The organism is Photobacterium kasasachensis (genome assembly GCF_050336885.1).
GTDB classification, from domain to species: Bacteria; Pseudomonadota; Gammaproteobacteria; order Enterobacterales; family Vibrionaceae; genus Photobacterium; species Photobacterium kasasachensis.
The window spans coordinates 173,015-230,685 of record NZ_JAKJSH010000010.1 but is presented as its reverse complement, the minus strand read 5'-3'; the positions used below and the strand labels follow the sequence as shown (position 1 = coordinate 230,685).

Genomic DNA, 57,671 nt, shown 5'->3' with positions numbered 1-57,671 from the left:
AGTTCATACCGTGGGCAGATCCCATCAGCCACAGAATAATTGTCAGGGCGAAAGTGATATAGACAGTTATCGCTTTTGGCGTTTTCAGGAACTTCCCTTTGATAGTGAGCTCAATTTTCTCCTGTTTGGCCGGATAGAGCGTATTGATAAGCCCCCAGGCAAACACCAGTAATACCGCAACAAAAGGAACACCAAAGAACATCCATTCACCAAAGGTGATTAAGTTCTCGCCTGTCAGGTACTTAAGGGCAATCGCATTCGGCGGCGTACCGATTGGGGTACCAATACCACCGATATTGGCCGCCACCGGGATACAAAGTGCAAACGCAATCTTGCCCGGATCCTTGGCACCAAACAGCGCAATCACCGGCGCCAGAATCGACAGCATCATAGCCGTGGTGGCGGTATTTGACATGAACATAGAGAAAATAGCGGTGATCAGCATCAAGCCAAACATAACGTACTTAGGCTGGGTACCAAACGGTTTCAGCAGCACCCGCGCTAAGTTGACATCCAGTCGGTACTTGGTTGCTGCCATGGCAAGAAAGAAACCACCCAGAAACAGCATAATAATCGGACTGGCAAAGGTGGCCATGATATCACTGTAGTTCAGCAGCTCACCAAAATGAGACTGCCCTTCTCCACCACGAAACAAGTAAAGCCCCTTGTTCGACAGGAGCAGTAGCTCCAGTACGATGATCACCACCGAGGTGGCGTAAATAGGGATCGGCTCAAGTACCCAGCACAAAGCTGCCAGCAAAAATATGGCAATAACACGCTGTTGGATAACGGTCAGACCTTCAACCGGAAATGCCGAGGCCGGCAGGATTAAGATCAGAAGCGGGATCAGGATAGGCACAATGTACCTGATATATTGGCGCATGATGTGGATATTCCCTTAAAACAATAAAATCTGCATCTCATGCCCACATCCATCCTTTAGGATATTCCGAGGATTCTAGTTATTCGGAAGAAACGACAACAGGCATAAGGATCTGCCGGCTTAAGGCGATTTGGAGCCGACAAACACATAACTCTTTGGTGGTAAGTATTGTGCTAGTAACGCTGCGGGATTTCTTCGAATCAGATCAATAAACAAGTGAAATGTAAATAATTTTAACGTTTCTGAGGGTTCGGCCCACAACAGAAATCATGGGCCTAGAATGTGGCGGATTTACGATTTTGTGTCGCTCACCAACTGCTCGTCCAGTGCATCTTCCTGCCCCATATAAGTTCGGGAAGAACAAAATGGTGTTAGCGGTACCTGAGGTTCCAACACTTCCAGTTCAACCTGTTTTTGCTCATGCTCGCATGCCATGATACTAACCTGCTTCATAACCAGTATCACCCCCAATACGCCAAACATCACGGAGCCCAGAGCCTGGCCTATTAATACGCCACCCGCACCGCCAATATATCCACCAAGCATGACGAATGGAATGGTTCCAATCGTCGCCTTCCCCATATTCAGCGCTGTCGACCAGGTCGGGCGATTGAGGTTATTAAAAGCAGCATTAGCAACAAACAAGGCACCGTTGAAGATAAAGGTGACAGCAACATAAGAGCAGAAAATTGACAGCAACTCGGCAGCATCCCCCTGAAGGCTAAACAGGGCAATCAAGCTGTCCTGTGCCGACCATAAAACGACAGATACCAGCACACAGTAAAGCGAGACAAACAACATTGCATCGCGCAATGAGCGGATGATCCGATCCCAGCGCTCTGCCCCGAAGTTCTGACCAATAATCGGGCCAATTGCGCCAGATAACGAGAAAATCAATGCAAAACTGACAGGCATGATACGCCCGATCACTGCATACCCAGCAACAAAGCTCTCGCCAAACTGCGCAATGTTACTGGTCACAATCGCGTTTCCGATCGGTGTGGCCGTATTGGTTAAAATCGCAGGGAAGGCAATGGCGGAAACCGGTAGCAATGAAGCGACAAAAGACTTCAACTCAGGCCGGCCAACCAGATCATGACGCACAATCACGGCATGTAATGAGAAGATCAGCACAGCCAACCGGGCAAAGACAGAGGCAATCGCCGCACCCTGCACGCCCATTGACAAACCAAAAATAAATAGCGGATCGAGAATAGCATTGGCACCGCCGCCTATCAGTGTCGCAACCATTGAGCGCCGCGCATCCCCGACACCACGAAGTGCAGCCCCCGCTGACATTGATATGGCAATCATTGGCGCACTGGGAAGCAGGATTGTCAGGTACTCTGTCGCCGCTTCGGCAACCCGCCCCTTGGCACCTATCATTGCCAGCAGTTGAGGGAGCTGCCACATCATTAGAGACACCAGAATGCAGCTGATAATAAAGGCAAAAATCATGACATTGACTGTCATGCATCGCGCCTTGTTCTTGTCTCCCGCCCCCAGCGCACGAGATACCAGAGCCCCCATCGCGATAGACGTTCCTATCGAGGCCGAGGTAGAAAAAAACACCAGGGTACCTGCAAATCCAATGGCAGCAGCCAGTTCAATCTCACCCAGCAAGCTGATAAAAAACATATCCAGCAAATCGACAAGAAAGAGTGCCATCAGTCCGATTGCGCCGGTTCCCGACATGACAACGATGTGTTTCATCGGCGAGCCAGTGACAAACTTGGCATGAACATTCTCACTGGAATGCTTATCCTGGGGTGATTTGGCCACTACCGCTCCCTTCTTCTTTATTTTTTTGGTTTACAGACAAAAAGAAAAGGCGCATCAAGCGCCTTTTTACAATCATATCAATACGTTTTATACCGGATGCTTGAAACAGTCAACAATCTGGTTACTGATAGCCGTCAATACATCGCGGCGGGTAATAACCCCCATCAACCGTTTTGTCTCGGGGTCAATAACGGGATATATTTTAGGTTTCTGACCTGTCATAACTTCAGCAAGTTCGATAATGGAATCTTCAGGTGACACGGTCAGAACATCCTGGCGCATACACTCGCCGACGGTATGGGTATCTTGGCAATAATAACCAACTTTCAACAACTTATGAATCATATCCTGTTCAGATAGAAAGCCGACGACCTTTTTGGTTTCATTGATTACCGGGCCACCGATTTGTTTGGCTGTCAGTAACTTATCGAGAGCCTGAGACAATGACATATCGGGATCAAATGTTACCGGGCGCGCATTCATGTAATCTTTGACTTTTAACGACTCCATGCATCCCCCTAAATGAATTATTAATGCAAGAAAAACAGGAAGTTCATATTCTTCTACCTGTTGCGTTAAATTAAGTGTCGTTCATTTATCTGAAATTACTAAATAGAAATAAGTAATTTTATCAATAGATTTATTCTATCAAGCAAAGCGACTAAGTTCGGCGCAACAAAAAACCCGCCTTGAAGAACGGGTTCTTTAACTATGCAACATATACCCAAGCTGCCTCAAGATGCTCGTTTCAGCGAGAATTACTTGGCTTGTAGGCTAGGCACCGATTAGAAAATCTAGTGGCTCTAAATTAATAATCGGTAACAACGCATAGAAGCCAAGTAAACTCGCCCATTGGGAGTGAGCCAGCGTGCCCATTTCTGTGTCAAATAACGTTGAAAGGGACTACCATTCCTACCGTTACTTTCCTTGAACTGAACCCGCTGGTCTCACTCTGAATCCTGCATCTTGAGGTAGCTTGGGTATAACTCTATTTGCCACGCTGATTCATAGCGCAGTTGGGCAATCAGGCTTACATAAACAGCATCAGCAGCATTGCCAGCGGCAATTGATCGCCAGAAGCAAGAATGATCTTATCCCCTTCAATCTGCATTTGTAGCGAGTAGTAATCAGCCCCTTTCTCGACGATACCGCTTTGTTCCATCATCGATGCCTTTTCAAACAGGATCGGATCCTCGTCAACCAACTGGATCGGCAGAAGCAGGCTAATATCACCTGTCAGCTTCTCCGAAATCTTCGCCATGTTTTCAGATGCACGAGCAATTCCCGGCGCAATAACCAGATTCAGATGACTTTTCACATCCCCTTTGGGAGTAACCAGACTTAGGTCTTCAATGGTAAATTTCAACCCTTTGGCCACCAGCAGATCAAGTGCAAGCGCGGCTTCTTTGGCTTGCTGTTCAGACATCTGCTCGTCAATGTCATCGGCCATATTGCCCAGCCGACTGATCGCCGGATAATTTAAATCAGAAAATGCCAGCTTAAAGTTAAAGTTGCGGTACTCCTGGCCATCTAGCGACACGATTTTTTCAATCGTCATCCTGTTGGTATTGGTCAGCTGCTGTTCTCCCTGGCCTGAAGCCTGCTCAACCTGAGCCAGCACATTGTTCATCCCAAGGGCGACATTGTCGATTTCGACAGTTTTATTGTTAACCAAATCTTTAAAGCTGACATGCTTGAGCGCAAAATCCTGGCTACCTATCCAAAACTGGCCATCAAGTCGGCCCTTTCCACCACCTTCAAGCCCTGTCATGACCATAGATTCTTGCGCCGTCGTGGTGACTGTTGCATCAGGCAGCTGATAATGAAACTCACCGGCACCTTGGGCATCAACTGTTCCCTCCAGCACAAATGCTTTTATATCGGCTTTTGCCCCTTCTTCATTATCGAAGTTCACTGGCTTCATCGTAATGTTGAAGTCTGTTTTGCGCGTCAATGCCGTTTTGGTGGTAAAGCTGATCGGTGAAACCCCTTTGCCCCACAGTTTGTCGGCAATTGGCCGTAGCTCTTCATCAAGCACCAGTTCACTGGTTGAGGTTACGCCCATAAAGCCATGGCTGACCTTATGCTGTACATACCAGACAGCTGGCAGGCCTTCCTCGTCAAATACCGGCTTCCAGTCATCTTTGATTTCAATACGGGACACTGCATCTGAATTCAAATAGCCACGATCGTAGCTTTCACTGCTGATGGTCAGGTAGGGATTTTCATACTTACCTACGGTATCTAAATAGATACGCTCACCAATCTGCCCGGTTGCAAATGGCCAGCACAGTACAATTGCTACAGCGCCGCCAACAGCACCTATTTTTCTCAACATTTTGTGTCCCAGTCTCTGAAGATGAAACGTTAAGTCTACCACAGCAAATCTGAATAATCGTTGCATAGTCAACGACTAATACTAAAGGTTTGTAAGCAGCATCTCAGTCTATTGCGGTCGCATCTTGTACACTTTAAGTACTAAAACTACAAATAGGGAATTGAGGGTGAATAATTTTGTCATTGTATGTCTGGATGACGATCCTGGTGTAGTCGAACGGCTAAACCGCGATTTAGCGGACTTCGCCACACTGTTTGATATTTGCAATGCCTACAGTATCGAAGAGGCAATTGATACCTTGCAGTTTATCGAACAAAGTGACCAGCGTGTCGCCATGGTGATCTGTGACAACGAACTCGGCAGTGACAACGGCGTCGATTTTCTGGTTCAGCTGGATCAATACCCGGTCGCCAGCCAGGCACGCTCGATACTGCTCAATGACAAACCGCAACTCGATGCCATCATGCAAGCGGTCAATGAAGGACGCCTGCACTACTGCCTGACCAAGCCCTGGAGCAAAAAAGAGCTTCATCAGGTTCTGCTCAAAGAGCTGACGACTTTTGTTCTAAAGCATACCGAAGAAGACTGGCTACGCTATAGCCAGGTACTGGATCACCGCCGTATCCTCAATGCCCACATAGAAAGACAGATGTCGAGCTTTCGCTCCGGGTTTATTCAAAATACCAATGATATCGACGATGCCAGCCTTGCCCGCCAGGTAACAGATGCGCTTCATGAATTCTTCAACGGCAACGATGAAGACCGAGCATGCCGCACCTACAGCGAAGGGCACTTACTCACCAAGGAAGGCGAACCGAACAACTTTCTCTGGTTTATTACCCAGGGCGAGGTTGCGCTGTACAAAAAAGACGAGCATGGCTACAAACACGAAGTAGTACGCGTCAGTCCCGGTCATCTCGTCGGCGGCATGTCTTTCGTTACCGGGGAGCCTTCTTTCTCTACCGGGGTGACACTGGATACGACCAATGTCATCAAGCTCGACCGCCAACTGTTTAACAAGGTGATGAACTCGCGCAGCGAGCTGCTTCCGCTGTTCACCAACCTGTTGCTGCGTAACTTCAACCGTCGGCTTCAGGGCAGTATTCAAACCGAGATGCGTCTGCAACAGACACTCAAGTCGCTTGACGAGGCCTACCACCAGTTGGTGGAAAAAGAAAAAATGGCAATGCTCGGCCAGCTGGTTGCAGGGGTTGCTCATGAGCTCAATAACCCTGTTTCTGCTATTTTGCGTGGCAGCGATACTCTCAAACAGACCATTTGCAAACTCACTGACTCGCAGCTCAGCCACGAAAATCAGACCCGGGGCAATTACATCCTTCAGCAGGCCATGCAGTCTCGTCCGCTATCAACCTCCGAAACCCGTCAGCGTGCCAAGCAGCTTGAATCAGTACTGGACGATCGCCAGCTAGCCCGGAAAGCCGTACAGATGGGGGTTGATAAGCAGGAGTACCTCAGCGACTGGCTTCTGCCACAAAAGAACCAGCTCAAGCCAGTAATGGCCGAGTGGGATAACTATTATCAGATGGGTAACTTTCTCCGCTCGATCAACGTCTGCGCCCACCGCATCGCCGATTTGGTCAAAAGCCTGAAGAGCTATGCCCGACAGGATGATGAAACCATACACACCGTCGACCTTCATGAAGGGCTGGAAGATACCCTGGTCATTTTTGAAAACCGTCTCAAGCGCCACCATGTCACCAAGGAGTATTCAACGCTGCCTAAGCTTAATTGCCAGCCCATCGCCCTGCAGCAAGTGTGGACAAACTTGATCTCCAATGCCCTGGATGCTGTGGAGGAGCCCGGCGAGATACATATCTCGACCCGCTATACCCCAGGTTCAGAGCAGAGAAGCGTTGATGTAGTCGTTGAAGACAACGGCAAAGGGATCCCACCCGAACAACAGGAGAGAGTTTTCGAACTGAACTACACCACCAAACGTGAGGGCAATTTTGGTTTGGGCATCGGATTGTCAGTATGCCAGCAAATCATCCACCAACATGACGGCACTATCAGAGTTGAGTCGGAAATCGGTGAATTTACCCGCATGATTGTGACGCTACCGCTCAACCAACCCAATTAATACCGGACAGGCAGTTATCAAGCTGCCCGCACGCTCACAGAAGCGAGTTTGAAAAGGAGGCCACATGAACAAATACCTCATCCTATGTGTTGACGATGAACGAGAAGTCCTCGACAGTGTGCTGCATGATCTCGGCAGCCTTGAAGAGCACTTTATAATTGAAGCAGCCGAGTCGGTTGACGAAGCCAAGGAAGTACTGGCCGATGCGATTGCCGATCATATCCCCCTTGCCTTGATCCTCTGCGACCATATTATGCCGGGTGAAACGGGAATTGATTTTCTGATCGAGCTCAAACAGCAGTCAGAAACAACCCGCTCACGGCGAGTACTCCTGACCGGACAGGCAGGGCTGGAAGAAACGGTCCAGGCAGTCAATCATGCCAGCCTGGACTATTACATTTCAAAACCGTGGGATGGCGACCAGCTTAAAGATGTCGTTATCGACCAACTCACTACATACATCATTGATAACGAAAAAGAATTAATGCCCTGGGCAAGGGTTCTGGATACCGGCAGAATCATGATGGCGCTCAGTGATAAGCGTATTTCACTGTCGGACATATAATTGTCATACAAACCTTTTCGGGGCAGCAGGAAAATGTTATGTTGATCACATAATTAGTTCCCCGAAGAGGTAACACATGAAAGTAGCAGTCTTTAGCACCAAGAAATATGATCAGAAATCCTTCGAGATCATCAACGACAATTATCAGCACGAGCTGGCATATTTTGACTTTCGACTCACTGTGCAGACAGCCAAGATGGCACAAGGCTTCGAGGCCGTCTGTGCCTTTGTCAACGATGATCTGAGTCAGCCTGTCCTTAATGAGCTAGCCAATAATGGTATCCGCCTGATCGCCATGCGCTGTGCAGGTTTCGACAAAGTCGACCTGGAAGCTGCCAAGCAACTTGGCATTCAGGTGGTTCGGGTTCCGGCCTACTCACCGGAGGCTATCGCCGAACACACCCTGGGGCTGATGCTGAGCCTTAACCGCAGGATCCACCGTGCCTACCAACGTACCCGAGATGCCAACTTTTCGCTTGAAGGTCTGACCGGCTTCAACTTCCATGGTAAAAGCGTGGGCGTCATCGGTACCGGCAAGATAGGTATTGCAACTATCCGTATTCTCAAGGGGTTGGGAATGAATATCCTGGCCTACGATCCTTACGAAAACCCGATCGCCATCGAACTAGGCGTTACCTACACCTCGCTGGATGACATTTACCGCCAGTCTGATGTTATTACGCTTCACTGCCCGATGACCCAGGAAAACCACCACATGCTCAATGCCGACGCCTTTGCCAAAATGCGCGACGGCGTCATGATAGTCAACACCAGCCGTGGCGAACTGCTGAACTCAAAAGATGCTATCGAAGCACTCAAGAGCAGCAAAATTGGCTCGCTAGGTATCGATGTCTACGAAAATGAAAAAGACTTGTTCTTCGAGGATAAGTCCAACGACGTTATCAAAGACGATGTATTCCGCCGCCTGTCAGCCTGCCACAACGTATTGTTTACCGGCCATCAAGCTTTCTTGACCGAAGAGGCTCTCGGCAACATCGCTGACACAACCCTCAACAACATTACCCAGTACGCGACTGGCAACACGTCTGGAAACGAGTTAATTCAATAAAAGTTTACTACAGGGCTTGTCTTATTTTGCTGTCAAACAAAGTGAGATAAGCTCCTGATATTTTGTACAACATTCGCGTTCAAGATCACAATTTTTTTGTGATTATTGCTGCATTTTTACGCTGTTCTTTATCAAAAAAGTAACTTAATACCGTAAAAATCTATGATTGCCCTGCTTTGTCCATTAAAATGCTTCCATTACTTTAGGCTCCACGGACTAACTTTCATGCGTAAAACACTCCTTGCCACAGGTATTTTCCTGGCATCTATTTCTGCGGCTCATGCTGCCCAGACCACGATGAGTAACTTTAGTTACGATTACGCTGAAGCGCGTATTGGTATTAGCCCACTAACTTACGGTGCTGGTTTCAGCAAATCCATCCACCCAAACGCACACCTGACCGGCTCTGTTGATAGTGAATTTGACAGCGACTGGGACGTTGCGCTAGGTGTCGGTTTCCATGCGCCAGTCAATAACTGGGCCGATATCACCGGTGAAATCAAAGCTCGAAATGCCAAAAACGGCAGCGAATTTAACAGTTCTGGCGGCAAGCTAGGCATGGAAGTAAATATCGGCGTTCGTCAGTGGCTTGGTCCTCAGCTAGAAGTCGGCGGCCAGATTGGTCACCTGAACATTAGCGATCACGAGAAAACCATCGGCTCAGTGTATGGTCGATTCCATGCAACTGAACTGTTCTCTATTGGTGTTCAAGCTCGTTTCAACGAGGTTTATGACGACCAAATCATGCTGTCGACACGTTTCAAGTTCTAAGACTTGAACATATAGTTAAGATTTCAGCAGATAGCAGCCCCTTTCTCGGGGCTGTTTCTTTATTCACCCTACTCATATATCCAAGCTACCTCATACTGCAGGAAGCTGATAGTTGAGTGTTGTCTAGTCAACCAGACTCCTTAGCCAGTCAGCAAACGCGACGATTCTTGGCGACTGTGCCAGCTCTTTACGACACACAATGTAGTAGCTCAGCGGTGATGATACCGACATTGCAAAAGGCGCCACCAAACGCTCATCATCAAACTGCTCGGCAATAAACGACTTGCGCCCCATTGCCACACCGATACCCCGCTCGGCGGCTTGTAAGGCCAAATCCGCCCTGTCGAACGTGCACCCGGCCTCCGGCAATACGACACCGTGTCGCTGTGCCCAATACTGCCATTCATCATTGCGTCCGGCACGGGCCCATGGGGCCGCATCGTGAAGCAGCATACAGGTACTGAGTTTGTCAGGATTGCCATATAAATCATGGGCAACAGCGTAGTCGTGGCTGCACACCGGCAACATGCTTTCATCCATGAGCTTCGCGGAATGCAGCCCAGCATATTTGCCGTGACCGAAATAAATAGCGCAGTCAAATGTCTCAGTTTGAAAATCAATGAGTTCGTTGCGGGTTCGAAGGTGAAAACGCAGCGCCGGGTACTTGTCTAAAAACTCTTTAAGCCTTGGCAGCAACCAGGTCTGGGCAAAGGTCGGCGGTACGGCTACATTGAAGTCACCGCTCAGTTCGAGTGTTTTGAGATCCCGTATTTCATGGGCTATATCCCCAAAGTTGTGGGCGACCACCATTTTTAGACGCTTGCCTTCCGCAGTCAGTGTCAGCTTTCTCGGCTGGCGAATAAATAACTGAACCCCGAGGCTGTCTTCGAGATTTTTGATTTTATGGCTAACGGCACTTTGGGTAAGGCACAAAATTTCTGCAGCCCGGGTAAAACTCATTTGCTCGGCAGCAATCAGGAAACAATGCAGCCCGGATAGCACCGGGCCAGTGAGCTTGGGTAGTCGCATAGGGGCTTACACTAAACAGGAGGTTACCGCTATCTTACAACAAAAAAAGCCACCAAAATATGGTGGCCAATACTACCCAGTCTGTATCTATTGCGTCTTATTCGACTTCGCGCAATAAACGTTCTTTCTGGTCATCCTTTAGCAAGGTCCAGTGACAGCCATCAATGGCACCGGCAAACATCCAAAGCAGTTTCAGATCGAGATCCTTGCCGTGCGAGGTGCGTACCTTACGGTAGACTTCTGCCGCTCCCAATGAAATAAAGCTACTGACATCCGGAATACCTGCTTTTTTCACCATACGCTCGAGCGTCAGGCGCATATTGGGCAAATCGCGCAGGCGCTTGCTCTGCTCTGAAGACTTGAACTCTTTCTCTCTTGTCGAAACTTTAATCGACTGCTGAACCAGTTCGTCACACTCGGCCCTGTCATTCAAATATAGCTCCGTCACATCATAGTAATTAACCACGGCTGTTGTGCTGCGTTTTATGTGTTTGAACTTACTACAGTTAAAAGAAGTCAGCTTGGTATCTAGCGATTCGCCCCCACGTAAAAACATCGACTGTTCAGTCAATATTGCATACATGGCGCCCTTAATGAAAATACCCGTTCCGCCAAACATTGAACGTTTTTCATAATGGCCAAATTCGCGAAGATAATTAAATAAGTCATCCTTGATCGATCGCACAAGCTTCTCCCCCGATAAACGTTAATGGTCGTTTAATTTCAAGTAACTTATATCAAAATGCGTCAACAAATTGACAATGCCACATCAAATTACGAATTTCCACATATGAAACAACGAACACTTGGATTTGAGATTTGCAGCATATTATACATCGCGAATTAAGTAAAAAGTGACAAAAATTGACCATATTTTTTGCGCCTGAACTCCCCAAATCGCCGACGTAATTCGCTTTCGCACTATCGTTATTCTTGTCAGTAAAGACTATGGTTATTAATAATAAGTGGAGGGTATATCATGGTAGACATAGCACTCTTTCCTTCATCCAGCCACATTCTTCCGAACGGAAGACTTGAAATAACGGTTGCAGAAGAACGATATATTCGGATGGTCAAACAGTCTCTGGCAAACAAAAGAAGTTTTGCGCTATGTATGCTCAATGAGTCTGAAGAGCACGACGAGATAAAAAAGATACCGGCGATTGCCACCGAGGCTCATATCATTGACTTTAATGCGCTGGAAGGAGGGTTACTCAGTATTATGGTCGAGGGTATTCAAACCGTTCGCTTATTAGCAATAAGAGTCGAGGAAGACGGCTTGTTACTGGCAGATTTTGAACCCTACCCGCACTGGACACCAGCCCCTATCGAAGCCTCGACATTATGTCTTTCAGAGAAACTAAAACTCTTTTATGCCACCATGCCCGAAATTGGCTCCCTTTATCCGAAACCAGACTATAACGACCTCACCTGGGTCTGCCAGCGCTGGCTCGAAATCCTCCCGCTTGAAGTCCACTACAAACAGCTGTTGCTTACCCAGGAGAGCATTAAGCTCACCGTGCGTTTTCTACTTAAATTGCTCGACAACGACAACCTCCCAACAACAGAAATTGCATAAGTGTAACGTTTAGTAACGATTTAATTTTTTTTTAAGTTATACAGCTGTCTATCAGCAACGGCTCAAGATAGAATGAAGCCCTCGAGTTCAAGTTAGTAGTTGTAATGGCACACGTATCTTTTTTTTGGCTTAAACCAGAAAATGACAAAATCGTAAAAGGACTGGAATCTGAGTTCTGTTCTTTGGTAAAAGACGCCGTCAGGCAAAACCGTCTTACCCTTCCACCCATTCCAGATGTCCTTGTGAAACTTCATGCCCTGTGCAACGAAGAAGATACCACTATCCGCGACGTGGCTGACTTGTTACTGGATGATCCTGGTATGGCCGCCTCCATTGTCAAGATCTCCAATACCATGATGTTTAACCGACGCAATGTTATTTGTCACGACATTCAAACCGCAGTAAGCAGGCTCGGTATATTGAGAGTACGAGATATTATTACGGCACAAGCCATTGAAGAGCTTAAGAGCAAAAGCAACTTCAGCCGAGGCTGCAACGATCTGCTGATGCAAAGTGCAATCCGCTCAAGACAGCTAGCAGCAACGATGGCTCTTGTTTCTCAGGGACTCATTAACCACCCGGAAACACCGGCTGAGATTGAACAGGAGAAATCTCTGTTGGCCGGCCTGTTTGCTGATATTGGCCTGTTTAGCTTGGTATCCGAATATCAGAGCTATTTGGACAGTGGTAACTATCTCGATATTGATATTGCGAAATATGTGTTTGAACACTGCTGCCAGGAAGCCAGCCTCATTATTCTCAAGCACTGGGGCTTTGATGAAGATTACCTGGAGGTTGCCAGCAATACAGCTTCACCTTACCGGGGCCAGCGTCCGCAAACCAGCTATCTCGACATAGCCCGTATGGCTAATCACCTTCTGATGTTTAAAAGCAACGATGATGCCATTGATGAGCACCACGTTGAGCTCGATCTCGCTGGTGCCGAGGTGATGTACGAACTCACTAACCTGCCTGACGCTGAATTTAACTCCCAGATACGCAATGTGATCAAAAACAGCGGCTTCTAGCCGCTGTCCTTGCAAGGGGATTCGCCCTCTACTTTGCCAGCATGCTGTATTGACCCTGTCCAATTGATACTGATAAGCTACTTAACTCATCGAAAAGTGGTAGCTTATTGATTTAACTAAACCTTCGGTAACAGCATGATGCAGTTGCCAGGCAGACAACACTCACCGCAAGGACTCACATGTTTTCAGGGATGCTATATATCTTCCTGCCGCTGGTGATCGGATACCTTATTCCGGTCGGCAAGGACTCCGTACTGACTTTCATCAACACACAAACCAGCCGCCTTGTATTGGTGATCCTTACGTTGATGGGACTGAGTCTCGCCGGGCTTGATAACCTGGGGCAAAACCTAAATCAAATCCTTACCTATACAGCAACCTTCTTTATTTCTATCAGTGCCTGTAACCTGCTTGCCTTGCCCGTTATCGACAAAATTTGGCCAACGGAAACCAGTCAGGATCACCGACAACTACCGTTCATGAAAATGATGATGGAATCGCTCAAGCTGATACTCGTTGTTGCCGGCGGACTGGTGGTTGGCCTTTTAACTGGCATGGATCTCGAGTGGGTTGATAAGGCCAGCGAAGTTATTCTGTTGATCCTGCTGTTTCTAATCGGTATTCAACTTCGTAATAGCGGGATGACCTTGCGTCAGATTCTGCTCAACAAAAAAGGGATCACCATTGCACTGGTCATTGTCCTGACTTCGTTGCCCGGTGGGATCATTGCCGCAACTATCCTTGGTATTCCGGTGACCCATGGCCTGGCGATGGCATCAGGGTTTGGCTGGTATTCATTGGCAGGTATACTCATGGGAGACGGACTGGGGCCAATTTTTGGTGGTGCCGCCTTTCTCAATGAGCTACTCAGAGAACTCATTGCCCTGAGCCTCATCCCGGTCATGATCAGCCGCTATCCAAGTACCGCTATTGGTTATGCTGGCGCTACGGCGATGGACTTCACCCTACCAGTAATACAGAACAGTGGCGGGATCCGCTGTGTCCCTATTGCAATTGTCAGCGGATTTATCCTCAGCCTGTTGGTGCCGGTTCTGATGCTCTTCTTTCTGTCGCTGTAGTTGCTTGCAGGAAGCCTCAAAAAAAGGGAAGCCGAAGCTTCCCTTAAAAAGATACTATATCGATTAGTGATTTCGGATCCACTCATCCATATCAGACTTCAGGTTATCAGACTTGGTACCGAAGATTGCCTGAACACCACCTCCTGCAATAACCACTCCGGCAGCACCCAGCTTCTTGAGCTGCTCCTGGTCAACTTTATCGACACTGGCTACCGACACACGTAAACGCGTGATACAAGCATCAAGCCCAGTGATGTTATCCTTGCCACCAAAGGCCATGACAAGCTCTTTTGCAAGCTCTGAGCCTTCTGCTGTTGCGCTTGCACCTTCTTCTTCGTCTTCACGTCCCGGCGTTTTGAGATCAAGCTTGGCAATCACAGTGCGGAAAACCACATAGTAGATAGCAGCATAGATTAGTCCCATGAACGGGAACAACCACAGCTTCTGAGAGTTCGCCGATAACACCACAAAATCAATAAAGCCGTGCGAGAACGTTGTGCCATGAACCATACCCAGCATGTTGGTCATCACGAATGCCGATCCGGCTAGCAATGCATGGATCCCGTACAGAATAGGTGCAACAAATAGGAAGGAAAATTCAATCGGTTCTGTAATACCAGTCAGGAATGACGTCAGCGCCGCTGAAATCATAATACCACCGACCTTGGCACGGTTCTCCGGTTTGGCCGAATGCCAGATTGCGATTGCGGCCGCTGGTAAACCATACATCTTAAACATATAGCCGCCCGCTAGCTGACCGAAACCGTTGCCAGCAAGACGCGAAGGCTCATCAGCAACCAGATAGCAAGTCAGCACACCGTTTTGTGCTTCACCGGCAGCATTTACACAGCTACCCGCCTCGAAGAAAAACGGTACGTTCCAAACATGGTGTAAACCAAACGGGATTAGAGAACGCTCAACAACACCGTATATACCAAACGCCAACGTCGGGTTCTGGTGAGCAGCCCACTCAGAGAAAGCTTCAATACCACCGCCAATTGGTTGCCAAATAACAGACAATAGAAGCGCCAAGGCAATAGCGCAGAAACCTGTCATGATCGGAACAAATCGCTTACCGGCAAAAAAACCTAAGTATTCAGGAAGTTGAATACGATAGAACCGATTGAAGGCCCATGCCGCCAAACCACCAACGAGAATACCGCCAAGCACACCGGTATCAAGTTTGTCGACTTCCATGACGCCAGCCATAACACTTAATGTCGCGGCAAGAATGCCGTAGCCTACAATTGCAGCCAGACCAGCGACACCATCGTTATTTGTAAAGCCCAACGCGACGCCCACTGCAAACAACAGCGGCATCTGGCCGAATACAGAACCACCAGCCTGCTCCATAATTTGAGAGACAACTTCAGGCAACCAGCTAAAATTCGCTGCGCCAACCCCCAGCAATATACCGGCCACCGGCAAAACCGATACAGGCAGCATGAGCGCCTTACCGACTTTTTGCAGGTTAGCAAAAAGGTTCTTAAACATAGTGTGCTCCTGAGTGAGAATGTTTTAGTTAGTTATCAAGTCAGTGCAAGCGACCTACCCCCGTAGTCATAATGCTAGCACCACTTTGCTTTTTTATTGCCTCACAAGTATAAAATGAGGCATTTTATAAAACTTGATACTTATCAATGATACCGCTCAGGAATGAAATATTATTCCAAAATATCGCCTAATAAATCTTCAATCATTACATTTATCTTTTCACAGTAAAGTAAACAACTGATATTTAGTAGATATTCAGAAAGGAAACGCTCTATGGATGAAATTTGTTTTCACAAGTGAAATTAAGTTTCTTTTAGGGCGTGATAAACATAGTCGCTGGATATATAAATACAGACATAACGATAAAAAAAGGAGCATTTGCTCCTTTTTACTTCAACGAATCATTCTGGTGTTTTGACTAGCGCTTAGCCAGGGAGAAAAGCGTGAAGAAATTATCCGTAGTTACTTTCTCGACCTCTTCTGCAGAGACGCCTTTAAGCAGGGCAATATACTCTGCAACTTCACGTACATAGGCAGGCTGGTTTTGCTTACCACGATACGGGATAGGCGCCAGATAAGGGGAGTCTGTCTCGACCAGCAGGCGATCCAACGGCAGATTACTGACAACATGCTTTAATTCGCTGGCTTTATTAAAGGTAACAATACCGGAGATCGAAACATAAAAGCCAAGTTCAATCGCTTCCTTGGCCATTTCCAGGCTTTCAGTAAAGCAATGAAGCACGCCACCGCATTTTTCGGCGCCTTCCTCACGCAGGATCCGCATAGTATCCTCACGGGCCATTCGGGTATGAATGATCAGTGGTTTATTAAGCTCGACCGCCAGACGAACATGCTGGCGGAAGATTTCCTGCTGCTGCTCGGCCAATTCCGGTTGGTAGTGGTAATCCAGGCCTGTTTCACCGATAGCAACTACACGCTCATGCTGAGCAAAGGTCTTGAGCTGGTCAAAATCGAAACCCGCCTCGATATCTAATGGGTGCACACCGCAGGAGGCAAACACATTTTCATGCGGCTCAATCATTTCCATCATGGTCGGGAAGCTTTTTAGGGTTACGCCAACAGACAGGAAGTATTCTACCCCCCGTGCCTTTGCCTTGGCCAACACATCATCAATCCCTGTATGAAGTTGCTCGTAGTCCAGTTTGTCCAGGTGACAATGTGAATCAACTAACACGTTCCTTTCCTCAATTCTATTTTCTCTATTAATCGGCGATAAAGCCGGTCAGCCACTCAACAATCAGTAGCTCTTCGTTCAATCCGGTGTGTTTTTCCAGCTTTCGATGCAGCTCGTTGGCTTTACGTACCTGCGTTAACAATACGGCCGGACTGATCTTCGCAGCAACAGCCTGCACCTTATCAACAGACTCACTGTGCACCAGGTACGAGCTGACACCCTGCTGAAGTTTAATACAATCAATAAGGAAGTAGCTAAGCCACTTGAGGCTGACAATGCCCTCACTCGTACAAAGGGCAGCCACATCATAGACGCCGGTAAAGGGCGGCTGCAGAAAATCGCTAAACACCCCCAGCAAGTTTCCATGACGGATGTCTTGTCCCTGTTCGATAAACTGCTGCGTGGCTAAAGGGGCTCCGCCGTTCAGGCGTACCGACTCCAGCTTTACCGTCTGCATCATCTGCCGCTCAACCCAGCGCCGGGTTTCCTGCTCGTCAGGCACGGCCAGTCGCCACTTGTTACAGCGGCTATTGATTGTCGGCAACAGGCTGTCGAGCGACTGTGCCGTCAAAATAAACTGACAACCCGATGGTGGTTCTTCCAGTGTTTTCAATAGGGCATTCGCCGCAGCCTCTCCCAATGCATCCGCATGATCTATCATGATCACGCGCTGACCAGCCAGCTGAGACGTTTCTACCGCCCAGCGGTTACACTGGCGAATAGCATCAACGCCAATCTGCTTGCCTTCCTGTAGGGGGGCAACAATATGAAAGTCAGGATGAGTATTCGCTGCAAACAACTTGCAGCTATGACATACACCGCAAGGCTCAGTATCGCAGTTCTGACAAAGCACTGTCTGGGCTAACTGCTGCGCCAGCACCTCACGTCCGCTTCCCGTCGAGGCCAGCAATAAAATCGCATGGTGTAGACGTCCCTGCCCCAGTAGCTGCTGCCAGTTCTGCCATAGGGTCTGTTGCCATGGGTAAAGCATACTATTGTTGCTCCAGCCACACTGTCAGCGCTTGGGAAATATCTGCAGTCACCGCATCCAGTGGTTGACTGGCATCAATGATAACCACGCTCGGATCATTCTCAGACAATTCAAGGAAGCGCGCTCGAGCGCGGTGGAAGAAATCGATATTCATCTGCTCGATACGATCCAGCTCACCCCGGCCGCGTGCACGCTCAAGGCCAAGAACCGGATCAATATCCATATAGATGGTGAAATCCGGACGGAAATTGCCCAGTACCGTATTGCGCAAATTCTCCATCAGTTCAGTATCGAAGCCACGACCTCCTCCCTGATAAGCCTGAGAGGACATGTCATGGCGATCACCTACCACCCAGCGACCTTCTGCCAGCGCTGGCTTTATCACGTTGTCAACCAACTGGATACGTGCCGCATACAGCAACAACAACTCAGCCATGTCGGTCAAGGGTTCGTCAGGATGCCCTTCTTTGACCAAAGCCCGCATCTGCTCGGCAAGCGGTGTCCCGCCGGGTTCGCGCGTCAATTCAGGCGATGCGATCCCGTGCTTCGCCAATACAGCAGCAACCTGCTTGATAGCCGTACTTTTTCCCGCGCCTTCTAGGCCCTCAATTACAATAAATTTTCCAGTCATTATTTTTTCTTTAGTGTTCTTAGATATGCACGCACAGCGCGATTATGCTCGCTTAGCGTTTTAGAAAACTTGTGGCCGCCTTTGCCATCGGCAACAAAGTAATAGTAATTGCTCTCTTGTGGCTTAACTGCAGCAAGTACCGAGGCCTTGCTTGGCATAGCTATCGGTGTCGGCGGCAAGCCAAAGATGGTGTAGGTGTTATAAGGTGTCGGGGTACGAAGATCGCGCTTACGGATATTCCCCTTGTACTTATCCCCCATACCGTAAATCACCGTCGGATCGGTCTGGAGGCGCATATTCTTGTTGAGGCGATTCATAAATACTGACGATACGACAGTACGTTCGTCATCAACGGCCGTTTCCTTTTCGATAATAGATGCCATGATCAAGGCTTCATACGGTGTTTTCAGCGGAATGCTCTTGTCACGCGACTCCCAGGCATCATCGAGCAAGCTGGTCATCTGGCGATAGGCACGCTTAAGCAATTCAAGATCGGTGGTGCCCGCAGTATAATGGTAAGTCTCCGGCAACAAGTACCCCTCGAGCTTGGAGGTATCCGCACCAATCGCCTTGGCTATTTCGGCCTCGGACATACCGTCGGACTGATGGACAATCTCCGGAGCCGTACTCAGTTGCTCAAGCCAGTCTGTAAACCTGTCGCCCTCGACCAGGGTAATCGCAAACTGATGTTCTTTGCCTGATGCAATTAAGGCAAGCACATCCCTGAGCGTACCGCTATCAGGTATCTTATATGTTCCGGTCTTAATTCGTGTTAACTCGGGCTCAATACGGTAAATCCACCGGGTCCATTGCGATGGCGGTACAATTTTCTTGTCAACGAGTTGGTTTAGCAGACCGCGAAAACTGGTTCCCGGGCTGACCGTAACGAAGACTTCAGCGTCATGAGTTACCGGTTGCTGAAGCGATGCCTTCACCTGCTGATATGACCAACCCAGTCCACCAGCAGCCATCACGCCCATCAAGACAACCGCTATTACCAACTTCTTTAACACGTATACAACCTCTTGTTTAACGCTTTCAGCGCAGTTCGCGCCGTAAATTGAATTCCGTTTATTTCTGTAACTGGCACTAACGCCATCAGGGCATTAGTAATAAAGACTTCATCAGCGCAAAGCAAGACATCAAGTGGCTTTTTGACAAACTCTATACAAAAGCCGCTATCATTGGCCAGTGCAATCACATGAGCTCGCATCACACCGTGGACACCGGACATATTCAATTCAGGTGTATAGAGCGTCTGGCCTTTTCGCCAAAAAATATTCGATGCCGTCGCTTCAACGATGTCACCATTGACATCCAGCACAACCGCATCCAGCCATCCTGCCTTTTCGGTCTCCTGCTTGAGCAACACCTGCTCCAGACGGTTGAGGTGTTTGAAACCTGCTAGCATAGGAGCCAGTGCCAACCGCTGACGGCAAACACCCAGTGCAATACCCTGCGCCTGCCAGTCGCGATAGTGACCCGGCCAGGCAAAATCGGAGATGATAACCTGAGTCGAACTGCAACCTGACGGGCTGTACCCTCTGCCGCCCGCACCGCGGCTTATCAGTACCTTCACACCCCCTTTGTCTGGGAAGCTTTCTGCCAAGAAATGTACCTGCTCGGTGAGCTGATGCCAGTCCGGCTCTGCGAAATCGAATGCTGCAACGTTCTTCTTCAATCGCTGCAGGTGCAACGACCATAGCCTTGGCTTACCGTGCTCAACGAGAATGGTCGTAAAGCAGCCATCGCCATACTGCATAGCCCGATCGGTGATTGCTATGTCACTTTGCTCAACGCCGTTTACCAATATCATTCCGATATCTACCCAATCTCAAATCACAGAAAAAGTCACAACTAAAAAGTATCAAAAAAAAACGGCCCGGTGCAAAACACCGGGCCGTTCAATGATAACAGGTTATTGTTAGATTTTCTTAAATAGCAGCGAACCATTCGTACCGCCGAAGCCGAACGAGTTACACAGTGCGTATTCAAGATTAACCTGACGTGCTTCACCTGGAACATAATCCAGATCACAGCCTTCATCAGGGTTGTCCAGGTTGATCGTCGGTGGAACGACCTGATCGACCAATGTCATTGCAGTAATGATTGATTCGACAGAACCAGCAGCACCCAGTAGGTGGCCAGTCATCGACTTAGTCGACGAAACCAGAACTTTATCAGCCGCAGCACCCATAGCACGCTTAATACCAAGCGTTTCTGCTACGTCGCCAGCTGGTGTTGATGTACCGTGAGCATTCACATAGCCGATTTCTTCAGCATTGATACCCGCATCACGGATCGCAGCTTCCATCGCCAGTGCACCACCAGAACCGTCTGCACTTGGTGAAGTCATGTGGTACGCATCACCACTCATACCAAAGCCGACTAGCTCTGCATAAATTTTCGCGCCACGCGCTTTGGCGTGCTCGTATTCTTCAAGCACCATCATACCGGCACCGTCACCCAGTACGAAACCGTCGCGGTCTTTATCCCACGGACGAGAGGCAGCTTGAGGATCATCATTTCGGGTAGACAGTGCTTTCGCCGCAGCGAAGCCACCCATACCTAGCGGAGTTGATGCTTTTTCTGCACCACCAGCTAGCATTGCATCTGCATCGCCGTAAGCAATCATACGCGCAGCGTGGCCAATATTGTGAAGGCCAGTTGTACATGCCGTAGAAATAGCGATGTTCGGACCACGAAGACCATGCATAATAGACATATGGCCTGCGATCATGTTTACAATCGTTGACGGAACAAAGAACGGGCTAATCTTGCGCGGACCTTTTTCCATCAGTGACAGATGGTTAGCTTCAATAAGACCTAGACCACCAATGCCAGAACCGATAGCCACACCAATACGTGGGGCGTTTTCTTCAGTCACTTCAATGCCAGAGTCTTTTAACGCCTGTACGCCTGCTGCAATGCCGTATTGAATGAACAAGTCCATTTTGCGGGCATCTTTTTTGGTCATGTATTCTTCACAGTTGAAGTCTTTGACCATGCCGGCAAAACGAGTAGCAAATGCGCTAGCATCAAAATGTTCGATATTGCTAATACCGCTGGTGCCGGCCAGTAGAGCTTTCCATGAAGACTCAACAGAATTGCCAACCGGTGATAGCATACCCATGCCAGTAACAACTACGCGACGCTTTGACACGATTAATTTCTCCGGGAATTGAGGATAAAACAGGGTTCGAAATAAAATCAGGCGGTCATGGTGACCGCCTGGAGGGAGTTCTTAATTACTCAGATGCGCCAACAACGTAGTCGATAGCAGCTTGAACTGTAGTAATTTTTTCAGCTTCTTCGTCTGGAATCTCAGTATCGAATTCTTCTTCAAGAGCCATTACTAGTTCAACAGTATCTAGAGAATCAGCACCTAGATCGTCAACGAAAGAAGCTTCGTTTTTAACTTCTGCTTCGTCTACGCCCAGTTGCTCAACAATGATTTTTTTTACGCGTTCTTCGATGTTGCTCATTAATCTATTTCCTTAAAACAAGAATTCGCTAATGCGATTTGCTGTAGTTTATTCATTACTGCAAAAGTTGCAATACTCAACACGCTGGTCAAACCACGATTTTCAGTGAAAACAAGATGAGTTTGACTTGTGTCATCAAGTTATGCAACTTTTTTGTTTAAATCATGTACATGCCGCCGTTAACATGCAGTGTTTCGCCGGTTACATAACCAGCATCTTCTGACGCCAAAAATGCGACCGCTGCCGCGATTTCACGCGGATCACCCAAACGACCTGCAGGAACACCTGCAAGTGTAGCAGCACGCTGGTCATCATTCAGGGCTTTAGTCATATCTGTTTCGATAAAACCAGGAGCAACCGCATTCACCGTAATGCCGCGTGACGCAACTTCGCGTGCCATCGACTTAGTAAAGCCAATCAAGCCTGCTTTTGCTGCTGCATAGTTAGTCTGACCGGCATTACCCATAGTACCTACCACAGAGCCGATACTGATAATACGGCCGTGACGTTTTTTCATCATCGCACGCAACACAGCTTTAGACAGGCGGAAGATAGACGTCAGGTTAGTATCCATGATGTCCTGCCACTCGTCATCTTTCATACGCATAAGCAGGTTATCACGGGTGATACCCGCGTTGTTGACCAAGATATCAACATCGCCGTACTGCGCTTTGATTTCTTTCAGTACAGCTTCAATTGACTCAGGAGATGTCACGTTCAGCGCCAGGCCTTTACCGTTGTCACCCAAATATGCACTGATGGCTTCCGCACCGCTTTCTGACGTCGCCGTACCAATTACCGTCGCACCACGTTCAACCAGAATTTCTGCGATAGCACGACCGATACCACGGCTCGCACCCGTTACCAGAGCAACTTTACCTTGCAGGCTCATTGTCATTCCTCTTCTATAAATAGTATGCAGCCCGCCTTTTCCTGTTAACGCCAATTCTGCCCAAAGCAAATGGCACCCAGAAGCAGGCCACAATCTTACTTGGCAGCGTCCAGGCTAGCCGGATCGTTGACTGCAGCACTGCCAAGCGCGCGATTAATACGTTTAGTCAGGCCGGTAAGTACCTTGCCCGGCCCCATTTCAAGCAGTTGCTCGATGCCTTCTTCCGCCATACGCTCAACAGACTCAGTCCAGCGAACAGGTCCATATAGCTGCTTAACCAATGCCTGCTTGATTGCCGCAGGATCAGTTTCTGTTGCCACATCTGCATTATTGATCACAGGAACTGAAGGCGCAGCGAACTCAAGATTCTCTAGCGCAACAGCCAGCTTGTCCGCGGCTGGTTTCATTAGCTCACAATGTGACGGCACAGATACAGGCAGTGGAAGTGCACGCTTAGCACCTGCTTCTTTACACAGTACATTGGCACGCTCTACCGCTTCTTTATTACCCGCAATAACCACCTGGCCCGGAGAGTTAAAGTTAACCGGGGAAACAACCTGGCCTTCAGCCGCTTCTTCACAGGCTTTGGCTATCGCGTCATTGTCCAGACCGATAATTGCAGACATTGCACCAACACCTGCTGGTACCGCTTCCTGCATTAGCTGGCCGCGAAGCTCAACCAGTTTTACCGCTTCTTTGAAATCGATAACGCCAGCACATACTAGTGCTGAATACTCACCCAGGCTGTGACCAGCAAGTACCGCTGGTTGCTCACCACCCTGCTCTTGCCATACACGCCAGATCGCAACGGAAGCGGTCAGCAGTGCAGGCTGAGTGCGGTGTGTCTGGTTTAGATCTTCTGCAGGACCATTCTGAACTAGTGCCCATAGGTCATAGCCCAGTGCATCAGAGGCTTCGGCAAAAGTTTGCTTTACAACCTCAAACTGCTCAGCCAGCTCGGCTAGCATACCAACAGCCTGAGAGCCCTGTCCCGGGAATACAATCGCGAACTTAGACATTCGAGAATCCTTATTCGTTATTACTGATTATTCAGTGTATTGACGAGCTATTCGCTGTGACAAAGCAAGCTGCTAACCACAAGCCGACACACGGCAATAAAGCAGAAAGCGAATAGCTACAAATTAATTTAATGCGTATCAGCGGTTTAATCTAATTCTTCACTCGAATCAGAATTTCACCAATGCAGAGCCCCAGGTGAAACCACCACCGAAGGCTTCAAGCAACAAGGTCTGGCCACGCTGGATCCGACCGTCACGAACAGCTTCATCGAGTGCCGTCGGGACCGTTGCCGCAGACGTATTGCCATGACGATCAAGGGTTACCACCACCTGATCCATCGACATCGACAGTTTCTTCGCCGTTGCCGAGATAATACGCAGGTTTGCCTGGTGCGGTACCAGCCAATCTAGTTCTGACTTGTCCATGTTATTGGCAGCCAAGGTGTCTTTTACAAGGTTTGACAGCTGAGTTACCGCGACCTTGAAGACTTCGTTGCCAGCCATGTACAACCATTTGTCATCGCTGAAGTTTTGGCCGTGATCCGGAATAGCAAGGCTTAACAGTCCGCCAAAATGGCCATCGGCATGCAGGTGCGTCGAGATAATACCCTGCTCCTCGCTTGCGCCAACCACCACGGCGCCGGCACCGTCGCCAAAAAGAATGATCGTCGAACGATCATCCGGATCACACTTATGGGAAAGCGCATCAGATCCGATAACCAAGACGTTCTTGGCCATACCGGTTTTGATGTGTTGATCGGCAACGCTCAGGGCATAGACGAAACCTGAACACGCAGCTGCAATATCGAATGCCGGGCAACCTTTGATGTCCAGCATTCCCTGGACCTGGCAGGCCGCAGACGGAAATGAGTGACTCGCACTGGTAGTCGCTACGATAATAAGATCAATGTCATCTTTATCAATGCCCGCCATTTCGATGGCGTTTAAAGATGCCTGATATCCCATTACAGCTACAGTTTCATCTGCAGATGCAATTCGACGCTCACTAATACCGGTACGTGCTACGATCCATTCGTCTGTGGTATCAACCATTTGTTCTAAGTCGGCGTTAGAACGTACTTGTGCTGGCAGGTAGCTGCCGGTACCTAAAATTTTGCTATACATGAAGACTAATAATGCCTCTCGAGTAAGACTTCTTCCAAACGGTCACTGATTTTTGTCGGTATTTGCCGTTTGACCTCGTGCACCGCTTCACCAATTGCATTAGAAAAAGCGGCAACATCAGCACTTCCATGGCTTTTGACCACAATACCGCGCAATCCTAACAGACTTGCGCCATTGTACTGGTCGGGGTTCAACTGTTTAAGACTGATGAATAGGTCATTAAACAACCACTTGGCAACTAAACGCTTCAGTGGGTTAGTGCTTATGGCATTTTTAATGCTGTCAATGAATAGATTGGCGACCCCTTCGCTGGTCTTTAGGCTCACGTTGCCGACAAAACCATCACACACGATGACATCGGCGCGGCCACTGTATAATTCGTTACCTTCAAGATAGCCGATATAGTTTATGTCTGGTGAGTTTGCCAACATTTCGGCGCAACGCTTGACTAAATCATTACCTTTAATCTCTTCCTCACCAATATTAAGCAACGCGACCCGAGGTGAAACGTTGTTTTCCTGCTCGGCCAGCACAGCCCCCATTACGGCAAATTGAAACAAAGTATCTGCATCACAGGATACGTTTGCTCCCAAGTCCAGTAACCAGGTTTTATTATCGGTGTTGGTCGGAATGGCAGTTACAAGCGCAGGACGGTCAACACCGGGGAGCTGTTTCAGGGTATAGCGCGAAAGGGCCATCAGAGCTCCGGTATTTCCGGCACTGACACAGGCATCAGCCTGGCCGTCGGAAACACTATCTAACGCCATACGCATCGACGTTCCCTGACTGCTGCGCAATGCTTGGGAAGGCCGGGTTTCATTGGCAATAACATGCTCGCAATGAACAATACTGAGTCGAGGGTGTTGAAGTTGGTTTAGAAGGGACAGTTGAGACGTGATCGCACTTTGATCACCAAAAAGAATAACTTTGAGCTCTGGGTATTGCAACAATGCCTGCACGGAGGCAGGCACTGTTACTTGAGGACCGAAGTCCCCGCCCATTGCATCAAGTGCAACGGTTAGACCACTCAAGGTTCAACCTTATTTGTTGATAACCTTGCGGCCACGGTAGAAACCGTCAGCTGTTACGTGGTGACGTAGGTGAGTTTCACCACTTGCAGAATCTACAGATACAGCTGCAGTTGTTAGTGCATCGTGAGAACGACGCATGCCACGTGCTGCACGTGATTTTTTGCTCTTTTGTACGGCCATTAACCCTACTCCTGTTAAATTACTTACTTAGTTTTTTCAATACTGCAAACGGATTCGGACGCTCATCAGCAACGGGGATCTCACCAAATGTCATGCTTCTTCCACTGGCCTTACAGTCAGCGTCTTCATGCATGGCAATTTGAGGCAATTCCAGAATCAATTCGTCTTCGACGATTTGAATCAGGTTAATCTCTCCGTTTTCGTCGACGTCAGCCGGCTCATAAGCTTCCGGAAACTCATCAACTTCCTCTGGTTTGAGGAGCGGACTGTAACAGAATTCAACACGATAAGTGTGATTGAACCCTTCCTGGCATCGCTGACAGGTCAACATCACTTCAACATCTGCACTACCGCGCATAAATGCAAGGTGACGTTGGTCAAAGTCAAATGATAAGGTGACGTTTGCATCACGTGTTACGCTCTGTGTTGACTCGGCCAAACGCTCAAGCAAATCGGCTTTGATGATGCCATCATAGTCGAGTTTTTTCTGAGCTGCGCGAACCGGATCAACCGTTAGCGGCAATTTTACCTTTTGCATAGGGCGCGAATATTAGCCTTCTAATCAGTTTGAGTCAAAGGAAATGTGCGCGAATTAACAGCATTTAGCCAATTCACTTAGCTGCAATTAAACCTGCTTGGTCAATCGAGGACATTTCCGCCTTTTTGTCTGTTATCTGCCTGACTCACAACAAGTTGACCCTCGTAATATAAGCGGTCAAATAACACACAAAAGGTGACTAAAACAAAACCAGACCCATTACTAGACAGACACACCTTCAGTATGGTGCGAGTTTGAAATTATTGGCTGCATTTCTTACATTAGCCCGTCTAACTGCAAAGATGGCCCATTTAAATTCGGCCGCTAGACTAACACAATCCCATATAATCTTGGTACAACTATGACTCAACCTTTGCTCCTGGCCTCAACCTCCCCCTTCAGAAAAGCCTTGCTAGAGAAGCTACAATACCCGTTCGAGACGGCTGGCCCAGACACTGATGAAACGGCCCATCCCGATGAAACTGCCGAGCAGCTCGTAACCCGGCTGGCCGAAGCCAAAGCCAAAGCCTGCGCAGTGGATTACCCAACGCATCTGATTATCGGCTCGGATCAAGTATGCGTCATCAACGGCCATATTGTCGGCAAGCCGCATACATCCGATAACGCCTTCCGGCAACTACAGGCTGCAAGTGGCCAAGTCGTCACCTTCTATACCGGCCTGTGTCTATATAATGCAGTAACTGGCGATAGCGACGTGATCTGCGAACCCTTCCATGTTCACTTTAGAACATTGACCGAGCAGGAAATCCGAAACTATATCCAGCGAGAAACCCCGCTGAACTGTGCCGGCAGCTTTAAGAGCGAAGGGCTTGGCATTGCCCTGTTTGACAAACTAGAGGGCCGGGATCCCAATACCCTGGTTGGCCTGCCACTGATTGCCCTGCGCGACATGCTCGCCAAGCAAGGGATAGCGATTTTGTAATCAGGGCAACAAGCGTCCCAATAAATAAGAAGGCGAGAAGCCAAAATCAGCTTCTCGCCCTAGTCAATGCAAACACCATAGGCCCGTTCTATTCAGCGCAGCTTTTTCAGTCGCCTTTTCTCTGCCGCTATTTTTTCCGTAGCTGCTCAATGGCTCTGGTCAGCATCGGCTCCATCGGGGCGTTGATGTCCATTAGTTCTTCCGTTTTAGGGTGCTTGAACTTAATGTTGGCCGCATGAAGGAAAAGTCGATTGAGGCCCGATTTTTTCGTATACGCATCAAAACGCGGATCACCATAGCGATCATCCCAGGCAATAGGGTGACCGGTGTACTGGCAGTGAACACGGATCTGATGGGTTCGGCCCGTTACCGGGCTAGCCTGCACCAACGTGGCCTGCTCAAGACGCTCAATCACTTTAAAGCGCGTATCCGACGCCTTACCGTTCGGGTTAACGCGTACAATGCTGTTCACTTCGTTTTTCATTAGCGGTGCAGTTACTTTTTTGCAACTGGCTTTCCACTCGCCCATCACCAGGGCAAAATAGTATTTCTGTACCGTCTTGTTACGGAATTGCTCCTGCAGCTGGCGCAATGCAGAGCGCTTCTTAGCCACCAACAGTATCCCCGAGGTATCTCGGTCTATCCGATGGACAAGCTCGAGGAAACGGGCATCGGGACGAAGTGCACGCAAGGCCTCGATAGCACCGAACTTCAAACCACTACCGCCATGTACCGCAGTTCCCGATGGCTTGTTAAGGATCAGCATCTGGTCATCTTCATAAATAATGCAAGACTCCAGCTCGGCAACTTTATTGAGCTTGGTACTGACCGGCGCCTGATCTTCTTTTTCCGGCACCTTCACCGGCGGTACCCTCACAAGATCACCATCCTGCAATTTATATTCAGGTTTTATACGTTTTTTGTTTACTCGAACCTCACCCTTACGCAAAATACGGTAAATCATACTTTTTGGAACGTTTTTAAGCCGAGCACGGAGAAAGTTATCGATCCGCTGGCCCGCATAGTCATCAGTAATCTCGATGAATTGCACTTTTGGTTTATCATCTTTCATAGGTTTTGATTGTATCACGCATGCAAAGCAGATTGCCGCAAAAAAGTCACCCTGCTATCATTGCGTGCAGGAGTAGGAAAACTTGCCTACTTTTGTAACACGGTGAACAGAATATCACCTAACTGACTATTATTCATACAGCTCTGGCGAGAAGCGCAGCAAATGGCGTAAGACGTTATTATCTCCGGAGTGTTTTTTAGCTTGCTCGATTATAGATTTTTTATTGGTGTGATAGATACCGCCGCGTGAAACGGTGATGCCAGCTGTATATTTCCTGATCTAATCATCTTGATACTGTTGGACAATACGTGTTGCCAGATAGCACTCCTGAATTCCAGCCGTGAGGCTGCATTTGTTATCAGACTTGGAGTCAGGCGCCGCCAGTACAAACTCGCTAATCGAGTCGCTAGTACAACGACAAAAACGAGTACAATATAATGAAAAGAATGTTGATTAACGCAACTCAAAAGGAAGAGTTGCGCGTCGCATTAGTTGATGGGCAGAAGCTTTTTGATCTTGATATCGAAAGCCCTGGCCACGAATCTAAAAAAGCAAATATTTACAAAGGTCGCATTACCCGCATCGAACCAAGCCTGGAAGCAGCGTTCGTTGACTATGGTTCTGAGCGCCACGGTTTCCTTCCACTGAAAGAAGTTGCCAAAGATTACTTCCCTGCCGACTACAGCTACCAAGGCCGTCCTAACATCAAGGAAGTGCTTAAAGAAGGCCAGGAAGTTATCGTTCAGGTCGACAAGGAAGAGCGTGGCAACAAAGGGGCAGCCCTGACAACGTTCATTTCTGTTGCCGGTAGCTACTTGGTGCTGATGCCTAACAATCCTCGAGCCGGTGGTATTTCACGCCGTATCGAAGGTGAAGAGCGTACTCAGCTAAAAGCGGCACTCAGCACGCTTGAGCTACCTCAGGGAATGGGCCTGATCGTACGTACCGCGGGTGTGGGCAAGTCAGCTGAAGATCTGGAATACGATCTGAACTACCTGCTCAACCACTGGGAACGCGTAAAAGATGCGGCAGATTCTGCACCGGCACCTTTCCTGATCCACCAGGAAAGTAATGTTATTGCCCGTGCTATCCGTGACTATCTACGCCGTGATATCGGTGAGATTGTCATCGACAGCCCGAAAATCTTTAACCGTGCCCGTGATCATATCCAGCAGGTACGCCCGGACTTCCTGTCCCGTGTCAAACTGTATGAGCACAGCGAAACACCGCTGTTCAATCACTACCAGATAGAGAACCAGATCGAATCCGCGTTCCAGCGCGAAGTTCGCCTGCCTTCCGGTGGCTCGATTGTTATCGATCCGACAGAAGCCCTGACCTCTATCGACATCAACTCCGCCCGTGCAACCAAAGGCGGTGACATCGAAGAAACGGCGCTGCAAACCAACCTTGAAGCTGCCGATGAAATCGCTCGTCAGCTACGTCTTCGTGACTTGGGCGGACTGGTGGTGATCGATTTTATCGATATGACCCCAGTACGCCACCAGCGTGAAGTTGAAAATCGCCTGCGAGAAGCCGTTCGTATGGACCGTGCCCGTGTGCAGATTGGTCGTATTTCACGTTTCGGCCTGCTTGAAATGTCTCGCCAGCGCCTGAGCCCATCTCTGGCAGAAGCGAGCCATCACGTCTGTCCGCGTTGTTCTGGTACCGGTGTTATTCGTGATAGCGAATCTCTGTCATTGTCTATTCTTCGTCTGATTGAAGAAGAGGCACTGAAAGACAACACCTCACAGGTGGTAGCGATTGTGCCGGTAGCAATAGCCTCCTACCTGCTCAACGAAAAACGACGCTCTGTACAGCACATTGAAAAATCTCATGATGTGCGCGCTATCATCGTGCCAAATGCAGAAATGGATACTCCGCACTTTGAAGTTCTGCGTGTCCGTAGCGGTGACGAGCAAGATACCCTGTCTTATCACCTACCACGTGCAATCGAAGCACTGAAAGAAGCAGAAGCAGCTGAAGCGCCACAGCAAGAACGTATCGTGAAGAAACGTGAAGAGCCGGTACTGCAAGGCTTTGCTGCACCTCAAGAACCAGCCGCAGCCAAGAAACAAGCACCGGTTCAGAAAGAGGTAGCGAAGAAAGCCGAGGACAATCCTAGCATCTTCAGCCGTCTCTTCTCAGCCATTGCCAACCTCTTCTCGGGCCCTGCAGAACAGGAAACTGAGCAGCAACCGAAAGAAACTCAGGGCAAGCGCAACCGCCGTGACGGCCGTCGCGGTGAGCGCCAAGACAAACGTCAGGACAAGCGTCAGGATAACCGCCGAGGCAAAGACGGTTCCCGCCAGGGCCGCAAGCGCCACGACACTGAACGTGATAGCCGCAGTGGCGAACAACGTGAACAACGTGAACAACGCCAGCAGCGCCGTCGCGGTGACAAACAAAAGCAAGACCGTCAACAGCAGTTGGATAAGCCGGTCAAGCAGCAGCGTCAGCCACGTGACGAAGAAGCGAAAGAGCAGAAACGTCAGTCTCGCCGCGAAGAAATTCAGGCACAGAAGCAACAACGCCGTCAGGAAGCCCAGCAAAACAAAGCTGGCAAGCCTGCTGCGGAAGAAAAGCGTGAGCAAGAGCAAGAGCAAGAGAAGGCAACGAAAATCAAACAGCGTCGCCAGCGCCGTCAGCTACGTAAGAAAATCCGTATCGGTGATGAGCAGCAAGCTGCCCCTGTTCAGCAGCAAGCAGAAGCAACTGCTGAAGAGCAGAAGATAGCCACTCCTTTGCAGGAACTGGGTACAGCAGTAGCTAAGGAAGCTCTGGCTCAGGAACCTCAGACCGAGAAAACTCTGGCAGCCAAAGAGCAGGCAGAGCAAAACGGTGAGCAGGAAAACGGCCAGCGTCGTAACCGCCGCTCTCCACGTCACCTGCGTGCAAGCGGTCAGCGTCGTCGTCGTATTCGTGATACTCGTCCTGAGAAAGGCGAAAACGTCGATAACGCGGTAACCGAAGCCGTCGGTCACGCTGTCGAAGAAGCAACTGATGCACTGAACGACATGGAAAATGTGGTTACTGTGGTTGAGAAGCCAAAAGTTAACCGTCCAGCTTCTGGTGTTGCCTCTCCGGAAATGGCAATGGGCAAAGTGTGGGCCCCTGCACCTAAACCTGCTGTTGAGGCCGTTGTCGCTCAAGAAGAAGCTCCAGAACAACCAGTCGCCGAGACTGAGGTTGAAGCAGCAGCACCAGCACTGGGTGGCGTAGCCATGCCAGAGCTTGCAATGGGTAAAGCCTTCCCACTCCGTGAACCTGTGAAGGCAGAAGCGGTAACGGAAGAAAGCGCTGCTGAGGCCGTAGTAGAAAGTACGCCTGTTGAGTCAGCTGCTGTCGAAAGCACAGTCGCCAAAGCGCCAGAAGCCGCCGAAGCCGCGGTTGAGGAAGCTGTTGTTGCCGAAGTTACTGTTGAAGACGCTGTTGCTGAGAAAACAGAAGCTTCCGCTCCGGTAGAAACTCCGGCTAAAGAAGCGACTGAAGGCGCTATTGTCACCGCCACATCACCACGTGGTCGACATGCCATTGCTCCAATGGCCAAAGCACCGGCTCCGGCAAAAGAAAGTACTGATGCCCCTGTCGTTGCTTTAGCACCGCTCCGTGAAGAGCGACTTGCAACCCGCCAGGCTGGCAGCCAAACGGCAACCAATGTTGCAACGGCACCGATGACGAAGCCTTCGATGGACTAAGTCAGAAAAATCACAACTAAGTGAGTCAAAAAGCCATGCTAATAGCATGGCTTTTTTTTACCTTTTCTCTGTTGCAATCAAAAATGAAAATTAAACCGAATTTTCACAATTAACCTAATTGACATCAAAGTTTCCTATAGTTATTGATAATTATGTGCTCAGATCACGCTTGAAAGTTGAACTAAATCACAGATTTCTGTAGGATCCGCGTCTTTCGTACGCTCTTTATATAACCGAACCGGAACAAAACTAAAGAAAATGTTTGAATTCCCACAATTTTCGCGTCAATCCGTCAAAAATGACGTACTTTCAGGGCTCACCGTTGCCCTGGCCCTAGTACCTGAAGCCGTAGCCTTTGCCTTTGTAGCAGGTGTCGACCCAATGGTTGGCCTCTATGCTGCCTTCATCGTTGGCTTGGTCACTGCAGTATTGGGTGGTCGTCCGGGTATGATTTCTGGTGCGACAGGTGCGATGGCTGTTGTAATGGTAAGCCTGGTTGCTGAACACGGTATCCAATACCTTTTCGCTGCTGTCATGCTAGCTGGTGTACTGCAGATCCTTGCGGGTGTATTCAAACTGGGTAAGTTTATCCGAATGGTTCCCCATCCGGTTATGATCGGTTTTGTTAACGGTTTGGCGATTGTTATCTTCCTGGCTCAGCTGGGCCAGTTTAAGGTTCCTGATGCCGCAGGCGTAATGCAGTGGATGCAAGGCTCACAGCTCTTCATCATGCTTGGCCTTGTTGCCCTGACCATGTTTATTATCCACTTCCTGCCTAAGGTCACGACTGCCGTGCCTTCTTCGCTGGTTGCTATCATTACCGTAACCGCGTTGGTACATGGCCTGGATCTTGACTCACGCACTGTTGTCGATTTTGTTCGCAGCATGAGTGGTGATGCGAATGCTACCCTTGCAGGCAGCCTGCCAACGTTTGCCGTGCCTGATGTTGGCTTCAACATGGAAACGCTGCAGATCATTTTGCCGTATTCACTGATACTGGCAGCTGTTGGTCTGATTGAATCACTCCTGACACTGACGGTTATTGATGAAATGACAGGCACTCGTGGCCAGGGTAACCGCGAATGTGTGGGCCAGGGCGTTGCGAACATCACCTGTTCGGTATTCGGTGCAATGGGTGGCTGTGCCATGATCGGCCAATCAATGATCAACATTAACTCAGGCGGCCGTGGTCGTCTGTCCGGTATCACCGGTGCTGTTGGTCTGCTGCTGTTCATCCTGTTCGGTTCTGCGCTAATTGAAATGATCCCGCTGGCAGCACTAGTTGGTGTCATGTTCATGGTCGTCATCGGTACCTTCGAATGGGCAAGCTTTAAAATGGCGCGTAAAGTACCAAAACACGACTTCTTCGCTATCATCCTGGTAACCTGTGTTACCGTTGCAGCGGATCTGGCGCTCGCAGTTATCGTTGGTGTCATTTACTCAGCACTTGTTTTTGCCTGGGATCATGCCAAGCACATCTACGCATCAAGCCACACCAACGAAAAAGGCTCCAAAGTGTATGCGGTTAACGGCCCGCTATTCTTCGGTTCGGCCTCCCACTTCCTTGAGCTGTTCGATGCCAAAAACGATCCTAGCGACGTTATTATCGATTTTGCTGGCTCTCGTGTATCGGATCATTCAGCCATCGAAGCTATCGATACGGTTGCCGAACGCTACGCAAGCTTGGGCAAAACACTGCATATTCGTCACTTGAGCCCAGAATGTCGTTCTCTGCTCAAGAAAGCTGGTAACCTGGTTGAGGTCAACATGCTGGAAGACCCAACCTACAAGGTTGCAACCGATACCCTTGGGTAATCAACCTTCTCAAAATAAAACGCCCGCAACTGCGGGCGTTTTTATACTGGTTAGGCATTAACCACCAGACTCGGTAACAGGCCAAATCTTTTCAAGCAGATTCTCTGTCGCCTCTTCGATTAAATCCAGTACATGCTCGAAGCCATTCAGGCCGCCATAATAGGGATCCGGAATTTCACTGGTATCACCCGATGAATAGCTAAGAAACAACGTCAATTTATTCTGGTATTCCGACGGACAAATCGCCTGCAAATCTCTTAGGTTAGCCTTATCTGCAGCCAGAATAAGGTTAAATTGCTCAAAATCACTGGCTTTCACCTGACGGGCGCGAATTCCCGTAAAGCTATAGCCCCTCGCCTCGGCGGCAGCCTGCGCACGCGGATCAGGCTTATCTCCCTGGTGATAACCTATTGTTCCTGCCGAGTCGACTTCCAACTCAACCCCTTTTTCTGCCGCTTTAGCACGAAGAACCGCTTCCGCAGACGGAGAACGACAAATATTTCCCATGCAGACCACAAGTACCTTGTAGGTATTATTAGACATATCAATTTCCAATGATAATATCCTCCCTGGCAATAAAAATTGATTGCTTAGCTACCAATTGCATTAACTTAACATTTAAACACTATACATTTCATCTTATCCAAGAGGGAACATCATCGTGGTAAAAAAAGTCGCTGTTTTATATGGTGGTTCTTCAAGTGAGCGTAACGTCTCACTCATGTCCGGCCAGGCCGTATCCCAAGCCTTAAAGCGAAAAGGCTATGACGTGGTCGATATCGACGTCGATCAAAGCTTCGATATCACATCACTACCCAGTATGGAGATAGAAAAGGCCTTTTTAGCTTTACACGGCGGAGACGGCGAAGACGGTACGTTGCAGGCTGCCCTGCAGCTCTTCAACATTCCTTATACCGGCAGTGATCACCGTGCATCTGCAGTGGGCATCGACAAGGCCATGACGAAAAAGGTATGGCAAGCCTCCGGTATCACAACGCCCCGCTTCTTCGGGCTGGAACAATCAAGCTACCGGCCAGACTCCCTGACCGACTATCTGCAGGATTATACCTTCCCACTCGTTGTCAAACCTGCCACTCAGGGATGTAGTATTGGCATCAACAAAGCCCATAACATCGAAGAGCTACACAGATTTATTGACGAAGCCTTTATGTATGAGAGCAATATACTGATTGAACAATACATTTCCGGGCGTGAGTTCACGGTAGGGATCCTTGATCAACAAGTCCTTCCTAGCGTCGAAATCACCCACTCCCACTCTTTCTTCAGCCATGAAGCTAAATTCAAGGCCGATGATACCCAATACCACTGCCCAGCAGAGGTAACAGCCGAGCAGGAAGAACAGATGCGTGCACTAGCTCTGGCGGCCTTTAAGGCCATCAACGCATCCGGCTGGGGGCGTGTTGACATCATTGCTGATGAAGATGGGCGCTTTTATGCGATTGAAGTGAATACGGCTCCGGGAATGACCACGAGAAGTGTATTTCCTCTGGCGACCGAACAAGTTGGTATCGACTTCGACGACACCGTTGAAGCAATTCTTCGCTGCGCTTAGTGTCTGATATGAGCAGGGCTATCCCTGCTCAGTTTCATTCTTCGTAGCCTGATAGGCAATCAGCCGGATGAAATGCACAATGTCCGGGTGAAGCTATCAACCATAGCTCTTTTTTGCTTCAACTCGAAACTTTTCTCTCTTTGCCATTGCCTTAGATTCCGACCTGGCGCAAAATTTCAGCCTACTCATTACAGCACTGCCGACCGACGCAACGACCCGCGTTACAGTCTATTGCCAGAAACAGGGAGAATGGCATTTATGTTCACCATCACTTCACCCAACACCAAAACCTTGGCGCAAATTCAGCACAAAATTGATGACAAGACCAAACCACAGGGAGCGCTTGGTCAGCTAGAAGCCGTTGCGGCCCAGCTAGCCCTAATTCAGCAGGCTGATACGATTACGGTTTCCCAGCCTCACCTATTGGTTTTTGCAGGTGATCACGGTGTTGCCCAGCATGGGCTGAGCATTGCACCAAGTGAAGTGACAACACAGATGGTAATGAACTTTCTTTCCGGCGGCGCTGCCATCAACTGCTTTTGTCGTACCAGCGATATGGCACTGAAAGTCATTGATGCCGGAACCAAGCTCGAAGCGGACGATCATCCCCAGCTATTAAAGCAGCGTCTTGGCAACGGCACCGCCGATTTCAGCCAGCAAGCGGCTATGTCCAGGGAAACCGCCCAACATGGTTTAGAGCTGGGCGCTGGCTTAGTCGCCGAGATACACGAGCAAGGCTGTAACCTGGTTGGTTTCGGTGAGATGGGCATTGGTAACACCAGCAGTGCCGCAGCCATCATGGCGGCACTATTAAAGATACCTGCCGATGAATGTGTTGGTCGCGGTACAGGTATAACCGACGAACAGCTTGAGCGTAAGCAAGCCTTGATCACGCAAGCGCTAGACTTACACCAAGTCAGCGCGGATGATCCGCTCGCCATCCTGACCTGCCTTGGCGGCTTTGAGATAGCCCAGATAACAGGCGGCATGCTGAAGGCCGCCGAGCTAAAAATGACTGTCCTTGTTGACGGCTTCATCTCGACAGCAGCAGCCATGCTTGCTACCGCCATGCATCCAGAGGCAAACCATTACTTCATTTACTGCCACTGTTCTGAAGAATCCGGTCATCAGCGAATGCTACAACACCTCAATGCCCAACCTTTGCTGGATCTGGGTCTTCGCCTTGGCGAGGGAACTGGCGCAGCACTGGCTCTACCGATGATCCGCTCTGCCTGCGAGTTCTACAACAATATGGCCAGCTTCAGCGAAGCAGGAGTGACCGTGTGAGCACCCCGGGCGATAATTCATCCTATATCGACAATCAGGCTGACGAACATGTTGAGAACACGGGCTTTCGAACCGCGGTAAAGCAGCAATGGCAAATCTTTCTGATTGCATTGGCGTTTTTCACCCGGATCCCCATTCCGGCAGATACTCCCTACTCTGCCAAGCGGTTGAATCAGGCGAATCGCTATTTCGGCATCGTTGGGATCATTGTAGGTATAGTCAGTGCTGCCGTTTACCTGCTGGCAATCACCCTGTTTCCGCCTGCGATTGCGGTAGCCCTGTCGATGATCAGCAGTTTGCTCGTCACGGGCGCTTTTCATGAAGACGGCCTGGCTGACGTATTCGACGGGTTTGGCGGCGGCTGGGAACCGATTAAAAAGCTGGAAATAATGAAAGACTCCCGGCTCGGTACTTATGGCGCTGCCGCCCTGATTATGGCGCTTGGAATGAAATGGGTCACACTCACGGCCATTGCCGAATTTTCCCTATACTTACCTGCTTTGATGCTGATTGTGATGCACACCCTCAGCCGTATCAGCGCTGCCAGCCTGATATTTTCCTACTCTTATGTCAGGGAAGATCAAAACAGCAAGGTAAAGCCACTGGCCAACGAGCAAAGCCAACAAGATTTGTGGGTTTTAATTGCGACAGGATTGATTATATTACTGTTACTGCCATTGAACACTGCGCTCATTGTCGTGTTGGTTCTGGCCGCCACTCGCTTCCTTTGCGGCAAGTGGTTTGAACAGCAACTAGGCGGCTACACCGGTGACTGCCTGGGAGCCGCACAGCAGATCACAGAGCTTACCGGGTACATGACGCTACTCGCCCTGCTCTAGAATTAACAATAATAATCACACAGACATATCGAATTAAGGGAACCCTATGGTTGATCAAACCAATAAGGACGAAAGATACAAAGCACGTCAGCAAAAAGTCAAAGACGAAGTCGATGCACGTGTTGAGGCCGCCCAGGAAGAAAAAGGGCTTTTCCTGATCATCACCGGCAACGGTAAAGGGAAAACCACCTCGGGCTTTGGTACCATTGCCCGCGCTGTCGGGCACGGCCAGAAGTGTGGCGTCGGCCAGTTTATCAAGGGGACCTGGGATTGCGGTGAGCGGAACTTGCTTGAATCGCACGGTGTGAACTTTGCCGTCATGGCGACCGGATTCACATGGGAAACCCAAAACAAGGAAGCCGACACAGCTGCGGCACAGGAAACCTGGGCAGAATGTAAAAAAATGCTGGCTGACAGCAGTTATGATGTAGTGCTGCTGGATGAACTGACTTACATGGTTACCTACGGTTACATCGAACTGGATGAAGTAATAGCAGCGATTAGCAACCGTCCGACAATGCAATCTGTGGTTGTAACCGGCAGAGGCGCTCACCGCAGCCTGGTTGAGCTGGCCGATACCGTATCCGAAGTGCGTAACGTCAAGCATGCATTCGAAAGCGGCATCAAAGCCCGTAAAGGGGTTGACTGGTAACTAGCCACTGTCGCTGACTAAAATCCGGTGCAGGTGATAAGTATCACCTGCACCGGATTTTGTTTTACGGCTAGTGAGATGCGAATTTTTGCACAACTTTCTGCAGCTCAATCACTTCCGGATCCGGAATATTCTCCTGCGGATAGGCATTGCGAACCTTGTCGGTCAGCGCCTTGGCAAACACCTGGTACAGCACGCGCGTAGAGACAGTAATCGGATACTTAGCATCCTTCGGCAGCTCAAATACCTCATTACGGGTTTCGCCCGATTTTATCCGTGTATCTTTCCCTATCTTTACATAACGCCAGAAGCGAAGGCCAACCGGCTTGCCATCCTTGTCGACACCCACTTTGACAAATTTACGGGCATCTTTAGGAATAACGCCGTCTTTCATCACCCCGCTGGTATAAACTTGCTGGCCATTGGCATCTGTTGCAATCACTTCCACCCATACCTGGCGGCGGGCACCACCCGGCATATCGTGGCCTGAGTTTACATTGGTGATCCTGGCTGTCAGCAAGTTGCCCTGTTTTTCAACGTCCAGACTCAAGGCTGTTTTCAATATGTCGATACTCATCTTCTTATGTTCGGCATTTCGCATACCGGTAAAGAAATAGTTACCGCCCACCAGATGGTGAGAGCGCAAATTCGACTTCATCGGACCATCATTAGTCGGCTGCCCACCGACCTTGTTATCAAAGTCAGTGACATCCTGAGTCATATGGCAATCAATACAAGTTTTATGCTGCTTCGGGTCATCCGGTGCATTAAACGGCGAGGCCAGCCACTCACCGAAGTTATCATTGATGTTCGCCCCTTGCCCTGTCGTGAACTCGTTATGACAGGTCGCACAGTAGAGCGAGCTTTGGTAGAGCTCTGGATTGGAGTATGACGCTTTATGCTGCTCTGGCAAAGCATTGATCTGCTTTTCAGACAGCCACTTCAACATACTGTTTTTGGCATCTTCAAACACATAACTATCACGGTCTTTAATATTGACTGTCATATCCGTATTACCACCGGCATTTTCAGCCTTGGTCACCCGATGGCAGAATACACAGCCTGTTCCGCGTTCGCTGACTGACTTGCCGTGAGCAAACGCCTCCTTGAGCGACTCGCCGCCTTTTTCCCACATATCGCCAAAGTCTGTCATCGGTCCGTTGTCACCGTTGATAACCATCTGCGGCGCATGGCAACCACGGCACAATACACGGAACTCCTCGCCTTCCGTTTTCGCGGCAAAATCCTCGTGAAAACGGTAGTACGGGTGGTCCATATTCATCCCATGGTTGGAATCGGCCCACTGATCATAAATCGTGGTGTGACAGTCAGAGCACTCGGCTGAGTTAATCCACTCATCCGGATGGGTATAGCGCTTGTCATCATCCAACCGTAGCCAGGTTGACAGGTAAGGTAAGTTTTCCGGCGCACGAACATATTCGTTAAGGGCCGACATCATCTTGGCCGCCTCGAGCGGTGGGTTCTCGACACTCACTGGCGGCAGTGACTCTTCACGCGGATCTCCGCCCATGCCACCCTGAGTTTTCTGGATGATATCAATATAGGCACCAACCGGATCACCGGCGATCATCTTCCGGACATCGACATGACCAGTCAGCGCGTTACTGAATCTGTCCTTCTTGCCATCTTCCATTAGCTGGCGGTTGGTAAAATTGAATCCGTCGAAATGGCAGGAATTACAGCTCATCCAGAAATCCCCGGCCATCGGGAACTCAGGCGAATCAGCCATATTGGCACTATTGAATAAGGTTTTGCCCTGTCGCAGCTGTTTGGGCAGCGGATCGGCTGATACCAAATCGGCAAAGTGCGCCTGCTTTAGTTTTACCTTGGCAAACGGGCCTGCGGCTCCGGTATCGAACTTGGCAATATCCAGTGTCATTGCATTCTGCACATAAAGCTCGCGCCCGCTAACCAGCAAGCCGCGCGGGTTATCACCCGGGACATTGCGATAGATCTGGGTGGCTTTCACGCCTCCCTGGAACTTCTTGCGACGGTGGCGTTTTTTATTCTTCTTGCCCTGACGCGACAGATCAAACACCATCAGATCTTCTGAACCTGCCAGGGTGAAAATAATCTTCTTACCGTCATCGGTAAACACAGCATCGTGCGGATTAGAAACAATACGAATTCGGTTACCACTTTCAATAATATTGATTTGCTTAAATAGCTGCTTACGCTCATCAACAATCTCATGCTCATTGCCCGGCTCCAGATCCAGCAGGGAGATAGTCGGGAATACCGTCGACTGGAACTGAAAATCGTGACCAAACGACCAAAGCACATGCGGCAGCCAGGCCTGTCGGCCATCAGGTGAAATGGCAATATTATCCAGCAGGCGAGGCTTGCCCTGCGGCGTCGTTTTAGCCGGATCGGCGGCAGTATCTGCCAGTTGCACAACCTTGAGTAATATTGGCTGCTCAGCCTTCACATCATAGATAGAAACCTGGCCTGAGAGTGAATGCGTCACCAGCATCCGACCATCATCGGTCAACGCCAGCCCTCGAGGTGTCGATGCCGTATCGATTGTCTGAGTGATATTACCCTCGGTATCGATAACCAGCAGCTTGTCACGCTCAAAACTGGTGACGAAAAAGCGCTGATGGCTCGCATCAAACACGACCCCAAAAGGACGCGACGGCACAGACGTCACCTGCTTAGTTTCAAGCGTCGTGGCATCAAGCAACACTACCTGATCATTCAAATAATCTGTCGCCAGCAACAACTTGCCATCATCAGTCAGGGCTATTCGGCGGATATCCCGACCGATAGTCGACTCGGCAAGTAATTTGCCGTCTTCACGGGCCAGAATACTGACGCTTCCCGCATCAAAGTTAGCACTGATAATCTGGCTTTTATCCGGATTAAACAGCATCGAGCTACTTTTCTCGATTGCTACTGCCGACTGGCTGAGCAACACTAACATCAGCACAATTAGTTGCTTCGCAGGCTTATATATACTTATTAACTTCATTCGCCTTTACACTCACTACTTCCAGCCAGTAACCAGGATCACTGACTAATTTGATATAAATAGAGACGCCTTTCCCCGATAAACCGTGGTCTGAATTCGGCAATCAGCTGTTGTCGGGGCAATCGAGTTCCCGATATCCGCCAGGCACTTTGCGGAGTACGCTTGGCGGCATTGACCAGTGCCAGCTTGCTGCTGGGGTAATACATGTCATAGATGGCATGACTGCCAAGTTGCTCACGTAACAGATTCACACTGTAGTTGGAGCCGACAACCCTGACTTGAGGGTTGAGCTTGATCCAGCCCATTGCCTGCTGAACCGGTGCCTGCAACGGGGCGTTATATACACTTTGATACCCGCTAATCAGGCAATAGATAACCGCGCCACTAGCGATGATTACCGCCACTGGCACGCTCCGAGCGCTGACAACTCCCTCTTTTCTTAACCAAGTCAGCTGTACGGGAAACACCACTAAAAACAGGAACAGCACCGGCGCCCAATGGCGTAAGTTATCCGGGTTTTGTCCAACCGTTATCCATAGCCAATACAAGCCGGCGATTACCGCTATCAGAGCCATCTGCTTTTGACTGTCAACCTTGACTGGTTTGGTGATAAGCCCAGCCACGGCATGTAATAGCGAGCCAATTACGACTAGCACGCCAAGCCAACCAAACCCTTTCATCAGCGCCAGAGTCCATTGCCATATGCTGGCGCTGTCCCCCTCTACGGTATTACCCCAGATTACAAAATGTCCCTGGGTAAAACGTATCCCTTCCTCAAAATAAGCAATACCATCATGGAACCAGATAAATCCCAGGCTAAGTAGCCCTACCACCGTTATCGCCATGCCCGCCAGCCCGTACGCACGCAATCTTGAGCCGACATAGTCGCCCCACAACGGAAACATGAGCATGCCAAGTGCCAACGGGAAATAGGACGGGCGAGCCGCAAGCATCAGCCCAATCCAGAGCCCGGTCATGATATTTTTTTTCTGAAGCGCAGCAATCAGCGCCAACATAAACAGCATCATCGCTGCTGAATCCGACAGTCCGCTAAGCGCTATCGAGGCCAGCAACGGCTGCATATAAGCCAAAGCTGATCCCAATAGTGCGGCAGGCATAGATCCCGACAACAGGTACACCAACCAGGCAATCAAAAGCGGGATCATCAATGCCGATAACAGCGAAATCCAAACTGGCGCGATTGCTGATTCAACCCAGATAGCAGCCAATCGAGACAAGCCGATAAAGGCGGGATAGCCCGGAAAATGCGGGCTGAACTCCAGCACCGAAAAGCGCTCAACCCCTCGTGAGAAGTTAAGCGCATCATCACTGGTGAGCTCCAGAGGAAAACGGCTTATCCACGTCCACCACCCAATGCATACCAGTGCAATCAGCGTGATGAAAGTGAGCTTATTAGCCCCTAATGAAGTTACCACTCGATTCGTTCGGTCAACCATAGCCCTGGCATTCAGTTAATCGCCCAATAGGTGCCGGCGCATTCATCACTATTTCAACTGGCCGATTGCCCCGAGGAGCAATTTTCGCTGCTGTTTAAAGACAGCAGGATCGGCAGGTGCCTGACCGACACCAAAAACGCCCGGATTACCAATCGCCTGGAGGACACCCTGGATCGCTGTAGTCGCCTGCTGTCTATTGGTTTCATCTAGCTTTGGCATAATCAAATCGAGAAACAGCTTGCTCTTTACCACCAGCACCTTGGCGACCTGATAATCTCCCAGGTTCTTCTCTGCACCGTCCAGTCGGCGGATAATTTCCTCAATCACGGCGCGATCCATCACAGCTTCAACCTTGGCGGCATCTTTTTCGGCCAGCGCCTGTGCCATCGGCGTTTGCAGATCGACCTGATGCTCATTCAGCAGATAGGTAAATTCTTCATGCAAACCGTCAACAGCCACTTTTGCGGCAGCAAAGTCATCAGCAGCCAGCGCCTGCATAATCGCCTCGCGCCCATCAATAACAGGCTCCTTCCCTGCTGCGGCATAGGAATACGCCTGGCTTGATGTGCTGACAACCAGCCCCAGCAACAAAGCGAGGCAAGTACGCAATACACATGTAAAGTTGGTCAGTTTCATCTTGTTCTCCCTACAGCAACTCGCGTTAAGCCATGCTCTGAACTTCAATCACGGTTTTCTCGTTACGAAAATCGAATATTTCACGGCGACGGTCCTTACCATCAATAACGGATTGCGCCGCCATCATTCCCATTTCCATGGCAGTATCGGTGAAGATGTATCTGAAGGTCCCCTGGCGGCCAGTCATGATCAGATTGTCGAACTGCGACAAGTATGCAATCGCTTTTTCCCGCTTGGCCTGATAGGTCATATCCATCAGCGGATAAGCGTGCTCGGTATAAGAGGTGAAATACTCACCTGTTGCCAGTTTTGAATCGACACCGAGTGACTCAAGATCGCGGAAGACTCGCTGCTGGAGGCTGTCGCCCTCCATCGCCCATACTTCATCGCCTTTATTACACGGAATTTCGATCATCACTGATGAGCGTCCTTCCGGAGCCATATAGGAAGAACGACGTTTAGGCTCTTGCAGGCGTGTCCCCAAAATTTCAGGATCAGAAAGGTACTGCCAGGTGTTATCAGAAATATTTTCTGTTTCCATTGGCATATTCATAAAGCGCAATGACCTGAACTCCAAGCCACTGTCAAAACCGGTTAGCTGGCACATCAACGGCAACGGCAAGGTCGATATCACCTCGTCGCAGCTTAACGTGTTAACCTCACCCTGATGTCGGTATTCAACCGCTTCAATTCGGTTATTGGCATCAAAGGCTAATCCGCAGACATCGCTATTCAGAACAATTTTAACGCCCTTCTTTTCCAGCTCTTCAGCCAAACGGGTATAAAGCTGACCAAAGCCCCACTTGGGATAACGATACTGGCGAGCATAGGTACGCACCGACGATCGACGACCCGGCAGAAGACGGCGGGCCACATCTTTCAGATCCATCAGGCTGATCCGCTGTGACGCCCAGTCCCCCGATAGAAATGCCGGATCAATACCCCATAACTTGGCGGTATAACCTTCAAAGAAGTGCTTATACAAGGTTGTGCCGAAACGGCTTTCAATCCACTCAGCAAAACTCACTGTCGACTGATCCTGCGGCTTGGCTTTAAATAGCTGCTTGCCAAGATCAACCGCCCCGCCGATCAACAAAGGCAGCGGCGCATTTTTGACCAAATCGAGCATTGCCAACGGATACTGGTAAATCCGGCCCCGATAGCGAATAACACTCTTGCGCTGAGCGTAAAGCAACTCATCGCCCATCAGCTCATCAACGAACGCAAGCAGCTTTGGATTTTTGGTAATAAAACGGTGGCCACCAAAATCGAAACGGTACTCACCATGCTGTCCCTTGAACGTTTGGGTTGCACACATCCCGCCGACATGATCATCACGATCCAAAATTGTGACCTGGTACCCGGCTTCTACCAGCTCCCAGGCAGCCATCAGGCCTGCTGGTCCAGCGCCGAGTACTGCAATATGTTTATTTGATGTCATGCTCATGCCTGTTTGTATCCACGGTTCCAGAAAAAGACAAAGGTCAGCATATAGCCGCCCCAGACCACCAGCTGCAATAGACCCGGTGACGAGTTATAGCCAAACAGCGCACGCAGGAAGGTGCCGAAGACGCCGCGATCATCGAGAATATGCGAGATATCAAATAGCTGGGCATGAACAATAGGCAGTACATGGGCCGCCTGCAGCATATTGACAGCGGAAGAAAGCAAACCAGCCGCAATGATAATGATAAGTAAGCTTGTCCAGCGGAAGAACGAGCGTAGTGGCACGTTCCGGGTACTTTTAAGCATCATCCATACCAGAACAATGGACAGCACAAGCCCCGACACTGCGCCGATCAAGGCATCCTGGGTACTGAACTCACCAAAGTTCGAGTACATCAGGGCAGAAAAGAATAAAATCGTTTCAAACCCTTCACGCAACACAGCAAGGGTCGAAAGAAACACCAAGCCGAACAGGTTGCCGGTGCTGACCATCTCCGTTAGCTCTCTTTGCACCTGGGCAACCTGATTCTTGGCCTGTTTTTGCATCCAGATTGCCATATAGGTCAACACCACAGTAGCAAACAACAAGATCCCGGCCATCAAATAGTTTCGGTACAACTCGTTGCTAAACTGATCCACGACTACCTGAAATACCACCGCTACAGCAAGCGAAAGCACTAAACCGACAAACACGCCCAGATAAATATATTTGTTGTAGTGGCGGGCATTGAGCTTGGCGAGGTACGACAGCGCGATACCTACCAGCAAAAACGCCTCTAACCCTTCTCGCAGGGTAATTAAAAAACTGGCTAACATGAGCTCCCCAATGTAAATAAATTCAAAGTAATACGGCCTTTTGGGCTCTTATTGGCGACGAAACTTATTCAGATTCAGTACGCTCCATCTCATGGCATGGCGAAACACCAGCGGGGCCAGCAGCCATGATGAGTAAAAATGGACATCCTGAACAAACAGACCGAGCGAATTTCCCGGGTTGCCATAGAAAAACAGATAGAAACCGCTCAGGCAGCAGGCAACAAGCAGCCACTCAATCACCGTGCCGGTTTGACGCAGGAAAGGCTTGTTGCTAGAGGTGATCAGGCGTCGATGGGCGGCCCAAAAAGCACCAACGATGAGGGTAAAAAGTGTTGCGCCTACCAACATGTGAACCAGCAAGGTCCAGCGGGCAAGCTGCCAGTCAACACCTACCGTATCCCAGAGCAGCAACCCACTAAAAAACATGACATACAGCAATGACTCAGCCCACTTGTGGTGGTAAGCCAAACGTTGCCACCATTGGCTAAATCCACTAGTGACAAGCTTTTGATCCGAACCTAGGGATACTGACATAACAACGACCTTTGTATGAACGAGTACTTGAATGCAGCTATTGAACTGAATATCAATAAGTTAATATTGACGAAACGACAAAGGCAGCGACTTCACATCGCTGCCTGATAAGTATCAAGATACTTTACCTGTTACTTGACGCTGACCTTATTGGCCATAGTCATAGCGGTACCGAACTTGCCACCGGCAGCGATGATCTGGTGTACGCCATCTTCATCGGTATCGGTAGAGTTGCTACCCTTGATTTGGTTCTCACCGGAATCGCCCATCCATTCGGCAAGCTGCATACCACCGTTGATAACGCTGCGGAACCAGCTTACATAACGATCAGTCAGCATCGACAATTCAAGTGCAGGTTCGTTCTCGCCTTCTTCATTTTTCAGGTGAGAAATTGCCTCACGCAGACCACCGGAAATCGCTGCAGCCGTATACGGCGTATGGATTGTCGCTTTGCCCGGAACCGTTGCCCATGTGCCAATGTTTTCGTCAAACATGTTCTTCTCTACCGCCAGATAAATAGAACGTGCTGCTTGCTTGTATTTCACATCGTCTGTTGCAAGGTAGGCAGCCACCAAACCACGAATTGCCGCAAACTGCGCATCCAGTGATTTTTCCTTGGTTAGCTTGTTGACGGTATTCAACGTTACGCCATCAAATACCAGGCCATCTTTTCCTGTTAGCTGGTTAATGATGAAATCAGCCTGACCTTTGATCATTGCCAATGCTTCTTTACCTGCTGCTGACTTCAGATCCACATCACTGGCTTCCGCCGATGCGTAACCAACCGGCAGTGCATCTTTGGCACGCTGGTAAATTGACAGGGCAACAATTGAGTAAGCGGCATCGTAAGTATCAACCTTGCTGCCTTGCTTGCCGTCTTTGTATTCAGTAACAAAAGTACCCTGTTCTTTGTTGTAGTGCAGAGCAGCAATGTTTTTGAACAATAGGTTTGAGATATTGTTAGCCAATGAGAACGCATCATCCGCTACCACATCATTGTTTTCACTCACATCAATATTCGCCGCAGGTGCTGCGGCAAATGGCGCACCATCAAAGACGGACAGGAATGCCGGGTTCTGGGCACTGTTTGCTGTGCGCTGATCACTGAAGGCATAGAATTCAGCCACCGGCCATAGCATTGACCAGGTATCACGCAGTGTTGATGCGCTATCTGTTACTTTCAGACCGGCAATCGACTTAACACCGTTGTTGGTGCCTTCGGTAACCGCCACTTTATGTGCAAACCAGACAGGGCCTTTGGCCGGGTCGTAATCCGGGCCGAATTTAACGCCCAGGTTCTTACCGTCAAAACCAAGCTGCTGCTGCATGATCTGCAGCTTATCAATCGACATTTCTGTCAGCATCATACCGTTGAAGCCATCGGCTGCGGATACACCCAGGCTGTGCTTGCCGTCGTGATCCATCGTCGCAGAATCTGCTTCAACTTCTTCGTCAGTGTCGGTAACGTGCATACCACCAAGGAAGTCCTGTGACCACATGACTTCTTTCAGCAGGATACCGCCTGTTGCTGCCGGGTTAAATGACTTGTCGAAAGTCGATTCATCCCATGCCAATGTTTTGTAATCACGGAAATACGCAGGTACTACAGTCTGAACTGTTTTGCTGGCACCTTTAGCGGTGACAATCTCTACTTCATCACCATTTACCGTTGTCGTATCAGGCTTCTGTACGAACTCTGGGTTACCTGATACATAAGGAATAGAAATCGGGTACATGTTCTGCGGAATTTCACCTGCAGGAAAGCCAACGGCTTCTGCCATCTCGATAACGCGCTTACCCAAGTCGGCTAACTTACCACCGCGGGCACGGTTAACCGGACCATTTACAAGGTGCGGACCCATTGTCGACTGGTAGTTAAGCGCATACATCGCTTCTTCAGAGTACTCGTAGCTTTCAATACCAGCAGCAAAATCAAAAGGGGTTGGATCATTGGCCAGATTTGGATCAAGTACATCCAGATCCAAACCGAGTGATTCTGCTAGCGGTTCTCCCGACAGCTCAAACTCGGTATAGGCTAAAAAGCTACCTGCTGGTTGGTGTGTTTTATCTAAGACTTTCACTTGGGCTGATGCACTTGCTGTTGTAAACACAGCTGCTGCAATAGCAATGCTAAGAACTGACTTCTTCACTACTTTTCCTTTTTATTCTATTTATCTGCAACAAATTGAACTTGCAAACCTATTCCGACAGGACATAAAACGAGAACGATTTGCATTCTATATGTTTCAGAATGTAAATCAAGTAAGTGAGAGTCATTATCATTTTTATTATTGATCAAAATCAATATTTGAGATGCATGTTATAAGTCTGCATGCATATTACTGATTCTCCGAGGTTATTGCTTGTGATGCTGAAGAAATAAGAGGCCCAAGCTCCCAGCCTCTAACACAGTGTGCAACTAATCAGCATTCTTTCACCGTATTCTCTTTGTACTGAAAAATACGCCTATATAATGGACGTATCGATAATAACCATAACTATCTTGCTCATAAGAGAAATTAAATGCCTTCACATCTGCCCAAAGGCTTTAGCGGCCCGTTTTTAAAATTGTTTCACATTCTCGAAGCCATCTTGCTCGTGGCCATCACCCTGGCCACGGTTGTTGCCATGGTGAGAGAGTTTGTTCATGTCTATGTGAATAAAGAAATCCTATTGACCGACATCTTGCTGATGTTCATTTATCTGGAAGTACTGGCCATGGTTCAGCAATTTGTGGCTAACGGTAAGATTCCGGTGCGCTATCCAATTTACATAGCAATAATGGCCATTGCGCGATACATCACGCTGGGAATGAAAGAACTGGATGGGATATTTGTCGTCTGGTTGGCATTGGCTGCCTTTATTCTGGCTGCTGCCACTCTGATGATCCGCATCGGTCATCACTACTGGCCGTATGAGCGCGTCACTGATCCGACGAAGACACAATCAGAAGACTAGGTATACAGAAAGGCATACTAACAAAGAATAAAATAAAGGGAGCTGCTGCTCCCTTTACTTGTTCGTACACGATCATTGCCTCACATTTTTCTGCAGCTTCTTTTTATAATAGTTAAGCGCCCGCTCCACTGCCCTTTCATGCATCTTTTCTCTTAGTTTTTCGAAGTCGACTTTTCTTTCCACACGCTCCCCCTACATGCAACAGAGAACATTCAACCAACATCACTAAGCCTAGTATAAAATACTGAAGTATATGGCTTTTTCATCATTATTAAGAAAAGAAACAAGAGCAGTATGTCAAAACGGAATACAAATTCAGTTTATAACAACAAAAAAATGCCAGCCGGATCAACTCGGCTGGCATTGTAATTATAATTTTTTACTGTTTCTATACAATCACTTGCGCAATGGTATAGCCAATAGTACATGCTGATACGACACCAATTACGAAGTGATTGGCACAGGCTTCCGGTTCGCTGAAATACGCTTTATTCCCCCCGAACTCAGTAGCTCTGGCTGCCTGTGCCCTTTTGTAACAGTTTACGTTTCTTATTTATTCCTCATGGCAACTCTTATGCAATGGAGAATTCTTCGTGCTTAATACGGTTCATGTATGAATTCACCGCGAAAGCAAGGATACAAAGCCCCAGTCCCCATAACCAAATTGGCAATATACCTACTGATAGTGCATAACCAATACAAGTAGCAGTAAACACGCCAATGAAGCCAGGGATCAAGAAACTGTGGTTCAGAACATACTTGCCTATTTTTGTTGTTCCTGAGCGGTCGAAAGTAATTGCGGCAAGATCTGATGGATAGAATGGGAAGAAGTAATATGCATAACAAGCTGGAAGCACACCGATTAGTACTTCAGCCGGAATACCCAACGCAAAACCTAGTGGTAACATGATAGTAAGAACGGCGGCTTGGCTCTTCAAAAATATCGAAGAAACATACATTGCAATAGCAAAGGTCCAAGGGTGTGTCTTAACCACATCTTCAACAAGGCTTATGATGTAAGGTTTATTGAAAGAAATTATTGTGTCACTCATCCATGCGATACCAAAGATGATAATGACCGCGCTCATACCGGCAACAAAAACATTTGTTTTGACAATCTTTTTCGGATCAACATTGGTCGTTAACAGAATAATTGCACCGACTGACAACATCAGGAACTGGAGAGCTGTTGATGTTTTAACACCGTCAGGAAGTAAACCAATGTCTTTACCGAACATTGCCACGCAGATAACCACTAAAATACCGAGTAAGAAGACACTTAATCCCATCTTCGCTTCTTTATTATTAACCGGAGCATTCTGAGTGTTGGATGTATCTGATTTATCAATTAGTTGTGCTTTAAACTGAGGGTCTTCACATCTTTGCAAAAACTCTTGGTCATGCTGCAGCTCTTTACCGCGTTTAAGACTCCAAGTTGCTGCAATTAATACACCTGTAAGCGTAGCTGGGATGGTTACCATAAGCACTTGGCCCAACGAGATATCCAGATTGTTTGTGGCTGCTGTTGCCATTACCACTGCCGCTGCTGCTGCAATTGGACTTGCCGTAATACCCATTTGAGACGCAACAGTCGATATTGCCATCGGCCTTTCGGGACGAATTCCTCGTTTGATACTCACATCATAAATTACTGGTAGCAAAGGGTAAACAGAGTGGCCTGTTCCAACCATAACGGTTAGGCAGTAGGTACAAAGAGGCCCGAGGAAGACAATTTTTGAAGGATGTTTTCTTAACAGTTTTTCTGCGTAATTAACTAATAGCTTCAATCCTCCGGTCGCTTCTAGCGTCGCCGAAGCAGCAACCACAGCAAGGATGATCAGCATAACACCGATTGGAGGTTTGCCCGGTGCAATACCAAAGACAAACGATAGAATAGATACGCCTAATCCACCGAGCAGACCAAAAGCGATGCCTCCGTACCGGATACCGATAAAAATAACGGCGAGCAACAACATCATGTGAACAAAGAACATATTTTTTCCTTAAATATAGAGTAATTTGTCTTTTAAATAAGATCACTGGGATACCAGGTAAGGCTTTTTGAACTGGTAGCAATCTTGATTAATAAATTATGAAGCCAACAACCATGCAGTCGTGTAACGCGCAATTTTACCTGCTACACCTGTAAGGAATTTCAGGCATAGAGGAGCGCACATGCCACTACCAAGAATGGCTGGAATGTTTTTCAATGCTGCTTTGTTAAGCACATTGGTGAATACGCCCTACCACTTTAGTAGGATTGTTATGTTTTTTTGTAGTCTACCAACACTTGCCGACCGGAAGATTGAGTACCTTGCTAATGTAACTATTTTAGGCTTTTGTAACTTTTGTAAGTGATAGTTTGGTGAGGAGGTTTAGAAGAGGCTCCGACGGAAAAACGGTCGATTCATTATTTCTGATCCAGGCACATATTAATTCCAGAAGATAAGCATTTATAAATATGCTTGAAAGGGAGCGCCATTCCTACACAAATTTTGCTTTCATTGAATTCCCAGAGGAAGCTCTGAATCATGCATCTTGAAGTGGTTTGGGTATATACTGTCCCCGTCACTAATATTGCTATTCTAAGAACTATCATGAAACTTAAGAGTTATCTGATCTTAACCATCGTTGCAGCTACCTCTTTTCTTGTTATCATCGTAACCACCGCCATCTATTTTTTACTACAAAATTCGTATCAGGAAGGCATTCAGGCGCGAGGTCTGGAGCTTGCTCGCGTGGTTGCACATGATCCCATGGTCATTAAGGCGGTTGATGCCCAAAATAAGCAGCAGAAATACGATTTACAGGATTATGTGGAAGATATTAGAGCGCGTACCGATGCTTCCTATATCGTGGTCGTTGATAAAGAAACCATTCGTTTGAGCCACCCCACACCAGATAAAGTCGGTAAGTATTTTATCGGTGACGACATTAAACCCGCAATAGAACAAGGTGATGAATTCAGTAGTGTGGCATCTGGATCACTCGGTAAAGCTATCCGTAATTTTTCGCCAGTTCTTTTAGATGGCGAAGTCATTGGTGCAGTCTGTATCGGGTATTTATATGAAAAAACAACCGATATTTTTTTTAAACAATATGGTCATATTGGCATGCTTATCGGCGTGGTCTATTTGCTTGGTATTGGCATTACAGGCGCGTTCATGTTCAAGATGAAACGTACATTCTTGGACTATGAGCCAGAATTTATTGTGAACAAATTCCGCGAACATGAGATGGTACTCGATAGTATTCGTGACGCTATTGTTGCGGTTGATAACAACATGAAAATTACCACCATCAATAACAGCGCAATTAAAATGCTTTCTATGGGGGTACTGGATCGCTATGACTATGTGAACCACTCTTTATCGCGTTATTCCAAGTCGTTAAGTCATTTGGTTCTCGCAAGTCAAGGGGCATTCCAGCAAGAGGAATTCAATATTGGCAAATTAAGCTACAAAGCCAATGTTTATCCGATCAACACCCCGAGAGGCTCGCAGGGGCATGTCGTCGTATTCTTCACAAACCTTGATCCAAATGAGCTTGAACGTGAAGTCACGTCCTTGAACAGTTATGCCGAATTGCTCCGCAGTAAAACACATGAGTATTCCAATAAGCTCAATGTACTTTCGGGCATGCTACAAATCGGTAAGTACGATGAAGCCGTTGACTTTATTCAACAAGAAACCGACCGTTATCAATCTATAATTCACAATATTGTCATGTCGGTAACAGATAGTGCCGTTGCTGGCCTGTTGCTCGCTAAATTTAATAAAGCGTCAGAAACCGGTGTGAAATTCACGATCGATATGGATACAAATTTGTCGAGTTACGAGAAGAATATCTCAGAAAAACTCGTCACAATGGTAGGTAACCTGATCGATAATGCCTTACTCGCATCATGGCAAAACAGAGAGAATGCGGAACCTGAAGTACATGTGTATCTGAGCGATCGTAGTAATCACATCATTTTAGAAGTTCAAGACAGCGGAGCAGGCGTGCCCGAAGATATTACCGATCACATTTTAGAGTTCGGTGTAAGCTCTAAGCTCGACGATGAACAGAGCGGTATTGGCTTATACTTGGTCAAGCAGCTGGTCGATTACTTTCATGGAAGTATTGATTGGGAACGCACAGAGCAACACACAACGCTATTCAGTATTTACTTAGATAAAAATGAAGTCGCTAATGATGACTAAAACTACTGTAATGATTATTGAAGATGATAGTCGAGCCAGCTACACCCTCGAATCAACCATCAATCAACACCCAAACTTCACGGTGGTTGCAGCTAGCGAAAGCTGTGCAGATGCATTGTTGCAATACGGGGCATTCAAACCAACACTAATTTTTGTCGATATCACGCTGCCCGATGGCAATGGTATTGATGTTATTCGCCAACTGCGCGAGCAAAACGCAGATTGTGATTTCATTATGACCACTGCCGAACGAGAAACCGCAACGGTTGAAAAAGCCGTTCAGCTTGGTGTTAGAGATTATTTGGTCAAGCCGATCCGCATGTCTCGGGTCAACCAAGCCCTTGACGACTATAAACAGTACAAACAAAAACTAGCGCGCGCTGCAACCGTTGATCAAGGTGATATCGACCAGATATTCCGTAAAACGCCAGTAAAGCAATTACGCCAGACACCGAAAGGGATTGATGCAACAACGCTTGCTTCATTACAGGCGATTTTGCATGCCGATAAGCCACACGACTTTTCTGCCGATGATATTGGCAAGCGCATGAATGTCAGCCGCATTACGGCAAGGCGTTATCTGGAGTTTTTAGAGTCGGAAGGCATGATCCGCTTAGTTCTAAACTACAAAACTGGCGGTCGTCCTCGCCGTTTGTATCAGATGGTCGAGTAACGGGGTATACCAATAAGCCCGGCTTGAACCGGGCTTAAACGCATTAGCAAAGTCTGATGTTCTTACCTACACATCAGACTTTGCAGGTTTAGGGCACTCCTTGGCATGACACAAATTAGCATCAATATCTTGATTACCAAGCAGGCGTAGCCACAGTGCCGGCAGATGCTTAGGCCTTACATTCGGGCTCTCCAGTTGAACAGGGAGAGCGGAAGACCACGCCCCGTTACTGTCCAGCGTCGCAAACACAAACTTGAACGGCAGATATTCCACCATTCCCAGTCGCAAATCTGTAGCCGTCAGGCTCTCACCTACCTGCTCGTATTTTACAAACTGACTGGTAAAGTCTTCCAGCATAACCAGGTGCTGCGGTTTCTCGTCCAGTGTCCAGTGGCCGCGATCCTTGGCAATGAAATCGATGGTCTTATCTTTGTCCAGCAAAGACGTTAGCCCTTCCCAATAGGTGTCGTCATCTAACACTACAACACGCCACAATACGGTATTGATAGGCGTCGGTGCGATAAATACAGGCTTGTCCGCCATCGGCGTATTAGCTAACTGGTCTTGTACTCGCCCCTCGACAATATTAAGCGCGATAACAGACCAACACAGATACAAGCTGGATATCACCAGGCCGATACCGCACAACCTTGCCATCTTCCTTCGCCACAAAAGACTGCCGACCACCATAACGAGCAACGGCACAGTATAGAGGGGATCGATAATAAAGATACTGGACACCGCGACACTGACTGGCAGAGGCCACAGCAACTGAGTGCCGTACGAGGTAAAGGCGTCCAACAACGGATGAGTAATAAGACACGCTGCAATCAGTAGCCACAGCTGTGTAAAGCCAAACTGCGTAGGCCGCCACTTCTGCCAGCACCACGCCAGTAACAACGAGAACGGTAGCAGAACAAAAACTGAGTGGCTGAAACCCCGGTGCTTCACCATATCCGACACGGGATCACCATAGTTCATCAGCACATCCAAATCAGGCAGGGTGCCAAGAGCGGCACCAGCCAAAAGTACTTTGGGCGAACATTTCTTTCCTGCCACCAAACCCGCAACAGCGGCACCTAATGCGGCTTGAGTCACTGAATCCAACTTTTTCTCCTTTTCAGCCAGGTTATTTATATGGATATATATCGTTTTTTATCTTTTTATCTGGCCGTTATTCTCAGCTAATTCGACACACCTTATCAAAAATAGTCACCAAAGGACAAAGTGCGTATAACAAGTAAAGTAAACAAAAGTAAAACTATGGGTTTGGTCGCAGTTCAGCACCATTGAATTCGCTACTTTAAATCAGGCAACATCAATTCACTCTGACAAAGGGAAGATGTATATGCCAACAAAAGTTTCTGAATACATGACACGCAAAGTCATCACCATCCAGCCTGAGGCCGGCCTTCGCGAAGCCTTTTTTTTGATGCGCGACGAAGCGATCCGCCATTTACCGGTAACGAATGAAGCAGGCGAGCTGATAGGCATTGTCAGTGACCGCGAGCTGCGCCGTCCGGGCTGGGTTGATGAATCACCGGATATCGGTCACGAATACGACCTGACCGACGATCTGCATATCGGTGATGTCATGATCAGAGATATAGTGCACGTTCGTACCTATGACACACTGACCAAAGCGGTCGGTACCCTGCTCGACTACCACGTTGGAGCTGCACCTGTACTGGATAAAACAGGCGATTTGGTCGGCATGCTGTCAGCCGTAGACCTACTCAAAGCCTTCCAGAATACCCTGGAGACGCAAAAGTCGAACAAGAAAAACAGAAGTCTGGCCTGACGTCTAAAAGAACACGGGCAAAAGAAAATGAGGGTCACACGAAAAAGGCTTGCCATAATGGCAAGCCTTTCAGTATGACACGAGATCCAATATACAGACTGATTAGTTAAACAGCCCTTTCAGGAGCTTATCAGCCACTTTTTTCACCTCGTCATCTTTGGCCTTGTCGCCAAGTAACTTCTCAAGCCCACGCTCGACTTCCTTCTGTGCCTTTTTCTCCAGCTCATTGTTCTGCTTCAGCAGACCTGCCAGATCCATCGAAAACTTAGGCTCAGTCCAGTTACCTTTGACATCAATCGGCACCGTCAGATCTGCCACTTCGTCCACCTGCTTGCCGCCCTGACCTTTGCTGGTCGCAACAACCGAAGTGTTCACCTTGAAGTCGATTGCTTCACTGACAAGGTTGGTATGACCTTTACCCGCTATACGCAGCAGTGGAGAATCAAGGTCCAAATTCGTGGTTGATGCCTTGCCCGCACCCAGTTTGATGGTTGCAATCATTGCAGAGAAATCGGTTTTCTTCTCTTCTTTTACATACTCAGCTTTCTTGCCTTTCAGTGTCGCTCTGGCTTCACGGATCATCTCTGGCACATTCACCCCGTAAACCGCACCGTCAGCAAAGTTAATATCGACCGTACCGGTGATATTTTCACGGATACGTTTTTCGGCCAATCCGGTGCCCGCAAGGTTCATCGTGATATCACCCTTACCCGCCAATACATCGTTGTCGGCAACATCAATCATCAGTGGCTGAACCTGAACACCACGGATCCTATTCGTCACTTTGTACGTAGGCAGCTTGCCGTTGGCATTCAGAGTCGCCTGCATATTGATATTACCGTCATACAAATTAGCACTGAACTGCTTGAGGTTAAGTACGCCTTTGGCTATTTTCACATCCACCAGCACATTGGCCAGCTTAGCATTCGCTGCTTTGAATTTGCCCAGCTTGACGGTACCGGCAACATCCAGCCCCTTCAATGCCGACAGATCCAGTTCTTTATTCTTATCTGCAGCCGGTGCTGGATCTGCTGTAGTTCCGGCGGTTGTCGAGCCTGCACCGTTTTCACCACCAACCTGGGTCGCATCTTTCTTGTCTAGGCCAAGGAAGCTATCAAGATCAATATTGTCGCTATTAACTGCAAAACGGATAACCGGAATGTCAGCCGCCTTGAACGAGCCTTCACCATTGACACTGATTTCATCAACGTCTGCCTTAAACTGTGACAGGGTTGCCATACCCTTGCTGACGTCATATTCCGCATCAGCATTAAGTTTTACAGCCATCTCAGGACGAGGCAATGCCGCCCCTTTCAAGCCGGACTCCAGAGCCAACGCCTGCAGCTGAACCAAATCAAAGGCCTCGCTTAACTTCAAGCGAGTCTCGCCCTTGGCATCAAATGCCAGATCAGGCACTTCGCCTTTTGCAGCAAATGTCACAGCCGACCAGTCACCGGCTTTGAATTTGTCCACAG

At 48.6% G+C, this 57,671-nt stretch carries 50 protein-coding genes (2 of these 50 running past the window's edge); 18 read left to right on the top strand and 32 right to left on the bottom strand.

All coding sequences use genetic code 11. The features are described 5' to 3' along the window. From L4D19_RS15715 to L4D19_RS15700, 4 genes are all read right to left on the bottom strand, one after another. Window positions 1–883, bottom strand: partial view of an SLC13 family permease gene (locus L4D19_RS15715; protein WP_160650284.1) — the 5' portion only. 533 nt of this gene lie to the left of the window's left edge; only the first 883 of its 1,416 coding nucleotides appear in the window; the start codon lies at window positions 881–883; the stop codon falls past the left edge of the window. A gap of 291 nt (window positions 884–1,174) precedes the next feature. Further along, window positions 1,175–2,596: an MATE family efflux transporter gene (locus tag L4D19_RS15710; RefSeq protein ID WP_428453238.1), complete on the bottom strand. Its 1,422-nt coding sequence runs from the start codon at window positions 2,594–2,596 to the stop codon at window positions 1,175–1,177. A gap of 156 nt (window positions 2,597–2,752) precedes the next feature. Continuing rightward, window positions 2,753–3,175 carry a CBS domain-containing protein gene (locus tag L4D19_RS15705; protein ID WP_160650286.1) on the bottom strand — a complete coding sequence of 141 codons (423 nt, stop codon included), beginning with the start codon at window positions 3,173–3,175 and terminating at the stop codon, window positions 2,753–2,755. A gap of 520 nt (window positions 3,176–3,695) precedes the next feature. Next, on the bottom strand, window positions 3,696–5,003 hold the full coding sequence (locus tag L4D19_RS15700) for a DUF945 family protein (RefSeq protein ID WP_428453209.1): 1,308 nt from the start codon (window positions 5,001–5,003) through the stop codon (window positions 3,696–3,698). Between the two features lie 166 nt (window positions 5,004–5,169). Between L4D19_RS15700 and L4D19_RS15695 the strand changes: the two genes are divergently transcribed. The 4 genes from L4D19_RS15695 (at window position 5,170) to L4D19_RS15680 (ending at window position 9,509) form a co-directional block, all read left to right on the top strand. After that, complete coding sequence (locus L4D19_RS15695) at window positions 5,170–7,104, top strand: ATP-binding protein (protein ID WP_428453208.1); 1,935 nt, start codon at window positions 5,170–5,172, stop codon at window positions 7,102–7,104. Between the two features lie 64 nt (window positions 7,105–7,168). Beyond that, window positions 7,169–7,669, top strand: a complete 501-nt coding sequence (locus tag L4D19_RS15690; protein ID WP_428453207.1) for a response regulator — start codon at window positions 7,169–7,171, stop codon at window positions 7,667–7,669. Window positions 7,670–7,745: 76 nt separating this feature from the next. Beyond that, window positions 7,746–8,738, top strand: coding sequence for a 2-hydroxyacid dehydrogenase (locus L4D19_RS15685; RefSeq protein WP_428453206.1), 993 nt, complete (start codon window positions 7,746–7,748; stop codon window positions 8,736–8,738). Between the two features lie 225 nt (window positions 8,739–8,963). Continuing rightward, window positions 8,964–9,509: a hypothetical protein gene (locus tag L4D19_RS15680; protein ID WP_160650295.1), complete on the top strand. Its 546-nt coding sequence runs from the start codon at window positions 8,964–8,966 to the stop codon at window positions 9,507–9,509. Window positions 9,510–9,632: 123 nt separating this feature from the next. On the opposite strand, the gene dsdC is transcribed toward L4D19_RS15680, so the two are convergent. Together dsdC and L4D19_RS15670 are read right to left on the bottom strand one after the other, a co-directional pair. Then, window positions 9,633–10,538, bottom strand: a complete 906-nt coding sequence (gene dsdC, locus L4D19_RS15675) for a DNA-binding transcriptional regulator DsdC (protein ID WP_428453205.1) — start codon at window positions 10,536–10,538, stop codon at window positions 9,633–9,635. 97 nt (window positions 10,539–10,635) lie between these two features. Continuing rightward, window positions 10,636–11,223: a TfoX/Sxy family DNA transformation protein gene (locus L4D19_RS15670; protein WP_428453204.1), complete on the bottom strand. Its 588-nt coding sequence runs from the start codon at window positions 11,221–11,223 to the stop codon at window positions 10,636–10,638. A 294-nt stretch (window positions 11,224–11,517) separates the two neighbouring features. On the opposite strand from L4D19_RS15670, the gene L4D19_RS15665 reads away from it, so the two are divergent. The 3 genes from L4D19_RS15665 to L4D19_RS15655 all read left to right on the top strand — a co-directional run bounded on the left by L4D19_RS15665 (window position 11,518) and on the right by L4D19_RS15655 (window position 14,224). Beyond that, complete coding sequence (locus L4D19_RS15665) at window positions 11,518–12,117, top strand: LON peptidase substrate-binding domain-containing protein (RefSeq protein ID WP_428453203.1); 600 nt, start codon at window positions 11,518–11,520, stop codon at window positions 12,115–12,117. 104 nt (window positions 12,118–12,221) lie between these two features. Next, complete coding sequence (locus tag L4D19_RS15660) at window positions 12,222–13,145, top strand: HDOD domain-containing protein (protein WP_160650302.1); 924 nt, start codon at window positions 12,222–12,224, stop codon at window positions 13,143–13,145. A 179-nt stretch (window positions 13,146–13,324) separates the two neighbouring features. After that, window positions 13,325–14,224 (top strand): LysO family transporter, encoded by a 900-nt coding sequence (locus L4D19_RS15655; RefSeq protein WP_428453202.1) that lies wholly within the window; start codon window positions 13,325–13,327, stop codon window positions 14,222–14,224. A gap of 63 nt (window positions 14,225–14,287) precedes the next feature. Here L4D19_RS15655 and ptsG read toward each other — a convergent pair whose 3' ends face one another. From ptsG to yceD, 14 genes are all read right to left on the bottom strand, one after another. Beyond that, entirely contained in the window at window positions 14,288–15,718 is a 1,431-nt protein-coding gene (ptsG, locus tag L4D19_RS15650) for a PTS glucose transporter subunit IIBC (RefSeq protein ID WP_160650306.1), read from the bottom strand. Between the two features lie 418 nt (window positions 15,719–16,136). Beyond that, window positions 16,137–16,913: a TatD family hydrolase gene (locus tag L4D19_RS15645; protein WP_428453201.1), complete on the bottom strand. Its 777-nt coding sequence runs from the start codon at window positions 16,911–16,913 to the stop codon at window positions 16,137–16,139. 28 nt (window positions 16,914–16,941) lie between these two features. Beyond that, a complete protein-coding gene (holB, locus tag L4D19_RS15640; protein ID WP_428453200.1) occupies window positions 16,942–17,904 on the bottom strand; it encodes a DNA polymerase III subunit delta' in 963 nt (320 codons plus the stop codon). Window position 17,905: 1 nt separating this feature from the next. Continuing rightward, complete coding sequence (gene tmk / locus L4D19_RS15635) at window positions 17,906–18,535, bottom strand: dTMP kinase (protein ID WP_428453199.1); 630 nt, start codon at window positions 18,533–18,535, stop codon at window positions 17,906–17,908. Further along, the gene (mltG, locus tag L4D19_RS15630) at window positions 18,535–19,548 is read right to left on the bottom strand and encodes an endolytic transglycosylase MltG (protein WP_428453198.1); all 1,014 of its coding nucleotides are present in this window, start codon (window positions 19,546–19,548) and stop codon (window positions 18,535–18,537) included. Before mltG ends, tmk begins: the two co-directional genes overlap by 1 nt. Then, complete coding sequence (gene pabC, locus L4D19_RS15625) at window positions 19,542–20,351, bottom strand: aminodeoxychorismate lyase (protein ID WP_428453197.1); 810 nt, start codon at window positions 20,349–20,351, stop codon at window positions 19,542–19,544. The genes mltG and pabC overlap by 7 nt, the downstream gene beginning before the upstream one ends. Window positions 20,352–20,459: 108 nt before the next feature. Beyond that, window positions 20,460–21,698, bottom strand: coding sequence for a beta-ketoacyl-ACP synthase II (gene fabF / locus L4D19_RS15620; protein WP_160650317.1), 1,239 nt, complete (start codon window positions 21,696–21,698; stop codon window positions 20,460–20,462). Between the two features lie 85 nt (window positions 21,699–21,783). Then, window positions 21,784–22,020 carry an acyl carrier protein gene (gene acpP, locus L4D19_RS15615; protein ID WP_007467184.1) on the bottom strand — a complete coding sequence of 79 codons (237 nt, stop codon included), beginning with the start codon at window positions 22,018–22,020 and terminating at the stop codon, window positions 21,784–21,786. Between the two features lie 157 nt (window positions 22,021–22,177). Continuing rightward, complete coding sequence (gene fabG, locus L4D19_RS15610; protein WP_075765331.1) at window positions 22,178–22,912, bottom strand: 3-oxoacyl-ACP reductase FabG; 735 nt, start codon at window positions 22,910–22,912, stop codon at window positions 22,178–22,180. A 95-nt stretch (window positions 22,913–23,007) separates the two neighbouring features. Further along, window positions 23,008–23,931 (bottom strand): ACP S-malonyltransferase, encoded by a 924-nt coding sequence (gene fabD / locus L4D19_RS15605; RefSeq protein ID WP_428453196.1) that lies wholly within the window; start codon window positions 23,929–23,931, stop codon window positions 23,008–23,010. Window positions 23,932–24,099: 168 nt separating this feature from the next. Then, window positions 24,100–25,056 (bottom strand): beta-ketoacyl-ACP synthase III, encoded by a 957-nt coding sequence (locus L4D19_RS15600; RefSeq protein ID WP_428453195.1) that lies wholly within the window; start codon window positions 25,054–25,056, stop codon window positions 24,100–24,102. Window positions 25,057–25,061: 5 nt separating this feature from the next. Beyond that, on the bottom strand, window positions 25,062–26,087 hold the full coding sequence (gene plsX, locus L4D19_RS15595) for a phosphate acyltransferase PlsX (RefSeq protein WP_160650323.1): 1,026 nt from the start codon (window positions 26,085–26,087) through the stop codon (window positions 25,062–25,064). Between the two features lie 9 nt (window positions 26,088–26,096). Next, window positions 26,097–26,267: a 50S ribosomal protein L32 gene (gene rpmF, locus L4D19_RS15590; RefSeq protein WP_006231206.1), complete on the bottom strand. Its 171-nt coding sequence runs from the start codon at window positions 26,265–26,267 to the stop codon at window positions 26,097–26,099. Between the two features lie 19 nt (window positions 26,268–26,286). Continuing rightward, window positions 26,287–26,805: a 23S rRNA accumulation protein YceD gene (yceD, locus tag L4D19_RS15585; RefSeq protein ID WP_428453194.1), complete on the bottom strand. Its 519-nt coding sequence runs from the start codon at window positions 26,803–26,805 to the stop codon at window positions 26,287–26,289. A gap of 361 nt (window positions 26,806–27,166) precedes the next feature. Here yceD and L4D19_RS15580 point away from each other — a divergent pair, with 361 nt between their 5' ends. Further along, on the top strand, window positions 27,167–27,748 hold the full coding sequence (locus tag L4D19_RS15580) for a Maf family protein (protein ID WP_428453193.1): 582 nt from the start codon (window positions 27,167–27,169) through the stop codon (window positions 27,746–27,748). Between the two features lie 127 nt (window positions 27,749–27,875). On the opposite strand, the gene rluC is transcribed toward L4D19_RS15580, so the two are convergent. After that, entirely contained in the window at window positions 27,876–28,820 is a 945-nt protein-coding gene (gene rluC / locus L4D19_RS15575) for a 23S rRNA pseudouridine(955/2504/2580) synthase RluC (RefSeq protein ID WP_428453192.1), read from the bottom strand. A gap of 446 nt (window positions 28,821–29,266) precedes the next feature. Between rluC and rne the strand changes: the two genes are divergently transcribed. Both rne and L4D19_RS15565 read left to right on the top strand, forming a co-directional pair. Beyond that, a complete protein-coding gene (gene rne, locus L4D19_RS15570) occupies window positions 29,267–32,515 on the top strand; it encodes a ribonuclease E (protein ID WP_428453237.1) in 3,249 nt (1,082 codons plus the stop codon). A 258-nt stretch (window positions 32,516–32,773) separates the two neighbouring features. After that, window positions 32,774–34,330, top strand: a complete 1,557-nt coding sequence (locus L4D19_RS15565; RefSeq protein WP_428453191.1) for a SulP family inorganic anion transporter — start codon at window positions 32,774–32,776, stop codon at window positions 34,328–34,330. A gap of 57 nt (window positions 34,331–34,387) precedes the next feature. Here the strand turns inward: L4D19_RS15565 and L4D19_RS15560 are convergent, their stop codons facing one another. Beyond that, window positions 34,388–34,873, bottom strand: a complete 486-nt coding sequence (locus L4D19_RS15560) for a low molecular weight protein-tyrosine-phosphatase (protein WP_428453190.1) — start codon at window positions 34,871–34,873, stop codon at window positions 34,388–34,390. 118 nt (window positions 34,874–34,991) lie between these two features. On the opposite strand from L4D19_RS15560, the gene L4D19_RS15555 reads away from it, so the two are divergent. The 4 genes from L4D19_RS15555 to cobO all read left to right on the top strand — a co-directional run bounded on the left by L4D19_RS15555 (window position 34,992) and on the right by cobO (window position 38,681). Next, entirely contained in the window at window positions 34,992–35,903 is a 912-nt protein-coding gene (locus L4D19_RS15555) for a D-alanine--D-alanine ligase (protein ID WP_428453189.1), read from the top strand. A gap of 258 nt (window positions 35,904–36,161) precedes the next feature. Beyond that, on the top strand, window positions 36,162–37,190 hold the full coding sequence (gene cobT, locus L4D19_RS15550; RefSeq protein ID WP_428453188.1) for a nicotinate-nucleotide--dimethylbenzimidazole phosphoribosyltransferase: 1,029 nt from the start codon (window positions 36,162–36,164) through the stop codon (window positions 37,188–37,190). Window positions 37,191–37,216: 26 nt separating this feature from the next. Further along, complete coding sequence (locus L4D19_RS15545) at window positions 37,217–38,029, top strand: adenosylcobinamide-GDP ribazoletransferase (protein ID WP_428453236.1); 813 nt, start codon at window positions 37,217–37,219, stop codon at window positions 38,027–38,029. A gap of 46 nt (window positions 38,030–38,075) precedes the next feature. After that, window positions 38,076–38,681, top strand: coding sequence for a cob(I)yrinic acid a,c-diamide adenosyltransferase (gene cobO / locus L4D19_RS15540; protein WP_428453187.1), 606 nt, complete (start codon window positions 38,076–38,078; stop codon window positions 38,679–38,681). A 70-nt stretch (window positions 38,682–38,751) separates the two neighbouring features. Here the strand turns inward: cobO and L4D19_RS15535 are convergent, their stop codons facing one another. The 7 genes from L4D19_RS15535 to L4D19_RS15505 form a co-directional block, all read right to left on the bottom strand. Then, window positions 38,752–41,625 (bottom strand): cytochrome D1 domain-containing protein, encoded by a 2,874-nt coding sequence (locus L4D19_RS15535; RefSeq protein ID WP_428453235.1) that lies wholly within the window; start codon window positions 41,623–41,625, stop codon window positions 38,752–38,754. Between the two features lie 86 nt (window positions 41,626–41,711). Beyond that, window positions 41,712–43,109, bottom strand: coding sequence for a hypothetical protein (locus L4D19_RS15530; protein WP_428453186.1), 1,398 nt, complete (start codon window positions 43,107–43,109; stop codon window positions 41,712–41,714). Window positions 43,110–43,178: 69 nt separating this feature from the next. Then, window positions 43,179–43,766 (bottom strand): hypothetical protein, encoded by a 588-nt coding sequence (locus L4D19_RS15525; RefSeq protein WP_428453185.1) that lies wholly within the window; start codon window positions 43,764–43,766, stop codon window positions 43,179–43,181. Window positions 43,767–43,791: 25 nt separating this feature from the next. Continuing rightward, window positions 43,792–45,207 carry an FAD-dependent oxidoreductase gene (locus L4D19_RS15520; RefSeq protein ID WP_428453184.1) on the bottom strand — a complete coding sequence of 472 codons (1,416 nt, stop codon included), beginning with the start codon at window positions 45,205–45,207 and terminating at the stop codon, window positions 43,792–43,794. Between the two features lie 2 nt (window positions 45,208–45,209). Beyond that, window positions 45,210–46,028 (bottom strand): FTR1 family iron permease, encoded by an 819-nt coding sequence (locus tag L4D19_RS15515; protein WP_428453183.1) that lies wholly within the window; start codon window positions 46,026–46,028, stop codon window positions 45,210–45,212. A 48-nt stretch (window positions 46,029–46,076) separates the two neighbouring features. Beyond that, window positions 46,077–46,562: a hypothetical protein gene (locus L4D19_RS15510; RefSeq protein ID WP_428453182.1), complete on the bottom strand. Its 486-nt coding sequence runs from the start codon at window positions 46,560–46,562 to the stop codon at window positions 46,077–46,079. 131 nt (window positions 46,563–46,693) lie between these two features. After that, the gene (locus L4D19_RS15505) at window positions 46,694–48,712 is read right to left on the bottom strand and encodes a hypothetical protein (RefSeq protein ID WP_428453181.1); all 2,019 of its coding nucleotides are present in this window, start codon (window positions 48,710–48,712) and stop codon (window positions 46,694–46,696) included. Window positions 48,713–49,085: 373 nt separating this feature from the next. Here L4D19_RS15505 and L4D19_RS15500 point away from each other — a divergent pair, with 373 nt between their 5' ends. Continuing rightward, window positions 49,086–49,520 (top strand): phosphate-starvation-inducible protein PsiE, encoded by a 435-nt coding sequence (locus L4D19_RS15500; protein WP_428453180.1) that lies wholly within the window; start codon window positions 49,086–49,088, stop codon window positions 49,518–49,520. 572 nt (window positions 49,521–50,092) lie between these two features. Here the strand turns inward: L4D19_RS15500 and L4D19_RS15495 are convergent. Further along, a complete protein-coding gene (locus L4D19_RS15495; RefSeq protein WP_428453179.1) occupies window positions 50,093–51,514 on the bottom strand; it encodes an anaerobic C4-dicarboxylate transporter in 1,422 nt (473 codons plus the stop codon). Window positions 51,515–52,051: 537 nt separating this feature from the next. On the opposite strand from L4D19_RS15495, the gene L4D19_RS15490 reads away from it, so the two are divergent. Further along, the gene (locus L4D19_RS15490; protein WP_428453178.1) at window positions 52,052–53,722 is read left to right on the top strand and encodes an ATP-binding protein; all 1,671 of its coding nucleotides are present in this window, start codon (window positions 52,052–52,054) and stop codon (window positions 53,720–53,722) included. Next, entirely contained in the window at window positions 53,712–54,395 is a 684-nt protein-coding gene (locus L4D19_RS15485; protein ID WP_428453177.1) for a response regulator, read from the top strand. The genes L4D19_RS15490 and L4D19_RS15485 overlap by 11 nt, the downstream gene beginning before the upstream one ends. Window positions 54,396–54,461: 66 nt before the next feature. Here L4D19_RS15485 and L4D19_RS15480 read toward each other — a convergent pair whose 3' ends face one another. Continuing rightward, window positions 54,462–55,502 (bottom strand): metal-dependent hydrolase, encoded by a 1,041-nt coding sequence (locus L4D19_RS15480; protein ID WP_428453176.1) that lies wholly within the window; start codon window positions 55,500–55,502, stop codon window positions 54,462–54,464. Between the two features lie 241 nt (window positions 55,503–55,743). On the opposite strand from L4D19_RS15480, the gene L4D19_RS15475 reads away from it, so the two are divergent. After that, complete coding sequence (locus L4D19_RS15475; protein WP_160648539.1) at window positions 55,744–56,196, top strand: CBS domain-containing protein; 453 nt, start codon at window positions 55,744–55,746, stop codon at window positions 56,194–56,196. A gap of 102 nt (window positions 56,197–56,298) precedes the next feature. On the opposite strand, the gene L4D19_RS15470 is transcribed toward L4D19_RS15475, so the two are convergent. Continuing rightward, on the bottom strand, window positions 56,299–57,671 hold the 3' portion of the coding sequence (locus L4D19_RS15470) for an AsmA family protein (protein WP_428453175.1). Its footprint extends 814 nt past the window's final position; only the last 1,373 of its 2,187 coding nucleotides appear in the window; its start codon lies off the right edge, out of view — the gene reads right to left on this strand; its stop codon occupies window positions 56,299–56,301.

What these genes read in the sequence shown, in the direction of transcription:
- fabG (WP_075765331.1), bottom strand. Translation starts at nt 22,912, where the DNA reads ATGAGCCTGCAAGGTAAAGTTGCTCTGGTAACGGGTGCGAGCCGTGGT.
- L4D19_RS15705 (WP_160650286.1), bottom strand. Translation starts at nt 3,175, where the DNA reads ATGGAGTCGTTAAAAGTCAAAGATTACATGAATGCGCGCCCGGTAACA.
- L4D19_RS15495 (WP_428453179.1), bottom strand. Translation starts at nt 51,514, where the DNA reads ATGTTCTTTGTTCACATGATGTTGTTGCTCGCCGTTATTTTTATCGGT.
- L4D19_RS15475 (WP_160648539.1), top strand. Translation starts at nt 55,744, where the DNA reads ATGCCAACAAAAGTTTCTGAATACATGACACGCAAAGTCATCACCATC.
- L4D19_RS15525 (WP_428453185.1), bottom strand. Translation starts at nt 43,766, where the DNA reads ATGAAACTGACCAACTTTACATGTGTATTGCGTACTTGCCTCGCTTTG.
- L4D19_RS15565 (WP_428453191.1), top strand. Translation starts at nt 32,774, where the DNA reads ATGTTTGAATTCCCACAATTTTCGCGTCAATCCGTCAAAAATGACGTA.
- rpmF (WP_006231206.1), bottom strand. Translation starts at nt 26,267, where the DNA reads ATGGCCGTACAAAAGAGCAAAAAATCACGTGCAGCACGTGGCATGCGT.
- cobO (WP_428453187.1), top strand. Translation starts at nt 38,076, where the DNA reads ATGGTTGATCAAACCAATAAGGACGAAAGATACAAAGCACGTCAGCAA.
- L4D19_RS15700 (WP_428453209.1), bottom strand. Translation starts at nt 5,003, where the DNA reads ATGTTGAGAAAAATAGGTGCTGTTGGCGGCGCTGTAGCAATTGTACTG.
- ptsG (WP_160650306.1), bottom strand. Translation starts at nt 15,718, where the DNA reads ATGTTTAAGAACCTTTTTGCTAACCTGCAAAAAGTCGGTAAGGCGCTC.
- L4D19_RS15485 (WP_428453177.1), top strand. Translation starts at nt 53,712, where the DNA reads ATGATGACTAAAACTACTGTAATGATTATTGAAGATGATAGTCGAGCC.
- rne (WP_428453237.1), top strand. Translation starts at nt 29,267, where the DNA reads ATGTTGATTAACGCAACTCAAAAGGAAGAGTTGCGCGTCGCATTAGTT.
- L4D19_RS15690 (WP_428453207.1), top strand. Translation starts at nt 7,169, where the DNA reads ATGAACAAATACCTCATCCTATGTGTTGACGATGAACGAGAAGTCCTC.
- cobT (WP_428453188.1), top strand. Translation starts at nt 36,162, where the DNA reads ATGTTCACCATCACTTCACCCAACACCAAAACCTTGGCGCAAATTCAG.
- dsdC (WP_428453205.1), bottom strand. Translation starts at nt 10,538, where the DNA reads ATGCGACTACCCAAGCTCACTGGCCCGGTGCTATCCGGGCTGCATTGT.
- L4D19_RS15680 (WP_160650295.1), top strand. Translation starts at nt 8,964, where the DNA reads ATGCGTAAAACACTCCTTGCCACAGGTATTTTCCTGGCATCTATTTCT.
- holB (WP_428453200.1), bottom strand. Translation starts at nt 17,904, where the DNA reads ATGCTTTACCCATGGCAACAGACCCTATGGCAGAACTGGCAGCAGCTA.
- L4D19_RS15655 (WP_428453202.1), top strand. Translation starts at nt 13,325, where the DNA reads ATGTTTTCAGGGATGCTATATATCTTCCTGCCGCTGGTGATCGGATAC.
- yceD (WP_428453194.1), bottom strand. Translation starts at nt 26,805, where the DNA reads ATGCAAAAGGTAAAATTGCCGCTAACGGTTGATCCGGTTCGCGCAGCT.
- fabD (WP_428453196.1), bottom strand. Translation starts at nt 23,931, where the DNA reads ATGTCTAAGTTCGCGATTGTATTCCCGGGACAGGGCTCTCAGGCTGTT.
- L4D19_RS15685 (WP_428453206.1), top strand. Translation starts at nt 7,746, where the DNA reads ATGAAAGTAGCAGTCTTTAGCACCAAGAAATATGATCAGAAATCCTTC.
- L4D19_RS15535 (WP_428453235.1), bottom strand. Translation starts at nt 41,625, where the DNA reads ATGTTAGTGTTGCTCAGCCAGTCGGCAGTAGCAATCGAGAAAAGTAGC.
- L4D19_RS15490 (WP_428453178.1), top strand. Translation starts at nt 52,052, where the DNA reads ATGCATCTTGAAGTGGTTTGGGTATATACTGTCCCCGTCACTAATATT.
- L4D19_RS15710 (WP_428453238.1), bottom strand. Translation starts at nt 2,596, where the DNA reads ATGAAACACATCGTTGTCATGTCGGGAACCGGCGCAATCGGACTGATG.
- L4D19_RS15560 (WP_428453190.1), bottom strand. Translation starts at nt 34,873, where the DNA reads ATGTCTAATAATACCTACAAGGTACTTGTGGTCTGCATGGGAAATATT.
- L4D19_RS15600 (WP_428453195.1), bottom strand. Translation starts at nt 25,056, where the DNA reads ATGTATAGCAAAATTTTAGGTACCGGCAGCTACCTGCCAGCACAAGTA.
- L4D19_RS15520 (WP_428453184.1), bottom strand. Translation starts at nt 45,207, where the DNA reads ATGACATCAAATAAACATATTGCAGTACTCGGCGCTGGACCAGCAGGC.
- rluC (WP_428453192.1), bottom strand. Translation starts at nt 28,820, where the DNA reads ATGAAAGATGATAAACCAAAAGTGCAATTCATCGAGATTACTGATGAC.
- tmk (WP_428453199.1), bottom strand. Translation starts at nt 18,535, where the DNA reads ATGACTGGAAAATTTATTGTAATTGAGGGCCTAGAAGGCGCGGGAAAA.
- L4D19_RS15580 (WP_428453193.1), top strand. Translation starts at nt 27,167, where the DNA reads ATGACTCAACCTTTGCTCCTGGCCTCAACCTCCCCCTTCAGAAAAGCC.
- L4D19_RS15500 (WP_428453180.1), top strand. Translation starts at nt 49,086, where the DNA reads ATGCCTTCACATCTGCCCAAAGGCTTTAGCGGCCCGTTTTTAAAATTG.
- L4D19_RS15515 (WP_428453183.1), bottom strand. Translation starts at nt 46,028, where the DNA reads ATGTTAGCCAGTTTTTTAATTACCCTGCGAGAAGGGTTAGAGGCGTTT.
- L4D19_RS15510 (WP_428453182.1), bottom strand. Translation starts at nt 46,562, where the DNA reads ATGTCAGTATCCCTAGGTTCGGATCAAAAGCTTGTCACTAGTGGATTT.
- L4D19_RS15665 (WP_428453203.1), top strand. Translation starts at nt 11,518, where the DNA reads ATGGTAGACATAGCACTCTTTCCTTCATCCAGCCACATTCTTCCGAAC.
- acpP (WP_007467184.1), bottom strand. Translation starts at nt 22,020, where the DNA reads ATGAGCAACATCGAAGAACGCGTAAAAAAAATCATTGTTGAGCAACTG.
- pabC (WP_428453197.1), bottom strand. Translation starts at nt 20,351, where the DNA reads ATGATATTGGTAAACGGCGTTGAGCAAAGTGACATAGCAATCACCGAT.
- L4D19_RS15660 (WP_160650302.1), top strand. Translation starts at nt 12,222, where the DNA reads ATGGCACACGTATCTTTTTTTTGGCTTAAACCAGAAAATGACAAAATC.